This is a genomic window from Ruegeria sp. BB5 (assembly GCF_056539405.1).
Window position 1 is genome coordinate 55,760 of record NZ_JBQFUX010000005.1, and the last position, 55,059, is coordinate 110,818.

The 55,059-nt window shown below is 59.6% G+C and carries 62 protein-coding genes (2 of these 62 only partly in view); 34 read left to right on the forward strand and 28 right to left on the reverse strand.

Annotated features, from left to right (window positions below; all coding sequences use genetic code 11):
- The 5 genes in view from pyrC to ACR0DL_RS13145 are tightly spaced (at most 59 nt apart) and all read right to left on the reverse strand, a layout consistent with a single transcriptional unit that may run on beyond the window.
- Positions 1-743 carry the 5' portion of a dihydroorotase gene (gene pyrC / locus ACR0DL_RS13125; protein WP_480689559.1) on the reverse strand. Its footprint begins 538 nt before the window's first position, so only the first 743 of its 1,281 coding nucleotides appear in the window; its start codon is at positions 741-743; its stop codon lies off the left edge, out of view.
- On the reverse strand, positions 740-1,126 hold the full coding sequence (locus ACR0DL_RS13130) for a hypothetical protein (protein ID WP_480689560.1): 387 nt from the start codon (positions 1,124-1,126) through the stop codon (positions 740-742). Before ACR0DL_RS13130 ends, pyrC begins: the two co-directional genes overlap by 4 nt.
- A complete protein-coding gene (locus ACR0DL_RS13135) occupies positions 1,111-1,629 on the reverse strand; it encodes a hypothetical protein (RefSeq protein ID WP_480689562.1) in 519 nt (172 codons plus the stop codon). The genes ACR0DL_RS13130 and ACR0DL_RS13135 overlap by 16 nt, the downstream gene beginning before the upstream one ends.
- Entirely contained in the window at positions 1,626-2,561 is a 936-nt protein-coding gene (locus ACR0DL_RS13140) for an aspartate carbamoyltransferase catalytic subunit (protein WP_170377822.1), read from the reverse strand. Before ACR0DL_RS13140 ends, ACR0DL_RS13135 begins: the two co-directional genes overlap by 4 nt.
- A gap of 59 nt (positions 2,562-2,620) precedes the next feature.
- On the reverse strand, positions 2,621-3,250 hold the full coding sequence (locus tag ACR0DL_RS13145) for a scavenger receptor class F, member 2 (RefSeq protein ID WP_254428549.1): 630 nt from the start codon (positions 3,248-3,250) through the stop codon (positions 2,621-2,623).
- Between the two features lie 85 nt (positions 3,251-3,335).
- Between ACR0DL_RS13145 and ACR0DL_RS13150 the strand changes: the two genes are divergently transcribed.
- The 6 genes from ACR0DL_RS13150 to ACR0DL_RS13175 all read left to right on the forward strand — a co-directional run bounded on the left by ACR0DL_RS13150 (position 3,336) and on the right by ACR0DL_RS13175 (position 10,833).
- Complete coding sequence (locus tag ACR0DL_RS13150) at positions 3,336-4,100, forward strand: uracil-DNA glycosylase (RefSeq protein ID WP_480689743.1); 765 nt, start codon at positions 3,336-3,338, stop codon at positions 4,098-4,100.
- Positions 4,100-4,699: a metallophosphoesterase family protein gene (locus ACR0DL_RS13155; RefSeq protein ID WP_480689564.1), complete on the forward strand. Its 600-nt coding sequence runs from the start codon at positions 4,100-4,102 to the stop codon at positions 4,697-4,699. The genes ACR0DL_RS13150 and ACR0DL_RS13155 overlap by 1 nt, the downstream gene beginning before the upstream one ends.
- Positions 4,696-5,316, forward strand: a complete 621-nt coding sequence (locus tag ACR0DL_RS13160) for a LysE family translocator (RefSeq protein WP_170350701.1) — start codon at positions 4,696-4,698, stop codon at positions 5,314-5,316. The genes ACR0DL_RS13155 and ACR0DL_RS13160 overlap by 4 nt, the downstream gene beginning before the upstream one ends.
- Before the next feature lie 6 nt (positions 5,317-5,322).
- A complete protein-coding gene (moaB, locus tag ACR0DL_RS13165; RefSeq protein WP_170350700.1) occupies positions 5,323-5,865 on the forward strand; it encodes a molybdenum cofactor biosynthesis protein B in 543 nt (180 codons plus the stop codon).
- Positions 5,866-5,971: 106 nt separating this feature from the next.
- Positions 5,972-7,426, forward strand: coding sequence for an efflux RND transporter periplasmic adaptor subunit (locus ACR0DL_RS13170; protein WP_226689303.1), 1,455 nt, complete (start codon positions 5,972-5,974; stop codon positions 7,424-7,426).
- Between the two features lie 5 nt (positions 7,427-7,431).
- Positions 7,432-10,833 carry an efflux RND transporter permease subunit gene (locus tag ACR0DL_RS13175; RefSeq protein WP_480689566.1) on the forward strand — a complete coding sequence of 1,134 codons (3,402 nt, stop codon included), beginning with the start codon at positions 7,432-7,434 and terminating at the stop codon, positions 10,831-10,833.
- Here the strand turns inward: ACR0DL_RS13175 and ACR0DL_RS13180 are convergent.
- Positions 10,803-11,249, reverse strand: coding sequence for an NUDIX hydrolase (locus ACR0DL_RS13180; RefSeq protein WP_480689568.1), 447 nt, complete (start codon positions 11,247-11,249; stop codon positions 10,803-10,805). The two genes, ACR0DL_RS13175 and ACR0DL_RS13180, sit on opposite strands and share 31 nt — an antisense overlap.
- Positions 11,250-11,252: 3 nt before the next feature.
- On the reverse strand, positions 11,253-12,065 hold the full coding sequence (locus tag ACR0DL_RS13185; RefSeq protein ID WP_480689570.1) for a protein-disulfide reductase DsbD domain-containing protein: 813 nt from the start codon (positions 12,063-12,065) through the stop codon (positions 11,253-11,255).
- Positions 12,066-12,211: 146 nt separating this feature from the next.
- On the opposite strand from ACR0DL_RS13185, the gene ACR0DL_RS13190 reads away from it, so the two are divergent.
- On the forward strand, positions 12,212-12,766 hold the full coding sequence (locus ACR0DL_RS13190) for a YqgE/AlgH family protein (RefSeq protein WP_170350691.1): 555 nt from the start codon (positions 12,212-12,214) through the stop codon (positions 12,764-12,766).
- Here the strand turns inward: ACR0DL_RS13190 and ACR0DL_RS13195 are convergent, their stop codons facing one another.
- Positions 12,767-13,717: an L-threonylcarbamoyladenylate synthase gene (locus ACR0DL_RS13195; RefSeq protein ID WP_480689572.1), complete on the reverse strand. Its 951-nt coding sequence runs from the start codon at positions 13,715-13,717 to the stop codon at positions 12,767-12,769. It abuts the gene before it with no gap.
- A gap of 138 nt (positions 13,718-13,855) precedes the next feature.
- Between ACR0DL_RS13195 and ACR0DL_RS13200 the strand changes: the two genes are divergently transcribed.
- The 7 genes from ACR0DL_RS13200 (at position 13,856) to ACR0DL_RS13230 (ending at position 20,364) form a co-directional block, all read left to right on the forward strand.
- The gene (locus ACR0DL_RS13200; protein WP_480689574.1) at positions 13,856-15,559 is read left to right on the forward strand and encodes an acyl-CoA dehydrogenase family protein; all 1,704 of its coding nucleotides are present in this window, start codon (positions 13,856-13,858) and stop codon (positions 15,557-15,559) included.
- Complete coding sequence (locus tag ACR0DL_RS13205; protein ID WP_480689576.1) at positions 15,559-16,605, forward strand: MBL fold metallo-hydrolase; 1,047 nt, start codon at positions 15,559-15,561, stop codon at positions 16,603-16,605. Before ACR0DL_RS13200 ends, ACR0DL_RS13205 begins: the two co-directional genes overlap by 1 nt.
- A gap of 4 nt (positions 16,606-16,609) precedes the next feature.
- Positions 16,610-17,062: a DUF6173 family protein gene (locus tag ACR0DL_RS13210; protein ID WP_170350687.1), complete on the forward strand. Its 453-nt coding sequence runs from the start codon at positions 16,610-16,612 to the stop codon at positions 17,060-17,062.
- Positions 17,063-17,124: 62 nt separating this feature from the next.
- Positions 17,125-18,963 carry a glycerophosphodiester phosphodiesterase gene (locus ACR0DL_RS13215; protein WP_480689578.1) on the forward strand — a complete coding sequence of 613 codons (1,839 nt, stop codon included), beginning with the start codon at positions 17,125-17,127 and terminating at the stop codon, positions 18,961-18,963.
- Complete coding sequence (locus ACR0DL_RS13220) at positions 18,950-19,510, forward strand: hypothetical protein (protein ID WP_480689580.1); 561 nt, start codon at positions 18,950-18,952, stop codon at positions 19,508-19,510. The genes ACR0DL_RS13215 and ACR0DL_RS13220 overlap by 14 nt, the downstream gene beginning before the upstream one ends.
- A gap of 68 nt (positions 19,511-19,578) precedes the next feature.
- Positions 19,579-19,713, forward strand: a complete 135-nt coding sequence (locus tag ACR0DL_RS13225) for an aa3-type cytochrome c oxidase subunit IV (protein WP_058281864.1) — start codon at positions 19,579-19,581, stop codon at positions 19,711-19,713.
- Between the two features lie 18 nt (positions 19,714-19,731).
- A complete protein-coding gene (locus ACR0DL_RS13230; RefSeq protein ID WP_170350684.1) occupies positions 19,732-20,364 on the forward strand; it encodes a hypothetical protein in 633 nt (210 codons plus the stop codon).
- Here ACR0DL_RS13230 and ACR0DL_RS13235 read toward each other — a convergent pair.
- Positions 20,353-20,685, reverse strand: a complete 333-nt coding sequence (locus ACR0DL_RS13235) for an AzlD domain-containing protein (protein ID WP_170350769.1) — start codon at positions 20,683-20,685, stop codon at positions 20,353-20,355. The genes ACR0DL_RS13230 and ACR0DL_RS13235 overlap by 12 nt on opposite strands.
- Positions 20,682-21,398 carry an AzlC family ABC transporter permease gene (locus ACR0DL_RS13240; protein ID WP_170551681.1) on the reverse strand — a complete coding sequence of 239 codons (717 nt, stop codon included), beginning with the start codon at positions 21,396-21,398 and terminating at the stop codon, positions 20,682-20,684. Before ACR0DL_RS13240 ends, ACR0DL_RS13235 begins: the two co-directional genes overlap by 4 nt.
- A 49-nt stretch (positions 21,399-21,447) precedes the next feature.
- Here ACR0DL_RS13240 and ACR0DL_RS13245 point away from each other — a divergent pair, with 49 nt between their 5' ends.
- From ACR0DL_RS13245 to ACR0DL_RS13260, 4 genes are all read left to right on the forward strand, one after another.
- Entirely contained in the window at positions 21,448-22,335 is an 888-nt protein-coding gene (locus ACR0DL_RS13245; RefSeq protein ID WP_480689745.1) for a formate dehydrogenase accessory sulfurtransferase FdhD, read from the forward strand.
- 352 nt (positions 22,336-22,687) lie between these two features.
- Complete coding sequence (mobA, locus tag ACR0DL_RS13250; RefSeq protein WP_480689582.1) at positions 22,688-23,332, forward strand: molybdenum cofactor guanylyltransferase MobA; 645 nt, start codon at positions 22,688-22,690, stop codon at positions 23,330-23,332.
- Positions 23,329-23,820 (forward strand): molybdopterin-guanine dinucleotide biosynthesis protein B, encoded by a 492-nt coding sequence (gene mobB, locus ACR0DL_RS13255; RefSeq protein WP_480638702.1) that lies wholly within the window; start codon positions 23,329-23,331, stop codon positions 23,818-23,820. Before mobA ends, mobB begins: the two co-directional genes overlap by 4 nt.
- Positions 23,817-25,892, forward strand: coding sequence for a molybdenum cofactor synthesis domain-containing protein (locus ACR0DL_RS13260; RefSeq protein ID WP_480689584.1), 2,076 nt, complete (start codon positions 23,817-23,819; stop codon positions 25,890-25,892). Before mobB ends, ACR0DL_RS13260 begins: the two co-directional genes overlap by 4 nt.
- Here the strand turns inward: ACR0DL_RS13260 and ACR0DL_RS13265 are convergent.
- From ACR0DL_RS13265 to ACR0DL_RS13275, 3 genes are all read right to left on the reverse strand, one after another.
- Positions 25,889-26,881 carry a hypothetical protein gene (locus tag ACR0DL_RS13265; protein ID WP_170361343.1) on the reverse strand — a complete coding sequence of 331 codons (993 nt, stop codon included), beginning with the start codon at positions 26,879-26,881 and terminating at the stop codon, positions 25,889-25,891. The two genes, ACR0DL_RS13260 and ACR0DL_RS13265, sit on opposite strands and share 4 nt — an antisense overlap.
- 14 nt (positions 26,882-26,895) lie before the next feature.
- Positions 26,896-27,366 (reverse strand): transcription elongation factor GreA, encoded by a 471-nt coding sequence (greA, locus tag ACR0DL_RS13270; protein ID WP_058282071.1) that lies wholly within the window; start codon positions 27,364-27,366, stop codon positions 26,896-26,898.
- A gap of 241 nt (positions 27,367-27,607) precedes the next feature.
- On the reverse strand, positions 27,608-27,988 hold the full coding sequence (locus tag ACR0DL_RS13275) for a VOC family protein (RefSeq protein WP_170361344.1): 381 nt from the start codon (positions 27,986-27,988) through the stop codon (positions 27,608-27,610).
- Positions 27,989-28,072: 84 nt separating this feature from the next.
- Here ACR0DL_RS13275 and soxR point away from each other — a divergent pair, with 84 nt between their 5' ends.
- The 4 genes from soxR (at position 28,073) to ACR0DL_RS13295 (ending at position 32,929) form a co-directional block, all read left to right on the forward strand.
- Positions 28,073-28,528: a redox-sensitive transcriptional activator SoxR gene (gene soxR, locus ACR0DL_RS13280; RefSeq protein WP_480689586.1), complete on the forward strand. Its 456-nt coding sequence runs from the start codon at positions 28,073-28,075 to the stop codon at positions 28,526-28,528.
- Between the two features lie 135 nt (positions 28,529-28,663).
- Positions 28,664-30,310: an electron transfer flavoprotein-ubiquinone oxidoreductase gene (locus ACR0DL_RS13285; RefSeq protein ID WP_480689588.1), complete on the forward strand. Its 1,647-nt coding sequence runs from the start codon at positions 28,664-28,666 to the stop codon at positions 30,308-30,310.
- A 131-nt stretch (positions 30,311-30,441) separates the two neighbouring features.
- A complete protein-coding gene (locus tag ACR0DL_RS13290) occupies positions 30,442-32,118 on the forward strand; it encodes a tetratricopeptide repeat protein (protein WP_480689747.1) in 1,677 nt (558 codons plus the stop codon).
- The gene (locus ACR0DL_RS13295; RefSeq protein ID WP_170350670.1) at positions 32,108-32,929 is read left to right on the forward strand and encodes a 4-(cytidine 5'-diphospho)-2-C-methyl-D-erythritol kinase; all 822 of its coding nucleotides are present in this window, start codon (positions 32,108-32,110) and stop codon (positions 32,927-32,929) included. Before ACR0DL_RS13290 ends, ACR0DL_RS13295 begins: the two co-directional genes overlap by 11 nt.
- On the opposite strand, the gene ACR0DL_RS13300 is transcribed toward ACR0DL_RS13295, so the two are convergent.
- Positions 32,922-33,920, reverse strand: coding sequence for a polyprenyl synthetase family protein (locus ACR0DL_RS13300; RefSeq protein WP_480638708.1), 999 nt, complete (start codon positions 33,918-33,920; stop codon positions 32,922-32,924). The two genes, ACR0DL_RS13295 and ACR0DL_RS13300, sit on opposite strands and share 8 nt — an antisense overlap.
- Before the next feature lie 56 nt (positions 33,921-33,976).
- On the opposite strand from ACR0DL_RS13300, the gene ACR0DL_RS13305 reads away from it, so the two are divergent.
- The 3 genes from ACR0DL_RS13305 to ACR0DL_RS13315 all read left to right on the forward strand — a co-directional run bounded on the left by ACR0DL_RS13305 (position 33,977) and on the right by ACR0DL_RS13315 (position 35,248).
- Complete coding sequence (locus ACR0DL_RS13305) at positions 33,977-34,192, forward strand: putative signal transducing protein (protein ID WP_037316655.1); 216 nt, start codon at positions 33,977-33,979, stop codon at positions 34,190-34,192.
- Positions 34,189-34,962 carry a tRNA1(Val) (adenine(37)-N6)-methyltransferase gene (locus ACR0DL_RS13310; RefSeq protein ID WP_170350664.1) on the forward strand — a complete coding sequence of 258 codons (774 nt, stop codon included), beginning with the start codon at positions 34,189-34,191 and terminating at the stop codon, positions 34,960-34,962. Before ACR0DL_RS13305 ends, ACR0DL_RS13310 begins: the two co-directional genes overlap by 4 nt.
- A gap of 121 nt (positions 34,963-35,083) precedes the next feature.
- The gene (locus ACR0DL_RS13315; protein ID WP_170350663.1) at positions 35,084-35,248 is read left to right on the forward strand and encodes a YdcH family protein; all 165 of its coding nucleotides are present in this window, start codon (positions 35,084-35,086) and stop codon (positions 35,246-35,248) included.
- Here ACR0DL_RS13315 and yddG read toward each other — a convergent pair.
- The 10 genes from yddG to ACR0DL_RS13365 form a co-directional block, all read right to left on the reverse strand.
- Positions 35,245-36,111 (reverse strand): aromatic amino acid exporter YddG, encoded by an 867-nt coding sequence (gene yddG, locus ACR0DL_RS13320; protein ID WP_170516728.1) that lies wholly within the window; start codon positions 36,109-36,111, stop codon positions 35,245-35,247. The genes ACR0DL_RS13315 and yddG overlap by 4 nt on opposite strands.
- Positions 36,112-36,248: 137 nt before the next feature.
- Positions 36,249-36,971, reverse strand: coding sequence for an acetoacetyl-CoA reductase (phbB, locus tag ACR0DL_RS13325; protein WP_170350661.1), 723 nt, complete (start codon positions 36,969-36,971; stop codon positions 36,249-36,251).
- A 187-nt stretch (positions 36,972-37,158) separates the two neighbouring features.
- On the reverse strand, positions 37,159-38,334 hold the full coding sequence (locus tag ACR0DL_RS13330) for an acetyl-CoA C-acetyltransferase (RefSeq protein WP_170350658.1): 1,176 nt from the start codon (positions 38,332-38,334) through the stop codon (positions 37,159-37,161).
- A 183-nt stretch (positions 38,335-38,517) separates the two neighbouring features.
- The gene (locus tag ACR0DL_RS13335; protein ID WP_480689591.1) at positions 38,518-39,351 is read right to left on the reverse strand and encodes an EAL domain-containing protein; all 834 of its coding nucleotides are present in this window, start codon (positions 39,349-39,351) and stop codon (positions 38,518-38,520) included.
- Between the two features lie 92 nt (positions 39,352-39,443).
- Entirely contained in the window at positions 39,444-39,632 is a 189-nt protein-coding gene (locus ACR0DL_RS13340) for a hypothetical protein (protein WP_170350656.1), read from the reverse strand.
- 93 nt (positions 39,633-39,725) lie between these two features.
- The gene (locus ACR0DL_RS13345; RefSeq protein WP_480689593.1) at positions 39,726-40,697 is read right to left on the reverse strand and encodes a sterol desaturase family protein; all 972 of its coding nucleotides are present in this window, start codon (positions 40,695-40,697) and stop codon (positions 39,726-39,728) included.
- Positions 40,694-41,080: a hypothetical protein gene (locus ACR0DL_RS13350; protein WP_170350652.1), complete on the reverse strand. Its 387-nt coding sequence runs from the start codon at positions 41,078-41,080 to the stop codon at positions 40,694-40,696. The genes ACR0DL_RS13345 and ACR0DL_RS13350 overlap by 4 nt, the downstream gene beginning before the upstream one ends.
- A 60-nt stretch (positions 41,081-41,140) precedes the next feature.
- Positions 41,141-41,470: a hypothetical protein gene (locus ACR0DL_RS13355; RefSeq protein WP_170350651.1), complete on the reverse strand. Its 330-nt coding sequence runs from the start codon at positions 41,468-41,470 to the stop codon at positions 41,141-41,143.
- Between the two features lie 89 nt (positions 41,471-41,559).
- Positions 41,560-41,922, reverse strand: coding sequence for a hypothetical protein (locus ACR0DL_RS13360; RefSeq protein ID WP_170350649.1), 363 nt, complete (start codon positions 41,920-41,922; stop codon positions 41,560-41,562).
- 65 nt (positions 41,923-41,987) lie between these two features.
- A complete protein-coding gene (locus ACR0DL_RS13365; protein ID WP_170361358.1) occupies positions 41,988-42,554 on the reverse strand; it encodes a TlpA disulfide reductase family protein in 567 nt (188 codons plus the stop codon).
- Positions 42,555-42,575: 21 nt separating this feature from the next.
- Here ACR0DL_RS13365 and argH point away from each other — a divergent pair, with 21 nt between their 5' ends.
- The 5 genes from argH to ACR0DL_RS13390 all read left to right on the forward strand — a co-directional run bounded on the left by argH (position 42,576) and on the right by ACR0DL_RS13390 (position 48,292).
- The gene (gene argH / locus ACR0DL_RS13370) at positions 42,576-43,964 is read left to right on the forward strand and encodes an argininosuccinate lyase (protein ID WP_170551657.1); all 1,389 of its coding nucleotides are present in this window, start codon (positions 42,576-42,578) and stop codon (positions 43,962-43,964) included.
- Complete coding sequence (locus tag ACR0DL_RS13375) at positions 43,961-44,146, forward strand: argininosuccinate lyase (RefSeq protein ID WP_413247489.1); 186 nt, start codon at positions 43,961-43,963, stop codon at positions 44,144-44,146. The genes argH and ACR0DL_RS13375 overlap by 4 nt, the downstream gene beginning before the upstream one ends.
- A 91-nt stretch (positions 44,147-44,237) precedes the next feature.
- A complete protein-coding gene (locus ACR0DL_RS13380) occupies positions 44,238-44,387 on the forward strand; it encodes a hypothetical protein (RefSeq protein WP_170350645.1) in 150 nt (49 codons plus the stop codon).
- A 65-nt stretch (positions 44,388-44,452) separates the two neighbouring features.
- Positions 44,453-45,718, forward strand: a complete 1,266-nt coding sequence (gene lysA / locus ACR0DL_RS13385) for a diaminopimelate decarboxylase (protein WP_480663324.1) — start codon at positions 44,453-44,455, stop codon at positions 45,716-45,718.
- Positions 45,719-45,754: 36 nt separating this feature from the next.
- Entirely contained in the window at positions 45,755-48,292 is a 2,538-nt protein-coding gene (locus ACR0DL_RS13390; RefSeq protein ID WP_480689595.1) for a TIGR02302 family protein, read from the forward strand.
- A gap of 18 nt (positions 48,293-48,310) precedes the next feature.
- Here the strand turns inward: ACR0DL_RS13390 and ACR0DL_RS13395 are convergent, their stop codons facing one another.
- Complete coding sequence (locus ACR0DL_RS13395) at positions 48,311-49,111, reverse strand: zinc-ribbon domain-containing protein (protein WP_480638716.1); 801 nt, start codon at positions 49,109-49,111, stop codon at positions 48,311-48,313.
- 182 nt (positions 49,112-49,293) lie between these two features.
- Between ACR0DL_RS13395 and ACR0DL_RS13400 the strand changes: the two genes are divergently transcribed.
- From ACR0DL_RS13400 to ACR0DL_RS13415, 4 genes are read left to right on the forward strand one after another with little or no spacing between them, the layout of a single operon-like run.
- On the forward strand, positions 49,294-49,971 hold the full coding sequence (locus tag ACR0DL_RS13400) for a cell division ATP-binding protein FtsE (protein ID WP_170397149.1): 678 nt from the start codon (positions 49,294-49,296) through the stop codon (positions 49,969-49,971).
- On the forward strand, positions 49,968-50,867 hold the full coding sequence (locus ACR0DL_RS13405; protein ID WP_480689597.1) for a cell division protein FtsX: 900 nt from the start codon (positions 49,968-49,970) through the stop codon (positions 50,865-50,867). Before ACR0DL_RS13400 ends, ACR0DL_RS13405 begins: the two co-directional genes overlap by 4 nt.
- A complete protein-coding gene (locus ACR0DL_RS13410) occupies positions 50,867-51,607 on the forward strand; it encodes a lysophospholipid acyltransferase family protein (protein WP_480689599.1) in 741 nt (246 codons plus the stop codon). Before ACR0DL_RS13405 ends, ACR0DL_RS13410 begins: the two co-directional genes overlap by 1 nt.
- Complete coding sequence (locus ACR0DL_RS13415) at positions 51,594-52,202, forward strand: pyridoxamine 5'-phosphate oxidase family protein (protein WP_480689601.1); 609 nt, start codon at positions 51,594-51,596, stop codon at positions 52,200-52,202. Before ACR0DL_RS13410 ends, ACR0DL_RS13415 begins: the two co-directional genes overlap by 14 nt.
- 148 nt (positions 52,203-52,350) lie before the next feature.
- Here the strand turns inward: ACR0DL_RS13415 and lpdA are convergent, their stop codons facing one another.
- The 3 genes from lpdA to odhB form a co-directional block, all read right to left on the reverse strand.
- Positions 52,351-53,739, reverse strand: a complete 1,389-nt coding sequence (gene lpdA, locus ACR0DL_RS13420; protein ID WP_170551644.1) for a dihydrolipoyl dehydrogenase — start codon at positions 53,737-53,739, stop codon at positions 52,351-52,353.
- 73 nt (positions 53,740-53,812) lie between these two features.
- Positions 53,813-54,082, reverse strand: coding sequence for a hypothetical protein (locus ACR0DL_RS13425; RefSeq protein WP_170361376.1), 270 nt, complete (start codon positions 54,080-54,082; stop codon positions 53,813-53,815).
- Positions 54,083-54,084: 2 nt separating this feature from the next.
- Positions 54,085-55,059: the 3' portion of a 2-oxoglutarate dehydrogenase complex dihydrolipoyllysine-residue succinyltransferase gene (gene odhB, locus ACR0DL_RS13430; RefSeq protein ID WP_480689603.1), read on the reverse strand. 537 nt of this gene lie beyond the right edge of the window; the window shows 975 of its 1,512 coding nt (coding positions 538-1,512); its start codon lies beyond the right edge, outside the window — the gene reads right to left on this strand; the stop codon is at positions 54,085-54,087.

Consider the following 55,059-nt stretch of genomic DNA (forward strand, 5'->3'; position numbering starts at 1 on the left):
TTGGCGCGCTCCAGTGCGGGCAGGGCGCGGGCGGTGGTGATCTGATCGGCGTGATAGGCAGCGCCGGTCATTTCCAGCAGGGCAATATCGCGGTCCAGCCCCATGCGTTCGGCCATGGACGTGACGGCGGGCAATCCGCGCAAGGTTGCAAACTTGCCACTGGTAGCGGCGGCCCCGGCGCTCAGGACAGGTTCCTGTGGATGCGCGATAACCAGCGCGTCGCAAGACCGCGCATAGGTCAGAGCGCGCGAGAATACCTTGGTGTTGGTGACAACGTGATCGCAATCGGTGAACGCCACCGCGCCCGCATCTTGCAGAAAACCGATCTCGGTCATCTCACGCCCGTCGCGTCCTTTGGTCAGGGCGGCCATGGGCAAGACGTTGACCGGCGTATCCGCCTGCGCGCGGCGGGTGACAAATTCAAGGCTTTCGGGCGTATCGATGGCCGGGCTGGTATCGGGACGGGTAACGATGGTGGTCACACCGCCGGCTGCTGCTGCCAGACCGGCGGATTTATAGCTTTCCTTGTGCCGCTCGCCCGGTTCGCAGACTTTGACGCCGATATCGACGATGCCAGGGGCAAGGCAGTGCCCGCTGCAATCGATGATTGGCGTATCCGTGGACGGTGCGTCGCCGTCACCGCGCGCGGTAATCTGGCCGTTGCCCACCTGCAGCCAGCCAAGGCTGTCCGTGCCGGTTTCCGGGTCGATCAGGCGGGCGTTGGTGAAGGTCAGGTTGCTCATGCCAGTGCCCTTTCGATTGCGGCTTTGGTGGCGGCGGAATCCGCCTGATATTTGATCAGGTGCTTGTCGCCGCCCTTAGTGACGATCTGGACAAAACTGCCCATGGTGTTGACCACCTTGATCTGGTTCAGTGCCACCTTGCGCGGGCCGGGGCCGGTGAGGGTGGTGTCCGTCATCGTCCAGGTGGCGACCAGTTCTTCCGAGGCCATGTACCATGCCCGGATGCCGACGGCGGCCAGACCGGCAGGCGCGCCGGTCCAGGGATAGGGGTTTCCGATCAGCCAAAGCACAATCATCGCACCCGCCATGGCTACGGCGGCCAGCCATGCGTTGGTGCGAATATAAGTGCCTCTGTCGGGCGAGAAGGTCACAGGATCAGCCACAGGATGCCTCCGACGGCCAAAAGGATCACTAGTGCCAGAACGGCAGAACCGATGCGGCGGGGCTGGTCGTTTTGGGATGCGGGTTGAGGGGCCGAGAACGGTTTTGCGCTTTCGGTTTCGATCGGACCGCCGGTCCAATTGGTAGCCTCTTCGGTGAACAGCCCGATCAGGCGCAGCCGTTTGTCCGGGATCAGAGTGGCTGCGCGACCGCCAAAGGCAGCGCTGCGGACCACCATGACCCAACCCGTTATGGCTTCAAGCGCTGTGCGATCCAACTGATCGGCGGACACGCCGCAGCCCTCGTTCAGATAGCCATAGAGCCCCAGGTCCTCGAGGTCTGAGATCGCAAAGACGTCGATCTGTTCAGAGTCCAGCCCCGCGACGCCCAGAATTTGATCGGCGGCACCGGGTTCACGCAGAAATTTGGCTTCTTCCGGGCGCATGTTCAGCGTGAACAGGCGGATCACGCCGCGTTCATGGGGGGCAACGGTCAGATCGCTCATGCCACCTCGCGCAGGTTGCGGGCCAAAAGTTCCATCGCAGCCATGCGGACGGCGACCCCCATTTCAACCTGTTCCTGAATGACCGAGCGGTTGATGTCGTCGGCCAGGGTCCCGTCAATCTCGACCCCACGGTTCATCGGACCGGGATGCATGACGATGGCGTCGGATTTGGCCAGCGCCAGCTTGGCGGCGTCCAGCCCATAGCGGTGGTAATACTCACGCTCGGACGGAATAAAGCCGCCATCCATCCGTTCCTTTTGAAGGCGCAGCATCATGACAACATCAACGTCCCTAAGGCCCTCATTCATGTCGTCATAGATCTCGGCACCAAATTCGGCAAAGTGGTCGGGCACCAAAGTGGGCGGGCCGATCAGACGGATGCGGTTTTCCATCTTGCCCAGCAGGATCAGGTTCGACCGTGCCACGCGGGAATGGGCGACATCGCCGCAAATAGCGATGTTCAGCCGGTGCAGGCGGCCCTTGGCGCGACGGATCGTCAGCGCGTCCAGCAAGGCCTGTGTCGGGTGTTCATGCTTGCCATCGCCCGCATTCAACACCGCACAGTTGACCTTTTGCGCCAGCAGATCGACGGCGCCGGAATGCGGATGCCGCACCACCAGCAGATCGGGATGCATCGCGTTCAGCGTCATGGCGGTGTCGATCAGGGTCTCGCCCTTTTTGATCGAACTGGCCTGCATCGCCATGTTCATCACATCCGCGCCCAGCCGCTTGCCCGCCAGTTCAAAGCTGGCCTGCGTGCGGGTCGAGTTTTCGAAGAACATGTTGATCTGCGTCAGCCCCGACAAAACGTCGGAATGCTTAGTCGATTGCCGGTTCAGGTCGACATATGTCTCGGCCAGATCAAGAATAGCGGTGATATCGGATTGCGACAGATGCTCGATGCCAAGAAGGTGACGATGGGCGAAACGCATGGGCGGGCTCCTGTCTGACAATCGGGCCGCTTATAGGAAGGTCCGCGCGCCTAGGCAACCTAAGGATCGGTTCCTTCGGGCAGTTTCTCGCATCCACCCTCGGGCAGGCATTGTTCGCCGGGTTTACACCATTTGCCATAGCCGCAGTCGATGGCCTTTATCGGCACGCATCCCTGATGTTCGGAACACTTGAACCCAGGGCGGCATTGCGAGCCGGTTTCCTCGCACAAAAACCATCCGGGGCGCGAGCATCCGCCGCCCGGCAGACAGGACGATCCCGCACCGCAAGTCAGGCCATCATCGCACACGGTTGGCAGGCCTTCGATTGCTGTGTTGGGGTCAAAATCGGGCGTGATGCGTTCACATTCGCGGCGCGCATTGCAGATCGAGCCGCCCGGGCAATCCGCGCGCGAAGTACAACTGTTCGCCCCCGCAGGCGCGCATCGCGTGCCCCCCGCAACGCAGCGCTCAAACGGGCCGCAGGTGCGCCCGCCCCCGCAATAGGTGCCACCCAGAGGAATGCAATGGCCATCAAAGCTGCATCTCTGTCCGCCCGAACAGCACCTTGTGCCGCATTGGAACTGGCCGGGGCGGCATTGGCCGTTGCGGTCGAAAAGCTGCGCAAAAGCAGGGCCGCTGAGGGTGGTCAGCAGCAAAGTAATCATAAGGAATCGCAATAGAACCAACATGAATACTCTCATGGTCGGTGCGACCGACCGCCCGATCAAGGCCTATTCGCTTTCCCTCGTTCAAAAGCTGGTTAGATTGAAGGGTATGGAATCGGCTTTGGACTATCATACGGCCCGGGCTCTGCTGGAGTGGCAGATCGAACTGGGTGCAACGGACGCAATCGGCGATGCGCCGGTTGACCGTTTTGCGTTGCCTGACACTGCGCCCAAAGCCAAAAAGCCCGCCGTGGCCCAGACTGCCCCGGGAAAACCCAAGAAGGTAGATCCAGTTGCCGTGGCGAAAGCGGCAGCCCAAGGTGCTGGGTCGCTGGAACAATTGCGTTCGGCGATGGATACGTTTGAGCATTGCGAGCTGAAGCGTGGCGCGCGGCAGTTGGTCTTTGCAGATGGTACGCCGGGCGCACGGGTCATGATCATCGGCGAAGCGCCAGGCCGTGAAGAGGACCGTGAAGGCAAGCCCTTTGTCGGCCGCGCGGGGCAATTACTGGACCGGATGCTGGCGGCGATTGATCTGGATCGCACCCAGAATGCCTATATCACCAACGTCCTGCCCTGGCGCCCGCCGCAGAATCGCGACCCGAAACCCGAAGAGATCGGGATGATGAAACCGTTTCTGGAACGGCACGTGGCGCTGGCCAAGCCCGAGGTTCTGGTGATTATAGGCAATATCAGCTGTCAGGCGGTGCTGGGTAAGCGCGGTATCACCCGGTTGCGCGGGCAATGGGCACAGGCGCTGAACCTGCCGGTCATCCCGATGTTCCACCCCGCTTACCTGCTGCGCCAACCACAGATGAAGCGGCAGGCCTGGGCTGATCTGCTAGAGCTGAAAGCCCGGCTGGAGGGCAAGTGATGCGCATTCTGGCCTTTTCCGATCTGCATATGGCACGCAACCGCGCGGCCGAGGTCGTCGCGGCCAGCGCCGAGGCCGATCTGGTGATCGGGGCTGGGGATTTCTGCAATGCGCGACAGGGGTTGGACCAGGCGATGGCGATGCTGTCCGGCATCACCGCACCGTTCGTGATGGTGCCCGGCAATGCCGAAAGCGCGCAGGAACTGGTCGAGGCCGCGCCGGAAGGTGACCATGTGCTGCACGGCACCGGCATGACATTGGACGGCCTGCGGCTGTTCGGGCTGGGGTATGGCGTGCCGGTTACACCTTTTGGCGACTGGTCCTGTGACCTGACCGAGGCTGAGGCCACTGAATTGCTGGACCGTTGTGACGCGGCGGATATCCTGATCGCGCATTCACCGCCCAAGGGGTACGGCGATGTCACGTCGCTGGGCGATGCGGTGGGGTCCGTGGCCGTGCGCGACGCAGTGGAACGCTTGCAGCCGCAACTTGCGCTGTGTGGACACATCCATGACAGCTGGGGCTATCGCGGCAACCTAGGCCGCACGCAGATCGCCAACCTGGGCCCCACAGTAAACTGGTTCGAGGTCACCTTATGATAGAAATGGTCACGCTGCTGGCGTTTATTCCGGCAGCTTTGGCACTGAATTTCACCCCCGGCGCAGACATGTTGTTTTGCTTTGGGCAAGGTTTGCGGTCAGGTGCCAAACCGGCTTTCGCTGCAAGCGCGGGAATTTCCCTCGGATCGATGGTTCATGTTTTTGTAGCGGGGCTTGGGTTGGGGGCCGCCGTAGCGACGATGCCATGGCTGTTCGATGTAATCCGCTGGATGGGGGTGGCTTATCTGCTGTATTTGGCATGGGGCGCGATCCGGAACGGGGCGGTGTCCGCCGATGCGCCTGCCAAGCCCACAAGCCACGCCTTTCGCGACGGGTTGGTGGTAAACCTGACCAATCCCAAGGTCATCCTGTTCGTTTTGGCCTTTATCCCGCAATTCGTGAATCCCGCCATAGGGCCGATCCTGCCCCAATTCCTGATTTTGGGCGTCATCATCGCGCTGGGCGGGTTTGTGGTAAATGGGCTGGTGGGCGTATTTGCCGGGGGCGCGGGGAAGGTTCTGATCTCAAACCCGCGCGCCTCACGTATTATGGGCTGGGTGACCGGGGGAATTTTCGCTGCCCTCGCCATCCGGCTTGCCATCATGGAAAGGGCCTGACACCACATGTCACGCATCGACGAAAGCATGGAATTCATTCCGGTTCGGATCGCCGTTCTGACCGTCTCGGATACGCGATCGCTAGACGATGACCGCTCGGGTCAGACATTGGTCGACCGGATCGAACGCGCGGGTCATTCGGTGGCCGACCGCAAGATCATCCGCGATGAGCGCGGTGAGATCGCGGCGCAGTTGCGGCTGTGGGCCGGTGACCCGGACATTGACGTGGTGATCTCGACCGGTGGCACCGGTTTGACCGGCCGCGATGTGACGGTTGAGGCGCACCGGGACGTCTATGAAAAGGAAATTGAGGCATTCGGCACTGTTTTCACCCTCATTTCGATGGAAAAGATCGGCACTTCAGCGGTGCAATCCCGCGCCACGGGTGGCGTGGCCGAGGGCACTTATCTGTTTGCACTGCCCGGCAGCCCCGGTGCCTGCAAGGACGCCTGGGACGGTATTTTAGAAAAACAGTTCGATTACCGGCATCGTCCCTGCAATTTCGTGGAAATAATGCCAAGATTGGACGAACATCTCCGACGGAAGTAGACTGGTTGCACGTATAACTGATTGTAACCGCTTTGTGGCTTGGCATTTTTCCGTGCCCGGCTACGTTTTGCATATGGTAGCCTGATGCGACCGGGGTAAGTGATAGATGCGATTTTTGAGGCAAAGCCTTGTTGGTGTCTTTCTGGCGTTTCTAACGCTGGCCTTGGTATTTGTCGCGGTACAGCTGATTGTCAGCGCGGTGCAAGAGGCCCTGAACCGCGACAGTGAGCCACCCGAGGGCCGCGAACGCATTTTTGCCGTCAGCGTGCAACCGGCCGAGTTAGAGACGGTAACCCCCTATCTCGAAGCCTTTGGCGAGGTGCAAAGCCGCCGCCGCCTGGAGCTGCGCGCCGCATTGGGCGGGCGCGTGATCTCGTTGGCTGAGGATTTTGAGGATGGCGGCGTCGTCACCACCGGCGAAGTTCTGGTCGAACTGGACCCGGCTGACGCACAATCGGCCCTGGACCGCGCCAAGTCCGACCTGCTGGACGCTCAGTTCGAGGAACGCGATGCCGAACGCTCACTGCTTTTGGCGCAGGATGAGTTGAACTCGGCCGAGGCGCAGGCGGCCTTGCGTGGACGTGCCATGCAGCGTCAGAAGGATTTGCAAAGCCGCGGGGTGGGCACGCCTGCCGCCGCAGAAGAGGCCGAACTGGCCGAAGCGGCCGCACAGCAGGCGGTTCTGGCGCGTCGTATCGCACTGGCGCAGGCGGAATCGCGCGTCGATCAGGCAACCACGTTGCTGGCCCGTGCCCGTATCGCGCTTGAGGCCGCTGAACGCGATCTGGACGACATGACCGTCCGCGCGCGGTTTGCCGGGACGCTGACGGATGTGACCCTGGTCGAGGGCCGGTTGGTTGCGGCGAATGAAAAACTGGCGGAATTAGTGGATCCCAACGCGCTTGAGGTCGCGTTCCGTGTCTCGACTGCGCAGTTTGTGCGCCTATTGGATGCCCAGGGTAATCTGATCGAGGCGCCGGTGACCGTATCGCTTGAGGTAACAGGAACCGATCTGATCGCCACGGGGCGCATCAGCCGCGACAGCGGATCAGCGGGTGAAGGGCAGACTGGCCGTCTGATCTATGCCCGTCTGGACGACGCGCCCGGTTTCAAGCCCGGCGATTTCGTTACGGTCACAGTACAGGAACAACAGCTGGACAATGTGGTGCGTTTGCCATCATCTGTTCTTGATGCGGCGGGCACGGTGCTGGTGCTGGGCCCCGATGACAGGCTCGAGGCGCTGCCTGTGCAACTGATCCGTCGCCAGGGCGATGAGGTGTTGTTGCGCGGTGATGGTCTGGTCGGGCGCGAGGTTGTTGTTGGCCGGACGCCGCTGTTGGGTGGCGGGGTTCGGGTGCGGCCACTGCGGATCGAGGCCAATGCCGGGGCGGAACCGGACATGGTTGAATTGTCGGATGAACAGCGCGCCCAACTGGTGGCGCGGGTCGAGGCAAGCGATCAGATGCCGAACGACGTCAAGGCTCGTGTTCTGGGACAATTAAGTGAGAGCCGTGTCCCGGCCTCACTGGTGCGCAGCATCGAGACCCGGGCAGGAGGGTAAGCGCCATGATGCGCGACATCCCCGGCGCGGCGGGCGGTATCCTCAGCTACTTCACCCGCCACCGGACGGTGGCCAACCTGCTGTTGCTGGTGATGCTGGTGCTGGGCGCGGCGGCGATCCCGTCGATGCGGGCGCAATTCTTCCCGGACGTCATCCTTGAACGTGTCGTTGTCAACGTCGAATGGGAAGGTGCGGGCCCCGAGGATGTGGACAATGGCATCGTCCAGCTGCTGGAACCCGCTCTGCTGGCGGTCGAAGGGGTTGCCAGCGCGATTTCGACCTCGCGCGAGGGGCGCGCCAACATCCGGCTGGAGTTTGAGCCGAACTGGGACATGTCGCGCGCCGTAGATGAGGTCAGAACCGCCGTCGACAGTGTGACCAACCTGCCTGATGACGCCGAAGAACCCTCGATCCGGCGTGGTGCATGGCGGGATCGTGTGACGGATGTGGTCGTGACCGGCCCCGTTGACCCGGATCAACTGGCCAAGTTCACCGACGAGATGATCAACCGCCTGTTTGCCGCTGGCGTGACCCGCACCACGATTCGCGGCCTTGCCGCGCCGCGCGTGGTGGTCGAAGTGCCAACGGCGCAATTGATCGCCAATGACATCACCCTGTCCGATATTGCGCAGGCCATAGCCGCTGAAGCGATGGCCAGCCCCGCAGGTGATGTCACGGGCGCCAATGCGCGCATCCGTACTGGCACCGAAAAGCGCACCCCCGAAGAGATTGAGGGCATTGCGCTGCGCAATTTTGCCGATGGCTCAAAACTTTTTATCGGGGATGTTGCGGATATTCGGGTGGAAGGCGTCAATCGCAATCGCAGTTACTTTGTTGGCGAAAACCCCGCCATGTCGGTGCGCATCGACCGTTCGAACCTGGGGGATGCGATTCAGATTCAGCGCGCGGTCGAGGATGTGGTGGCCGAACTACAGGCCAGCCTGCCCGAAGGAGTGACGATCGAGTTGATCCGCACACGTGCCCAGGCGATCACCGACCGCCTGGATATTCTGGTGGACAACGGTCTGATGGGGTTGGGCCTTGTGGTGTGCCTGCTGTTTTTGTTCCTGAATGCGCGTATCGCCTTCTGGGTTGCGGCGGGTATCCCGGTGGCAATGTCAGCGGCGATTGCGTTCATGTATATCGGCGGGCTGTCGATCAATATGATTTCGCTGTTCGGGCTGATCATCACACTGGGCATCGTGGTCGATGACGCCATTGTTGTTGGCGAACACGCCGATTTCCGTGCCCGCCGCCTAGGCGAGGCCCCGATTGTGGCCGCCGAACGTGCTGCGCGGCGCATGGCGATGCCGGTATTCGCCGCCACCCTGACCACCGTGATCGCCTTTTTTGGTCTGACCGCCATCGGCGGCCGGTTTGGGGAACTGATCTATGACATCCCGTTCACTGTGATTGCGGTGCTGATCGCCTCGTTGATCGAATGTTTCCTGATTCTGCCCAACCACATGGCCCACGCTATCGCGCATTCGGCGAAAGAACATTGGTATGACTTGCCCAACCGCGTTGTCAATCGCGGGTTTCGCTGGGTGCGCGATCACCTGTTCCGCCCGCTGATCGCCTGGGTGGTTTGGGCCCGCTATGTGGTTGTGGCCGTGATGGTGGTGATCCTGGCCAGCCAGATAGCGCTATTTATCAAAGGTGACGTGAACTGGCGCTTTTTCAACGCGCCCGAACGCGGCTCGGTCACCGGCAACTTTATCATGGCCGAAGGTGCGACCCGCGAAGATACGCTGGCGATGATGCGCGAGATCCAGCGCGCTGCCGAAGAACTGGGACAGATTTACGAAGAACGCCATGGCCGCAATCCTATCGATTATGTGTTGGCCGAGGTAGGCGGAAATGCCGGATGGTTCAACCCGCCCGCCGCAGAAGGCAAGGATCAGGACTTGCTGGGCGGGATTTCAATCGAGCTGATCGACGCCGACCTGCGCCCCTATTCCAGCTTTGAGTTCGTGGGCGAGTTACAGGATTTTGTACCGCGTCATCCCAAGGTCGAGATGCTGACCTTCCGCGGCTGGCGATCCGGGCCCGGCGGTGATTCAATCGAGGTGCAGTTCTATGGCGCCGACGTGAACACGCTCAAAGCAGCTTCCGAAGATCTGCGGGCCGAATTGGCGAAATACCCCGAGGTTTCGGCGCTGCAGGACGACCTGGCCTATGACAAGGAAGACTTCATTCTGGATCTGACACCCATAGGGCAGGCGCTGGGTTTTCGTATGGAAACACTGAGCCGCGTGTTGCGGGATCGTCTGAACGGGATCGAGGCCGCGACTTTCCCCGACGGTCCGCGCAGCGCCGAAATCCGTGTCGAATTGCCTGAAGGTGAACTGACAGCCGATTTTCTGGAACGCACCCTTATGCGCACGCCGGATGGCGTTTATGTGCCGCTGGCCGATATCGTCTCGGTCGAGCGCAAGTCAGGCTTTTCGACGGTGCGGCGCAATAACGGCCTGCGGGTGATTACGGTGGGGGGTGACATCTCCGAGGATGATCCGGCCCGTGCGGCAGAAATTGCCCGGGCGCTGAATGACGAGATCCTGCCCAATATCGCCGCCGAACGGCAGGTCGAATGGCGGTTGACGGGCCTGAGCGAGCAAGAAGATGAATTCCTGACCGAGGCGCGCACTGGCCTTATCCTGTGTCTGACCGGGATCTACCTTGTGCTGGCCTGGGTTTTTGCCAGCTGGACGCGACCTTTGGTGGTGATGGCGATCATTCCGTTTGGATTGGTGGGCGCGATCTGGGGGCACTATATATGGGATGTGCCGCTGAGCATGTTTACCGTGATCGGCCTGCTGGGGATGACTGGGATCATCATCAACGACTCGATCGTTCTGGTCACGACCATTGACGCCTATCAGCGAGAGCGGGGGTTGGTGCCGTCGATTGTCGAAGGCACGGCGGATCGACTCAGACCCGTGATGCTGACGACGCTGACGACGGTTTTGGGGCTGACACCGTTGCTGTATGAAGGTTCGCAACAGGCGCAGTTCCTCAAACCTTCGGTGATCACGCTGGTGTACGGGCTGGGTTTCGGAATGTTCCTGGTGTTGTTACTGGTGCCGGCGCTGCTGGCTATTCTAAACGACCTGTCACGCCCGATGACTGCGTTGCGCCGGGCGATGCGTGCACCGGATCGAGTGGTGCAGGGCACGGTGATGGCCACCGGGCTTGTGTTGCTGCTGTGGTTTGGCATGACGATGATTTGGCCCGCGATGACTGGCGCGCCAGTTGGTTTGTTGTCAGGGCTCTACCCGGGGGATGAGGGCATCGCGGCGCTGCATATGGGGCTGGGAGCGTTCCTTGCCGGTGCGCTACCAATTCTGATGCTAAGCGTCGTGTTGTCCGGCTTGCTCTACGTGCGGCTCAAGAGACGGGCGGCCTGACGCGCCTGCAGCGCGGTTTCCAGCAGATCGACGACTCGATCACTCATGGGCAGGTCACCTTGTCTGATCTGATCTATCGAAAACCAGCGGGCGTCCAGCGCATCGTCCCCTGCGACGGGAGAACCTGAACGATATTCACAAGCGACCCCGACCAGCAGGTAATGCGACTGCACAGCGCCCTGTTCGTCGCGGCGCAGAAGGTCCAGATTGTCAAGATAACACAGCGGTTCCGCGATGACCGAGGTTTCCTCGCGCAACTCCCTTTGCGCGGCTTGCATCACCGTTTCGCCCCATTCCACATGCCCACCGGGAAACCCCCAGAGCCCCGCATCTGGCTGTTTGCTGCGCTGCACCAGCAGCACGCGGGTTTCATGTACAACAACGGCCAGCGCGCCGATCTTAGGAGTATTCCCCATCTCTCAGCCCGCGCTGCATCCCTGAATGTCGACGGCATGATTGGCGCCCAGCACCGTGATCCGTATGTCGGACCGGTCCAGCGCAAATGGTCCGCCCGAGGCGCTGATCACCTCGGATGTGGCCACCAGGGTCCCGCCCTGCCGTGTCGTTTCGGGTTCCGAGGCCCAAAGCGTGGGGTTTCCCGGTTCGATCACCGCAACCTCGCGCCCTCCGGCCGAGGGCATGGTTACGCGAGCTTCGATCCGCATACCGTCTGATGTGGGGGTCAGATGGCAGCTGGCGGCAGTCACCTGAGCCTCTTTCGCAGAATAGGGGCGTTGGGCCAGTGCTGCGGCAATGGCTGGGTTGCGCCCGGCGTCAGCGTCCAGCGTATGGTCGAAATCCAACGTCTCGGGGATGCAGACATCCTTGCAGACGCCCAAATCCATTTCCCCACGCAACCGCACGGGTTTGGCGGGGTCGCTTGGAGTAATTTCAACAGGCAGCACCAGTTGATCGGCATAGCCCAGCGATTGCAGGCCATTTTGTACAAATACGTGGGGCGCAGGCCAGGTGATCGCCACATCACCCACATTTTGCGAGCGGTTCCAATCAAACTGCGGCGGGATACCGGCGTCACCGGGTGCGCGCCAATAGGTTTTCCAGCCGTCCTTCAGCGTCAGCCGCAGCGCCCCCAGATAGGTGCCATTGGCCGTACGCCCACCATCAAGCACATCCAGTTGCACAACGTCGTCCTCAACCTGCGCGTGGGCGGGCGCGGTCAGGGCAAAACAGGCGGTCAGGGCGGCCGCGGTTGATTTAAGATAACGCGTCATACTCCATAGATGCGTGGTCTTGCCGGTGATTCCAAGTCACGTTCCGGTCACTGGGGTGAAATCTGGCAAAATGTGACCTGATCCCTTGCCAACCCCCACGTGCCGGGGCCATTGTTGAAGGAAGACGAAGCAAGAGTTTTAAATCCATGGATCTGACCGGAAAACTGTTGATCGCGATGCCTGGAATGGGTGATCCACGTTTCGATCACTCGGTGGTGTATATCTGCAGCCATGGCGAGGACGGGGCCATGGGCCTGATTGTCAACAAACCGTCGGATTTGCGGATCAAAACCCTGCTCAGCCAGTTGAACATCGCCTGCAGCATCCCTGTCGTGGGCGAACGTCTGGTTCATTTTGGCGGCCCGGTTGAGATGTCGCGCGGATTTGTCCTGCACAGCGCGGATTACGATGCCAACCTGCATTCCATGCAAATCTCGGATGATTTCAGCATGACCGCGACATTGGATGTGCTCGAGGATCTGGCCTCGGGGCGGGGGCCTTTGAACTCGATGCTGGCGCTGGGATATTCCGGTTGGGGTCCCGACCAGCTAGAGGATGAGATTGCCATGAACGGTTGGCTGACCACCGAGGCGACCTCGAAACTGGTGTTCGATGTGCCCGATGATGAAAAGTGGGAGGCTGCGCTGGCGACGCTGGGTGTTGACCCGCTGACCCTGTCGGCCAGCGCCGGGCGCGCCTGATCAGCTGTCGCGCGGCGCGGCGGCGCGGCGCAGGCGGTCATTGATAGCCGCGCCCAACCCATGATCGGGGATCGGTGACACCGCAATCGGGCGGCCTGTGGTGTTCAACCTGTGCAGGGCCGAGAACAGGTTTGCGGCGGCTTCGGTCAAATCACCGCTATCTGACAGGTTCAGATCACACGGAACAGCGCCAAACCCCAGCAAAACCTCGTCACCCTGCGGGCCGGCCGCATTCAGGCGTACGGGTGCGTCGGGGGCGTAGTGCGATTGCAACTGGCCCGGCGCAGTCAGTACATCCGAGGCCTGATGCAGGTGCAGTTGTGTATTCAAAACGGTTTCGATCTGTTCCAGCGCCACACCGCCGGGGCGCAGCAATGCGGGCTCTCCGGCCAGTCCAACAATGGTGGATTCCAGACCAACACCGCAGGGGCCGTCATCCAGTATGGCCGCGATACGCCCATTCAGACCCGCGCGCACGTGATCGGCAGTCGTAGGGCTGATCTGACCCGAGGGGTTGGCCGATGGCGCTGCCACCGGCCCATCAAAGGCTGACAGCAACGCCCGGGCCGTACCATGTGCTGGGACCCGAACCGCCAGCGTCTCTAGCCCGGCTGTGACCAGCGGTGAAATCCCGTGCCCCTCGCGCAGAGGAAGAACCATTGTCAGGGGGCCGGGCCAGAACGCGGCAGCCAGCGTCTCGGCCCGCTCGGACCATTCGACATATCGCTGCGCTGCCTCGGCAGAGGCCACATGCGCAATCAAAGGGTTAAAGCTGGGTCGTCCCTTGGCGGCATAAATGCTGGCCACGGCTTCGGTATTGCGGGCATCGCCGCCCAACCCATAGACAGTTTCAGTGGCGAAGGCGACCAGCAGGCCCTGCCGCAGCAAGTCAGCTGCCTGTGCGATTCCGCCCGGATCGGCGGCTAAATCCAAAGTGCCGTTAGGGTTCATTTCATGTGACGCCGCGTTTTGATTGCTTGCAGAACAAGGCCAGTTACGTTTCCGACCAATCAAGGATGCATAAAGGTGGGCATTGCAATTTCCAACCCCACCCGCCAAAAACCGACCCAAACAGACCCGGGGGAAGACATGCCATACCGCGCGCCCATTTCCGACTATGAATTGTTGTTCCGCCACGTCGTCGGATTCGATCAAATCGCGGCGACCGAGAAGTTTTCGGAAGCCAGCGAAGATGTGGTCGGTGCGATCCTGTCTGAGGCCGGCAAGATGTGCGAAGAGGTAATGGCCCCGCTGCAACGCCCCGGTGATCTGGAGCCATCGCGGTTGGAAAATGGCGTGTTGCGTACATCGCCCGGTTACGTAGATGGGTGGAAAGCGATTGCCGAAGGCGGTTGGATCGGGATGAGCGGCGATCCAGAATTCGGTGGTATGGGCCTGCCGATGGCCCTGACCACCGCTGTAAATGAGATGATGTCGGCCGCGTGCTTGTCGCTGCAACTGGCACCGTTGATGACGCAAGGCCAGATCGAAGCGCTGGAACATCACGCCAGTGACGAGCTGAAATCTCTGTACTTGCCCAAGATGATGACGGGCGAATGGTCGGGCACCATGAACCTGACCGAAGCGCAGGCCGGATCGGATGTGGGGGCTTTGTCTTCCAAGGCAGTGCCCAACGGCGACGGGACCTATTCGGTTTCGGGTCAGAAGATCTTTATCTCTTGGGGTGACAACGACTTTACCGAGAATGTATGCCATCTGGTGCTGGCGCGCCTGCCGGATGGTGTGCCTGGAACCAAGGGGATTTCTCTGTTTTTGGTGCCCAAGTACCTGCCCGATGAAAACGGCAATCCCGGTGTGGCCAACGATCTGAAAGTGGTGTCGCTGGAACATAAGATGGGCCTGCATGGATCACCAACCTGTGTCATGCAATATGACGGGGCCAAGGGCTGGCTTGTGGGTAAGGAACATGGTGGCATGGCTGCGATGTTCACCATGATGAACAATGCCCGCCTGGGTGTTGGTGGTCAGGGTGTTGGGGCTGCCGAGGGTGCCTACCAGCACGCGCTGGCCTATGCGCTGGACCGCAAGCAGGGCAAGACGCCCTCGGGCACCATCATCGACCATGCGGACGTGCGCCGGATGCTGATGAGCATGCGCGCCGATACCTTTGCCGCGCGCGCCATCATGCTGGCCAATGCGGCTGCTATTGATATGGCCACGGCCACCGGTGACGCCGAATGGTCCGCACGCGCCGCGCTGCTGACCCCGATCTGCAAGGCCTTCGGAACTGAAACAGGCATGCGCGTCTCGGAAACCGGTGTGCAGGTTCACGGCGGTATGGGGTTCATCGAGGAAACGGGTGCAGCCCAATATTACCGCGACGTCCGCGTCACCGCGATTTATGAGGGCACCAACGGCATTCAGGCCATGGACCTTGTGGCGCGCAAGATGATGGATGGGGGCGAAGCAGCCTCGCGCCTGTTGGACGAGATCGAGGATCACGCCGAACAGGCCCGCGCCAGCCTGCCGGGTCTGGCGGGTCCCGTATGGGAGGCGACCGAAAGCCTGCGCGAAGCCACCGAGTGGATTGTGGCGCAATCGGACATGAACGCTCGGTTTGCCGGTGCTGTGCCTTATCTGCACGCCTTCGCCCGCGTTTTGGGCGCGCATTACCACCTGAAGGCGGCGCTGGCTGACCCCGAAGGTCCGCGCCTGAAACTGGCGCGGTACTACATCAACGCATTGCTGCCGGAATATGCCGGTCTGCTGACGCAGGCGCAGAACGGGGCCGAGGACATCTATGCGCTCACCACTGAGGAGTTGGCGGTGTAATGGACGGGGATACACCTTTGGCAATCCGCTATCCTTGGCCTGAGCCTCCGGCGCAGGGCGAGGCGATCGAGGTTGCTGAAGGGGTGCTGTGGATGCGCCTGCCGCTGCCCATGGCGCTGGATCACGTCAACATCTATGCGCTGGACGATGGCGATGGATGGACAGTGATCGACACGGGCATGTCTTCGAACAAGACCCGTCGCATCTGGGAAACCCTAATGGGGGGTCCGCTGGGCGGCAAGCCGATCAACCGGGTGGTAGTGACCCATCACCATCCCGACCACGTGGGCAATGCAGGCTGGTTTCAATCGGAACACGGCGTGGAACTAGTGGCCTCGCGTACCGCATGGCTTTTCTCGCGCATGCTGCAGCTGGATGTGCAGGAAAGCTGGCCGCAGGAAACGCTGGATTATTACCGCAGCGCGGGCATGGACGCGGGTGTTCTGGCCAAACGGATGACCGAGCGTCCGTTCAACTATTGCGACACGGTCTATCCAATGCCTCTGGGCTTTACCCGGATCAAGCAGGGCAGCGTCATCCGCATGGGTGGCCGTGACTGGGACGTTCATATGGGCAACGGGCACGCCCCAGAACACGCCACGTTCTGGAGCCGCGATGACAATCTGGTGATCACCGGGGATCAGATCCTCAGCTCGATCAGCCCCAATCTGGGCGTCTATGTCACCGAACCTTTGGCTGATCCCGTGGCCGAGTGGCTGGAGGCATGTGAGCGTCTGCAAGGCTTGGCGCGGCCTGATCATCTGGCGCTGGGTGGGCACAAGCTGCCTTTTACCGGCTTGCCCCTGCGCATGAAGCAATTGATCGACAACCACCACGGCGCGCTGGACCGGTTGCAGGACTATCTGGACCAACCCAAAACCGCGGCCGATTGTTTCATGCCTCTATTCAAGCGCCAGATCAAAGAAGGCGAGTATGGGCTGGCTTTGGTCGAAGCGGTTGCACATCTGAACCATCTTTACCACATTGGAACTGTCAACCGGACGCGCCGCGCGGACAGGGCGTGGGAGTTTCAGCGCAAAGGGTAAAGCCATGCAGGACCAGATCGAAACATCGGCCGAGGCAGCAGAAGCGGCAGCTTTGCCCCGTTGCTATGAGGTCCACGCCAACCCGGACGCGAAATCCGGTGCCAAGGATCTGCCCGGACAGCTGCAAAAACCGGTCGAGACCAAAAGCCCGGCGCAATGGGCGTATGAGCGGCTGATCCTGTATATCCAGAATTTCGAACAAACGCTGACCGGCGATCAAGAGGTCGCCATGGGCTTTACCGGTGGCGATGCGGGTGTGATGCGGATCGAAGGCATGGGCTATTTCGATCCCGATATCATCACTTTTTATGGCTCGGACGCAACCGGTGCGCGAACCCAGCTGGTGCAGCATGTCAGCCAACTGAATGTGATGCTGCGGGCCCTGCCCAAGTCGGTCGAGGACAAGCCCGCCAATCGCATTGGATTCCGGTTGGCCAAGGATCTGGAAGAAAGCTGATCACCTGACTTGCAATTCACGTCTGCGCAGCCTTGAATGAGTGCAACTTTCAAGGGGGCCACGTGACCAGTTTCTCAGACGTTACAACTGCCTACAGGCGCGCCTGGGCGCGCCGTCGCGTGTTCGTGCCGATCTACATCGCCGTGCGCCTGCTGCTGGTGGCATTGATTGCACCGGGCGTGGCGATCACCGTAAACCTTGCCGTATCGCTGTCGAATCAAACCGCGCTGACGGATCAGGCCATCGCCGCCTTTATCCTGTCACCCGCCGGTTTCATCGCTGCTGTTGCTGTGCTGAGCCTGTTTCTTCTGGCCGAAGTATTTGTTTTCTCGGTCATGACCGCATCGTTGCGGATGGGCGAAGCCGATCCATGGCGCGCGGGCAGTTCCGCCATCGGCCTGATCCTGTCGCGCCTTCCGGCACTATTTGGATTTGCAGTGCGGTTCGTGCTGCGCGTTCTGCTGCTGGTGCTGCCTTTTGCTGTGGTTGCAGCACTGATCGCGTGGTGGACGCTGACCGAATATGACATCAACTATTACCTGACCTTCCATCCGCCCTCGTTCTGGGTCGCGGTAGTGCTGATCGGGGCCGTGGTTCTGGTCATGGCTTGGGTGCTGATACGCAGGCTCTCGGCTTGGGCGCTGTCGCTGCATCTGGTCCTGTTTGAAAATGTCCACCCTGGGCATGCATTTAACATCAGCGCCAATCGGATGGAGGGCAAACGCGGGCGCCTCAAGATCGAACTGGCGATATGGCTGATCCTGCGTCTGATCATCGCCGCGCTGATTGCCTGGGTCGCGGGTATCCTGTTCGCCATCGTTCCCCTGCAGGGCGCCAGCCATCTGCGTCTGGCCTTGCTTTACAGCCTGTTGGTGGCAGGAGTTTGGTCATTGGCCGGATTGGTGCTGGCGGCGACTGCGTTGGGCGCGTTGGCAGTGTTGCTGGATGGTTTTTTTGAGATCAAGACAGACGAGCCATTGCATCCCGAACCCGGCAGTCTGCGTATTCCGCTGTTGGCAACCGTCGGCGCAGCCGTGGTGGCTGTGTTGATCGGGTTGTGGTTTGGTCAGCATTTGCTGGAACGTGTGCAAGCTCCCGACCGCGCCGAGGTCATCGGTCATCGCGGCGCGGCGGCGGTGCGCCCGGAAAACACCATGGCCGCAGTGCTCAAGGCCATCGAAGACGGTGCGGACTGGGTTGAAATCGATGTGCAGGAAACGGCGGATGACGTGGTGATCGTCGCCCATGATAGCGATTTCATGAAACTTGCGGGCGTGAACCTTAAGGTCTGGGATGCGACGATGGAGGATGTCGCCCAGATCGACATCGGCAGCTGGTTTGGTCCCGAATACGCCGATGAACGCACCCCGACTCTGCGTGAGGTGCTTGAGGCCGCAAAAGGTAAAGCCAAGGTCATCATCGAGCTGAAATATTACGGCCATGATGTCGATCTGGAAAACCGCGTGGTGGCCCTTGTCGAAGAGTTGGGGATGCAGGACGACATTGCCACCATGTCGCTGAAATACCCCGCCGTGCAAAAGATGAAGTCCATCCGCCCCGATTGGCGGGCTGGCGTTCTGGCGGCAACGGCGGTGGGTGACCTGACAGGGCTTGAGGGCGATTTCCTTGCCGTCAACGCCGCGATGGCGACGCCGGGTCTGGTGCGCTCGGTCCATGAGGCGGGCAAGGATATTTATGTCTGGACAGTGAATGATCCGTTGCAGATGTCGGCCATGGCCTCGATGGGGGTGGATGGGCTGATCACCGACCGTCCTGCAATGGCCAACGAGGTGCTGCGGGTGCGAGCTGAAATGGGCCCGGCCGAGCGGTTGCTGTTATGGATGGCGACCACTTTTGGCATGTCCATCGACACAGAGGCGATGCGCGATGAAAGCCCATAAGCTGGCGGCCTTGCTAGCAGTAATGGCCGCCCCGGCAACGGCACAGGAATTCATGCGAAACATCGAAATGCCAGCCCACCGCGCGCTGATCGCGCAACGTGGGGATGCCGAGCCCATTCCCTTTGAAACAGATGGCTGTTCCGGCGGTTTGTCGGCCAGTTGGCGCTTTGTGGCTGAAACCTTCCCCAATTTCAGCGCGCTATACGAGGCGCACCCGCCGTGGGAATATTGCTGCGTGAGCCATGACCGCGCCTATCACAACGCAGGCGGCGCATTGCAAGCCGAGGAAAGCTTTGACGCACGCCTGTCGGCGGATGACACGCTGCGCACCTGCGTCAAACAACACGGCGATGACCATGCCGAGGATTATGCCCAACGCTATGAAATGACCCCCGACCAGATTCGTACGGCACACTTCTTTACGGCCGAGGCGATGTATACCGCCGTGCGTTTGGGCGGCGGGCCCTGTTCCGGCCTGCCCTGGCGGTGGGGGTTTGGTTATCCGGGATGTTCCGTGTTTCAATCCGTGACCCCTGCGCGCGAATGACGTGGTGACAGGCCTCGATTTTTCGATTATCCAACATCTCAAACACGCGAATTAGGAATCTCTGAGTCATGGCTGAATACAAGCACGGCGAAATGGACATCACCGTCCAAACCAAAACCTTCAACGGTTTCATCAAGGCCACCACATGGTGCGTGGTTGCGATTGCTTTCCTTTGCCTGTTCCTGGCGGTCTTCGCCGCGTAATCCAAACCGGGGTCGACCGTGATCAGGATTTTGTTTGCCTGCCTTCTGGCGGCAACTGTTGCAGGCTGCACCGGGTCGCAGCGCCCTCAGGCAGATCAGTCAGAAGTCGTGGCACGGTCTTACCGTGATCCGGGTCCGTCGACGCTGACACTTTATACAATGATCAGCACCCGAACCGGTTCGGGGGCGCATACCTCGTTGATGATCAGTGGTAGTGAGCGGGTGATTTTTGACCCCGCAGGTTCATTCCGCGCGGATGTTGTGCCGATCAAGAACGACGTGCTGTACGGCATCACTCCAAATGTCGAGCGCGCCTATCGCAGCAGCCACGCGCGCGAAACGCATTTTGCGCGTATCCAAACCATCGAGGTCACCCCACAACAGGCGGAAATCGCCCTGCAGCTGGCCAAGCAGATGGGGCCGGTATCCAGTGCATACTGCGCCAACTCTACCTCTCGATTGTTGCAGCAGGTGCCAGGGTTCGAACAGATCGGAACCACGTTTTATCCGGTCAAACTGTCCGAGCAATTCGGCCAGATACCGGGGGTGTCCACCACCGAGTATCGCGAAAATGACGATGCCGATCTGCAAAAGGGTCTGGCGGCGAACAATGCCCTGCTGAACCAGCAGAGCGGTGCGCTAGCCCAATAGGTACAGCAGCGCGTAAAGGGTCGCGGCCCCGGAAAAGATCGCGGCAAGCACGTTTTTCGTAATCAACCCGGCCATCAGCGCGACAGCGGCTGCCGCCATGCGCGGTATGTCCGGCTGGCCGCCAGTTGCGGTCGGCCATACCACCAGCGGCGCGATCAGGGCAGGCAGGATCGCCACGGCGGTATAGCGTAAATGGCGCAGCAGCCAGGGGGGCATCGGGCGATCGCCGACCAGTCCGAGGAACACGAACCGCAGGCCGTAGCTGCCCAAAGCCAGCCCGACGATGATGATCCACATGGTGACCGGATCGACCGCGTTCATGACGTGACCTTTCTGCGTTCCAGCCACAATTCCGCCTGCGCCCCGGCCATCATACCGATGCATCCGGCCACCAGCAGACCCAGATTATAGGGCACAGCAACCGTCAGCAGCGAGACCGTTATGGCAACTAAAGCCGCCACAACATGCGGCAGTGTGCGCATCATCGGTCCGATCATAGCCAGAAAGGTAATCGGCAAGGCGAAATCCAGCGCCCAGCTTTCGGGTATTCGCGTGCCCAACACTGCCCCCAGATAAGTGGACAGTATCCACAAAGGTGTGATCGGTGAGACCGAGCCAAAGAAATAGGCCATGCGTTGAGGTACGGTCATGTTGGGCTCTTTTTCGAACCGGACCATGCAGCTGGCGTAGGACTGGTCCACGACCAGATATGCGCCAATGGCGCGTTGCCATAGTGGCGCGGCCCCCAGATACGGCGTCAGCGAGGCTGAATACATCGCCATCCGCAGGTTCACAGCCAGCGCCGAAGCCAGGATAATCAGGGTTGGCGCATTGTCTTGCAGCAGTTGCAAGGCCGCGAATTGCGCGGCCCCGGCGAAAACCGTTGCCGTGAACGCCATCGTCTGAATGATGGTCAGCCCGGTTTCGGTGGCGAATACCCCGAACAAGGTGCCGAAAGGGATGGCGACGAAAATGAACGGGGTCCCGTCGCGAAAACCCTTCCAATAGTATGACTTGGATGTGGTGTCTGCCATGGTTAAATCCTATGGTGATAGCCGCAGCAGTAGCGGTCTTGGGAAAGGGTTGCAATTGGCCAAGGAACTGGATGTCTCGGACTACATCATCGCCCCCGATCCCGGCGCGGCCCGCCTGACCCGCGCGGTCGAGGGCGTGGACCAGAATGGAGAGGTCAGCCAGATCTCGGTTGTCGAAGAGCGCCCTTTGACGATTTTCCTGAATTCCCAGGAAATCGTGACCGCGATGACCATAGGCGACTATCCGGAATATCTGGCGCTGGGGTTCCTGCGCAATCAGGGCATGTTGCTGGATGATGATCAGATCACGCGGGTCGATTATGACGACGATCTGGAAACCGTGATCGTCCGCACCGCGCGCGAGACGTCATACGAGGACAAGCTGAAGAAAAAGACCCGCACCAGCGGTTGCGCAGTCGGCACCGTGTTCGGCGACATGATGGAGGGGCTCGAGGATGTGCGCCTGCCGCAAGTTCAAGTGCGGACATCATGGCTGTATGAGCTGGCGGCCAAGATCAACCGAACCCCGTCGCTGTATCTTGAGGCCGGGGCGATCCACGGAACGGTTCTGTGCCTTGAAAACCGCCCTTTGGTCTACATGGAGGATGTCGGCCGCCACAACGCTGTCGACAAGATCACGGGCTGGATGCTGTCCGAGCGTGAGGCGGCGGACGACAAGATCCTCTACACCACTGGCCGTCTGACATCCGAGATGGTGATAAAAACCGCTATGATGGGCATCCCGGTGCTGGCGTCGCGGTCCGGTTTCACCGCCTGGGGCGTCGAGATCGCCCGCGAGGTCGGCCTGACCCTGATTGGCCGCATGCGCGGTCAGCGGTTTGTGTGTCTGTCGGGCGAGGATCGGTTGCTGCGCGATGTGGACCCCGCAAGCGTGGCGGTTGAGGATAAGAAGCATCGCAGGAAGAGTGCGGGGTAACCATGTCGGAAAACTTGTTAATAGTGCCGTTGATCTTGGGGCCATTCGTGGTTTTTGGCATAGCAGGATTTTGGATTGCGGCCCGGCTTTGGTGGCCTCTTTTGGCAAGACTCGACATACCCCGGCGCAACCGAAGAGTGTCACGAAATCTGTTGTTTTCAGGATGCATAAACGGCACGCCGGAAATAATTTCAGAACTGAAAAGATGTAGACGCGCTTTCGCAGTTTTGTTCTCCGTATTTTTTGTGTTTTCCTATTTTTTCTTCGGATTTTACGCCGCGATGTTCTTTTTGACCTTCTCTGGCGTCAATTTCCTGACGACGCGGCCCCATGAACTCCCGGAGATCTCCACATGACTTGCCCTCTCGGAGTTATCCTCGCAGGCGGCCTTGCCACCCGGATGGGCGGCGGTGACAAAGGTCTGTTGCAGATCGGCGGGCAAAGCCTGCTGTCCCATGTGATCGACAGGCTTGCGCCGCAAGTGGATGGCCTTGCGCTGAATGCCAATGGAGATCCCGAGCGGTTCGCTGATCTGGGCTTGCCCATTCTGCCTGACACGATCGAAGGGTTCGCGGGGCCTTTGGCGGGCGTTCTGGCCGGGCTGGATTGGGCGGCCACGCAAGGGGCTGACTGTATTGTCACCGCTGCCGCTGACACGCCGTTTTTTCCGCGCGATCTGGTCGCGCGACTGACCGACGCTGCCCAGGGGCAAACGCTTCCGCTGGTGCTGGCCACAACGCCACGCACCGGGGATGAGGCGTTGAAATCCGGTGGTGGAAAACGGGTCAATCGGCACCCGACCTTTGGTCTCTGGCCCGTGGCATTACGCGACGATCTGCGGGATGCGCTGAATGACGGCCTGCGCAAGGTCGTGCTGTGGACCGACAAACATGACGGGCGCGAGGCGCTGTTCCCGGCCGATCCCTTTGATCCGTTCTTCAACGTCAACACACCCGACGATCTGGCGCGGGCGGAACAACTGCTGGAGCAGGCATGAAGGTTTACGGCGTCACCGGCTGGAAAAACGCGGGCAAGACTGGGTTGATGGAGCGGCTGGTGACTGAGATCACCGGGCGCGGCTTTACCGTTTCGACCCTGAAACACGCCCATCACAATGTCGATGTCGATCAGCCGGGCACTGACAGCTATCGTCACCGCGTTGCGGGCGCGTCCGAGGTTCTGCTGGCCTCGGGTCAGCGCGTCGCGATCATGCAAGAGCTGCGCGGCGTGCCCGAGCCTCCATTGAATGAGTTACTAGAGCGACTGTCGCCAGTCGATCTAGTGTTGATCGAGGGGTTTAAAAGCGAGGCCCACCCCAAGGTCGAAGCCTATCGGGCCGTGGCCGCGAACCCGTTGATGGCGCCTGAGAACGCGACGATCCGCGCCGTCGCAAGTGACACGCCGCTCGATGTGGTTGTGCCGGTCTTTGACCTGAATGACACCGCAGCCATCGCCGATTTCATTCTGCAAGAGGTTGGTTTGTGACCGGTTTCGATAGTTTTGCCATGGTCGATTGGTCCGGTGGCAATGACACCGGCCTTTCCGAACGCAAGGATGCCATCTGGGCCTGTGTGGTGCGTAAGGGCAGGGCGGAAGAACCGACATACCTTAGAAACCGCAAGATTGCCGAGGAATGGCTGCACGACCTGATTGCGGATGAGATTGCCTCAGGACGGCGGCTGTGTCTGGGGTTCGATTTCCCCTTTGGCTATCCCAAAGGGTTCGCCCGTGCGCTGACCGGATCGGATGATCCGTTGCGGTTGTGGGACTGGTTCGAGAGCCGGATCGAGGATTCGCCAAAAGCCAACAACCGGTTTGATTTGGCCGGAGAGATTAACCGCCGTTTTGGCGGCAAGGGTCCGTTCTGGTTCAATGGCCTGCGACGCGGCATCGACGGTCTGCCCAAAAACAAGGCGGACTATCACAACCCATTTCTCGAACGCCGTTGCGTCGAACTGAACCCCGAAACCAAGGGCAGCTTTACGTGTTGGCAAATGGGCGGGGCCGGTGCTGTGGGTGGTCAGGTCATGACTGGCCTGCCGGTTCTGGCCCGTCTGCGCCGCGCATTTACCGGACAAATCTCGGTCTGGCCGTTCGAGCCGCTGGACACCCCAGTCGCCTTTGTGGAAATCTGGCCCTCGCTTACCCTGGGGGCCGGGCCGAAAGACCGGATCAAGGACGCCTGGCAGGTGGAACAGGTCGCACTGTCACTGGCCGGGATGCGACCCGAGGAATTGGAGAACCATCTGAACGTCAACGCAGCAGAGGAAGGCTGGATTTTGGGAGTGTCACAACGCAAGCCGGATATTGCCCCACCGCCCCTGCGCAACGATTGCTTTGCTTTGCCTGCCGGGGTGAGCTGGACGCCGGTGGATGACGCGCTGGCCCTGCTGCGCCAGCGGCTGACGGTAGTTGTGCCTGTTGAAACAATTGCGCTCCCGCAGGCTATGGGGCGCATTCTGGCAGAGGATATCATCGCTAAACGCTCGAACCCGCCGCAGCCGAATACGGCCGTTGACGGCTATGGATTTGCGGGCGCGATGACCGAGGGTGCGCAAGTGATGCCATTGCATCCGGGCCGCGCGGCTGCAGGTATCCCGTTTGATGGCACGGTGCCGCATGGCCATGCGCTGCGGGTGTTGACCGGCGCGGCGTTGCCTGCGGGTGTGGATACGGTCATTTTAGAAGAGGACGTGACCGTACAAGATGGCCACATCGCTTTTCACGGCCCCCTGAAACAGGGTGCAAACACCCGCCGTGCAGGTGAGGACGTGACCGCGGGCGATCTGGTTCTGTCTGCCGGGCGAAGGTTGACGCCCGCCGATCTGGCGTTGTTGTCGGCTACCGGAATTGCAAAAGTTCCAGTGCGCAAGACGCTGCGTGTGGCGGTGCTGTCGACCGGTGATGAACTGATCGAACCCGGAGACAAGGCCGGGCCAGGCCAGATATTCGATGCCAACCGCCCGATGCTGTTGTCACTGATCGACCGCATGGGGTTTCAGCCGGTGGATATGGGGCGGGTTTCTGATGACCGGGAAGATTTGCGCGATCGCCTGAATGCGGCGGCGGAACAGGCGGATGTAATCCTGACCAGCGGTGGCGCGTCAGCCGGGGATGAGGATCACGTATCGGCCCTGTTGCGGCAGGCGGGGGCGATGCAGGAATGGAGGATAGCGCTCAAACCGGGGCGGCCGCTGGCTCTGGGATTGTGGGAAGGCACACCGGTCTTTGGCCTGCCCGGTAATCCGGTTGCGGCTAAGGTCTGCACCCTGATCTTTGCGCGCCCGGCTTTGGGTCTGATGGCGGGTGAGGGCTGGCAGGACCCACAGGGGTTCGATCTGCCCGCCGCCTTTGAAAAACGCAAGAAACCGGGCCGCCGCGAATATCTGCGCGCCCGAGTGCGCGATGGCCGGGTCGAGGTGTTTGCCTCTGAAGGATCGGGCCGGATCAGCGGGCTCAGCTGGGCCGAAGGGCTGGTCGAGATCGAGGACGGCGCGCGCGATATCAAACCGGGCGATTTAGTCCGGTTCATCCCCTATGGCAGTTTCGGCCTTTAGTCGAAGGTTCCGGCCACACGCCCCAGTAACATGAAGGCTCGCGCCGTTCGGGTCTCACCCAATGCGGTCAGGTCGGCATCGCTGGCCTCAGGTTCAAAAGCCACGATCATGTGGTCAAAGCGGCGCAGAAAATGATGTGCGGCGTCGCGAAAAATCGGGTCCTGCTTCATCCGCGCCGCCGTCAGCGCAAGCGACGACCGATCCCGAATACCGCCCAAAGCCGCCACCGAGCGACCACGGGCACCCTGCGCGAATTGCCGCCAGATCTCGGGGCGGGACATGTCGGGGCGCAGGTCATCCATATAGATGCCTTCCTGGCTGAGCAGCGTTAGAACGTCCTGCGAAGCCTGCACCAGTTGGGCGGTCTTGCGGTCCTTCAACGCCAGACGCAAGGCGTCGAACCCTTCGGCGTCATCCTGCGTTTCAGGGAAATTCAGCGCTCGGATGAAAATATCGGTGCTGAGTGGCGGCGCGATGTCCTCGGCCTGCGTACCCAGCTCCAACGAGGTTTGGTCGCCGGTTCCGTTTGACGCTGCCGCCCGCGCAGGTTCGCTACGTTTGGTCGAAAACGTGGCCAGTGTACTTTCGGTCTTTTTCGCGGATTCAGCGATTTCGTCCAACTTCTTGCTGACGGCCGGTTCGTGGGAAATGGCGGCCCGCTGTTGCTGGAGGACATAGGTCTGCCGGATCGCATCAATCGCAGTCTGCAGACGCTCGCTTTCTTCGCGCATGACGCGGCTGGCGCGCATCGCCGTAGCCGCGACCCAGATCATTGCTACCGGCATGAACACCGCCAGCAAGGTCACCACGAACCCACCGCCCTCGACGTCGTCGGGCAGCACCAGAAACACCACCGAAACCACCAGCCAGATCACGCTAAGCACGACGGCCGCAATCTCGATCTCGGTCACGGACGGCCGCGAGGGCTTGTCGTAAATACCCAACGACGTTGGCCGCTCGGCTTCCTGCTCTGGCGTGGGCTCGGACATGAAGGACGCTCCGGTCAGGCGTACTCGATACTCAGGACTTCGTAAGACCGCACGCCGCCGGGAGTGCGGACCTCGACGCTGTCGCCTTCGTCCTTGCCGATCAGGGCACGGGCAATGGGGGATTTGATGTTGAGCAAACCGTTTTCGATATTGGCCTCATACTCACCCACGATCTGCCAGGTCTTTTCCTCGTCAGTGTCCTCATCGACCAGCGTGACCTTGGCGCCGAATTTGATCGCACCGGACAGCTTGGCGGGGTCGATCACATCGGCCAGCGATAGGATGCCTTCCAGCTCTTTGATACGGCCTTCGATAAAGCCCTGTTTTTCGCGGGCCGAATGATATTCGGCGTTTTCCTTCAGGTCACCCAATTCGCGGGCCGTAGCAATGGCCTCGATGATAGCTGGGCGCTCAACGGATTTCAGGTTTTTCAGCTCTGCCGCAAGCGCGGCATTGCCCGTAGGCGTCATCGGAATTTTTTCCATGGTCTTGTCGTCCACGCATAAATTGATGCGCCCCGCCGCATGGAACCAGCGTCGGGGCGAATTGATGGGTTGGCAAATACCTGACCCAAATGAGGCGTGAATTGCAAGAGGTCTTGGCCCCGCAGCGGGCGGATTACGGCCTATGATGTTCGGGAAAAGTTTGAATCGCCAATACCCTGCCGCACTTCGCGCTCTCGGGAAATTGGCGATAACGAGTTTGTAAGATGTTTCCCGGAACGCCCTAGTTGTAACTAATCACTTCGAATTCGATGCCATTGTCGTCGTCAAAGTAGAACCGTTTTCCGGGCTCATAATCCGCATGTGACTTGGGCGTGAAGCCGGCTTTGATCACTTGCTGCTCGGTGGCGTCGATATCTTCGACCAAAACACCCACGTGGTTCAGCCCTCCAATGATGTCGTAACTGCTTTCGCCGGATGGCTGCGGATCGCTGGGCGCATAAAGCGCCAGATAGGTATGCGCGCTGCCCACATGCACGGTATAGCCGCCCGCAATGGCCGGGCCTTCCCAGCGGGTTTTCCAACCAAACACCGTGTGCATCCATGCGGCCGAAGCCTGCGGGTCGCGAACGGTGAAGTTGGTGTGTTCAAGCGTCGCCATCATGGGGTCTCCTTTGCGAATTGAGGCTTGTCACGACTCACTGTAATTTCTAAACCTAACTTTAGGTCAAGGGATTAAATGAGGATAATGGCAGTTTCCGAAGGGCTGGCAATTGGCGCATTGGCCCGGCGCACGGGGTTGGCTGTGTCGGCCATCCGGTACTACGAGGCGCAGGGGCTGATCGCGCCCTGGCGCAATGCGGGTGGGCAGCGGCGGTATCAGCGCGCTGATATTCGGCGGTTGAGTTTCATCATGATCGCCCAGCAGTTTGGCCTGACGTTGCCCGAGATCAAGGATGTTTTGTCCGACTTGCCTGGCAACCGCACACCAACGCCCAAGGATTGGAAGAAAATCAGTGTCGGGCTGCGTGACCGTCTGGATCAGCGAATCGCTACCTTGACGCGGTTGCGCGACAATCTGGATGGGTGCATCGGCTGTGGCTGCCTCAGCCTTCCGAAATGCGCCCTTTACAACCCGGACGACCGCGCCAAATGCCATGGTAGCGGTCCCAGGTACCTTATGGGGGACTCTCCCGATACATAACTGCCGCATTGCAGCAATGTTACGCCGTGTTTTGATTGACCAAGGTCTTAGCAACCATGTAATCAGCCGTGAAACAATATTGCGCCGACAGCATGTAGAAAGCGCCAATTCGGAAAGTTAGCTAAGGAGCCCGCGATGGCCGAGATTGAACGCGAAGCGATGGAATACGATGTGGTTATCGTGGGCGCAGGCCCGGCGGGCCTTTCGGCAGCCATCCGTCTGAAACAGCTGGACGCGGACCTGAACGTCGTTGTTCTGGAAAAAGGCTCGGAAGTGGGCGCGCATATCCTGTCGGGCGCGGTATTGGACCCCAGTGGTCTGGATGCACTGATCCCCGACTGGAAGGAAAAAGGCGCGCCGTTGAACACGCCGGTGACCGAAGACAATTTCTACATGCTGGGCGAGGCGGGTAAGATCCGTATTCCCAACTTCCCGATGCCGCCGCTGATGAACAACCACGGCAACTACATCGTCTCGATGGGGAATGTCTGCCGCTGGATGGCGGAACAGGCCGAAGAGCTGGGCGTGGAAATATTCCCCGGCATGGCGTGTTCAGAGCTGGTTTATGGTGACAATGGTGAAGTCAAAGGCGTTGTGGCCGGCGTCTTTGGCCTGGAAACCGATGGCTCATACGGCCCCAACACCGAACCTGGTATGGAGCTGCACGGCAAATATGTCTTCCTGTCCGAAGGCGTGCGCGGCTCGCTGTCCAAAGAGGTCATCGCCAAATACGACCTGCAGGCTGGCAAAGAGGTGCAAAAATACGGCGTGGGCATGAAAGAGATCTGGGAGATCGACCCCGCCAAGCACAAGGAAGGCACCGTCACGCATACGATGGGCTGGCCTCTGGGCAGCAACGCGGGCGGCGGATCCTTTATCTATCACCTTGAAAACAATCAGGTCTATGTCGGGTTTGTGGTTCACTTGAACTATAAAAACCCGCATCTGTACCCATATATGGAATTCCAGCGCTTCAAGCATCACCCGATGGTGGCCGAGCTGCTGAAGGGCGGCAAGCGCGTGGCCTATGGTGCCCGTGCAATCACCGAAGGCGGCTATCAGTCGATGCCGAAACTGGTAGCGCCGGGCGTGGCGCTGTTGGGCTGTTCGGCGGGCATGGTCAACGTGCCGCGCATCAAGGGCAATCACAACGCGATGCTGTCGGGCAAAGCCGCGGCCGAAGCTGCCTTTGACGCCATCAAGGCAGAACGCTCGGGCGATGAGCTGACCGACTACGAGACCGATGTGCGCAATGGCCCCATCGGCAGCGATCTGAAAAAGGTGCGAAACGTCAAGCCGATCTGGTCGAAATGGGGTCTGACTGCCAGCCTGATGCTGGGCGGTCTGGATATGTGGACCAACACGCTGGGCTTTTCGCTGTTGGGCACAGTGGGCCATGGCAAGAACGACGCGGATTCGACCGAAGAGGCCAGCAAACACAAGCCTATCGATTATCCCAAACCCGATGGCACGCTGTCGTTTGACCGCCTAACCAACGTCTCGTTTGCGATGACCAATCACGAGGAGAGCCAGCCCTGCCACCTGAAACTGGCGGACCCGGACATCCCGGTCAAAGTCAACCTGCCCAAATACGACGAACCGGCGCAGCGCTATTGCCCGGCGGGTGTGTATGAGATGGTCGAGGATGAAGGTAATCCGCGCTTCGTGATCAACTTCCAGAACTGCGTCCACTGCAAGACCTGCGACATCAAGGACCCCAGCAAGAACATCACCTGGACCACGCCGCAGGGTGGCGACGGGCCAAACTATCCAAATATGTAAGCAAAAAACCGGGCACTGGCAGGGTCGTGAAGGCTCTGCCATTGCCTCTTGCCAGCCAAAGCCCTAGCTTGTTGCGCAGACAAGAATAGCAAGGCAGGATTTTGGTGATTTCTCTGGTTCGTCGCACCGCAATGGCTGCGCTCTTCACCTCGTCGATTGTGCTTCCAGCTGTGGCGGATTCGGGGTCCGGTGCGTATTTGGCTGGCCGTCAGGCCATCTATCAGAACGACTATTCAGCCGCTGAAAAATACTATGCGCAGGCCCTGAAAGCCGATCCTGAAAATGCAGCATTGTTGGAAAGCGTGGTTGTCGCACGGCTGGCGCTGGGCGATGTGGCACGCGCGCTACCTGTTGCGCAGATGATTGAGGATGCCGGTCTGCCCAGTCAGGCAGCAAGGATGGTGATCACCGCCAATCTGGTGGCCGACGGCAAACTGGATGAATTGCTGGCCCGTGATCCCGAAACGCAAGGCGTGGGGCCTTTGGTCGACGGTTTGGTACAGGGATGGGCATACATTGGCCAAGGGGCCATGACCCGCGCGATGGAGCAGTTTGACGAGGTCGCAACGCAGGATGGCTTGCGCGACTTTGCACTGTACCACAAGGCGCTGGCGCTGGCCTCGGTTGGCGATTTTGAAGGGGCCGAAGAAGTATTCACGGCCCATAACGGTGCGGTTGCCCGCTTTTCGCGACGGGCCGCTTTGGCCCGGGCCGAGGTTTTGTCGCAACTGGACCGCAATGAAGAGGCACAGAAATTTCTGGGTGAGGTATTTGCGGCCGGCAGCGACCCGTCGATCGAAGGTTATGTGGCGCGCCTGTCCGATGGTGATACCCTGCCGTTCACCCATGTTCGATCGGCGCAAGATGGCATGGCCGAGGTTTTCTTTTCCGTTGGCGCAGCGCTGAGCAATGAGGCGGCGCAGAACTATGTCCTGCTTTATGTGCGCACGGCTGCGTTCCTGCGTCCAGGACATGTGGATGCGATCTTGCTGAGTGCCGAATTGCTGGACGTGCTGGAGCAATATGATCTGGCCGTGGAAGCCTATCGTCAGGTGCCCGCCAGCAGCAGTGATTATCACGCGGCTGAACTTGGCCGGGCCGAGGTGCTTAGCCGGTCGGACAAAAAGGATGCTGCTGCCGAGGTGTTGCAGACCCTGGCCAGCCAGAACCCAAACCTGCCCAGCGTTCATGTAGCTCTGGCCGATCTGCAACGCCAGCAAGAAGAATACACCAGCGCTGTCGCGTCTTATGATCGTGCCATCGAACTGACCGAGGGTGGGAACTGGTTTTTGCACTATGCCCGCGGCATCTCGCACGAACGGCTCAAGCAATGGGATCAGGCCGAGACCGATTTCCGCCGCGCGCTAGAGTTGAACCCAGATCAGCCGCAGGTGCTGAACTATTTGGGATATTCCCTGGTCGAACGGCGCGAAAAACTGGATGAGGCGCTGAACATGATCGAACGCGCTGTCGCGGCGCGCCCCGACAGCGGTTACATTGTCGACAGTCTGGGCTGGGTCCTGTTCCGTCTGGGCCGCTATGATGAGGCGGTCGAACATATGGAGCGCGCGGTTGAGCTGATGGCGGTTGATCCAGTGGTGAACGATCATCTGGGTGATGTTTATTGGGCTGTGGGCCGCGCGCGCGAGGCTGAGTTCCAGTGGAAACGCGCCCTGTCCTTCATTGATCCTGAAGACACGGATGCCGAGGCTGATCCCGACCGTATCCGTCGCAAGCTGGAGATTGGCCTCGACGAGGTTCTGGCCGAAGAAGGGGCGGAACCGTTGAAGGTCGCCAATGGCAACTAAGGCCTTCGCGCCCGCCAAGATCAACCTGACTCTGCATGTGACCGGCCAGCGGGTTGATGGATATCACCTGTTGGATTCGCTGGTCGTATTTGCTGATGTGGGCGACAGGTTGCAGTTTACACCAGGCCCTGAATTGTCGATCTCAGTCACCGGAGAACACGCGGCAGGCGTGCCTGCGGACAGTCGCAATCTGGTCTGGAAAGCGGCCCAAGCCGCCGGGTGGACGGGCCATATCGATCTGAACAAGGTGCTGCCGCATGGTGGCGGGATTGGCGGCGGTTCGTCTGACGCCGCCGCGACCCTTTGGGCGTTGTCTGGTCAGGGGGTCAACATACCAGAGGACCTGCCTGTTTCTCTGGGTGCTGATGTACCTGTTTGCATGGCCGCCCAAGCGACACGAATGCAGGGAATTGGCGATAGGCTAACGTCCGTGTCCCTTCCGAATTTGCCCGCAGTTCTGGTCAACCCGGGTATTCCGGTGCCCACATCTTCGGTGTTCGAGGCATTGGCCCGGCGGGACAACCTGCCCATGCCGATTGATATCCCGGAATTCGAGAATGCCGGGGCCTGCGCCGAATGGTTGCGTGACCAGCGGAATGATCTGGAAATCCCCGCAATGGGCATCGCCCGCGAAATTGAGTTTGCGCTGGATTCACTGCGATTGACTACGCGGGCGCTGTTGGCCCGCATGTCGGGGTCAGGTTCGACCTGTTTCGCGCTCTATCCCACAATGAAAGACGCGCATTTTGCAGCGTACGAGATCGGCGCGGCCCATCCCGATTGGTGGTGCCGTGCGGTGCAGCTTAATTGAGGCGCGAAACCACGTAATCGGCCAGATCACGCAGCAGCTTGCGAATCTCATGATCGGGCAGGGGCGCCAGCGCATCCTTGGCCTTGGCGGCCCAGTCGAACGCATCTGACCGGGTGGCGTCAAGCGTGCCGTATTTTCCCATCAGGCTCAGCGCGTGGTCCAGGTCACCCTCTTCTTGGCGACCCCGGCCAATCGTGCGCTCCCAAAAGACATGTTCATCAGGGGTGGCTTGCGCCACGGCCTTGATCACCGGCAGGGTCAACTTGCGTTCGCGGAAATCGTCGCCGACATTTTTACCGGTGGCCTTGCTATCACCTTGATAATCTAGCAGATCATCAGCGATCTGGAAGGCAATACCCAAAGCATCGCCATAGTCATACAGCGCCTTGACCTGTTCCTCAGACGCTCCGGCGATTACACCGCCAACCTCGGTCGCGGCAGAGAACAGGGCGGCGGTCTTGCCACGTACAACCTGCAGGTAAATCGCCTCATCCGTGCCCAGATCGGTGGCCGCGGTCATCTGCAACACTTCACCTTCGGCAATGGTGGCCGAGGCATTGGCCAGAATGTCCAGAACACGCAGTGACCCGGTCTCAACCATCAACTGGAAACTGCGGGAGAACAGGTAATCGCCCACCAGAACGCTGGATTTGTTGTCCCACAGCAGGTTCGCCGTTGGGCGGCCACGCCGCTGGGCGCTTTCGTCCACCACATCGTCATGCAGTAGGGTTGCCGTGTGGATGAACTCAACCGTCGCGGCCAGCCGCACATGGTGGTCGCCCGCGTAACCGAACAGACGTGCGGCCGCCAGGGTCAGCATCGGACGCAGACGTTTGCCACCGGCCTCAACCAGATGTGCTGTCACTTCGGGGATGCGTGGCGCGTGATCAGAGACCATGCGCGTGCGGATCAGCTCATTCACCGCAGCCATTTCGCTGGTCAGAAGGTCAGCCAACCGCTCATGCGGTTTTGTGATCGCGTCGATTTCCATCACACTCCTGATACAAGGCTCGACTTTCGACTTACCTTGCCCTTACATCCATCCCTATGAAAGAACTTTTGCGCAGCACCGATCCGACGATCCTGGCCTTTGCTTCGGCCCTTCTTGAGGGTGAGGATATAGACTGCTTTCAGATGGACGTAAATATGAGCATCCTCGAAGGCGGCATCGGAATCTTCCCCCGTCGTCTGATGGTGCGGGCTGATGACCTGACACGGGCTGAACGGGTGATGCGCGATAATGAGATTCCGCTGGGTCGATGAGCCACTTGCCGGATAATGATCTGACCTGTAACGATTTTTTGAACGGCCGTGTGCGCCTGTGGCAACCGCGTTCGGGATATCGTGCGGGCGTGGACCCGGTCTTGCTGGCTGCCTCGGTTCCGGCGACACGTGGTCACACCGTGCTGGAACTGGGCTGCGGGGCAGGCGCCGCGATCCTGTGCCTTCTGGCGCGTGTGCCCGGATTGCAAGGGGTCGGGGTGGAATTGCAGGCCAGCTATGCCGCGCTGGCCCGTCGCAACGCAGCCGAGAACGCCGCGTCGTTCGAGGTGGTCGAGGCCGATCTTGCCGCCCTGCCTGCCGATCTGAAACAGCGCCAGTTTGACCATGTCATCGCCAACCCGCCCTATTACCGCGCCGGAGCGCACAGTGCCGCTGCGGATGACGGACGGGCAATCGCGCTGGGTGAGGGCACACCACTGGGTGTTTGGTTCGACACTGCGGCCAAACGTCTCGCACCGCGCGGCTATTTGCACATGATCCAAAAGGCCGACCGTTTGCCAGATATGCTTGCGGGCTGCACGGGGCGCCTGGGCTCAGTCGAGGTGTTGCCTTTGGCGGCACGCGCGGGTCGGGCTGCCGAATTAGTGATTTTACGCGCCAAAAAGGGCGGAAAGGCCGCGTTTCGGTTGCATGCGCCGTTGATTTTGCATGCAGGCGCGCGCCACGAAAAAGACGGTGAAAGCTACACACCGCAGGTTTCGGCGGTGCTGCGCGATGCGGCCGCCCTGCCGGGGTTGTCCGGCCAATAGGCAGTAACCAGCCGAATTTGTCGGATTTATTACAGAATCTGTGCGTATGCAGCGTGACAGGGTGGAAACGATGTGATCAACTTCTTACGTGAAACTCAGACACCAACAGAGGAGTATCGCCATGAGCGTGAGCGCACACCTGACCGAACTGAAGAAAAAGCACGAAACACTCGGTCTTGAAGTTGAACAAGCCCAACGCTCGCCTGGCATCGACGATCTCCATATTGCACAACTCAAAAAGCAGAAGCTTAAGTTAAAAGAAGAGATCGAGCGCCTGTCAGCCTAGCGACGCAAGCTCGCCCGCGCGGCAATGGCCGCGCCGCCAGTGATCAACACGGCCGCGATCGCCAGACCCCAGGACGGGGCGGCGATCCCGGCCCCAACCAAAGCCAGCGTAGACAACAGCGGTGCCGCGTAAGAAGCAGTACCGAGGATTTGTATGTCACCCTGCTTTACCCCGATATCCCACACATAAAACGCTAGACCCACCGGCCCCAGACCCAGTGCCACGACCGAAGCCCAGCCAAAGGCGCTGTCGGGCCAGATGGTTTCTTCAACGGCCAGATGCAGCGCGCCCGAGGCAATCGCCGCCGCGATGCAGAACACGGCGACCGAACTGGTCGGAGTGTCCCCCAAACGGCGCGACAGGACAGAATATCCCGACCATGTCAGCGCGCACAGCAGCGCCAGCCCATACCCCGGTAGATGAGCGGTCTGAAACCCTGCGCTACCGCCCCCTGCGATGATGACCGCAGCTCCGGCAAAGCCCAGACTAGCCCCAAACAGATGACCGATACGCAGATGCTCGCCCGGCAATAGCCCGGAAAACAGCACGATCAGCAGGGGCCAGAGATAGGCGATCAACCCAGCCTCAGCTGCTGGAGCCATGCGCAGGGCCGAAAAATAAAGCGCGTGATAGCCGAACAGGCCCGTGGCACCGAACAGATATGTTGTCCAGGGCACCGCCCGTAATTGGGGCAAACCGCCGTTGGCCCATGTCCAGATCAGGCCCAGCGTGCCGCCGATAGAAAAACAGATGGCGTTCAGCAAAAGCGGTGGGGTTGGGGTCGAGCCGACTGTGAACAGCGCCAGTAAAGACCACAGCAGCACAGCCACAAACCCAATCGCTGTTGCCTGAGATTTTGTCATAGGGCCGTGACCTTTTTTACCGATCTGCTTTGAAAGGATACAACCACCGGGAAGACGTGCAATTCTTTAACTGTCGGTTTCAGAACGAAAAAGGCCGATCCAAAAGGACCGGCCTGAACTGTTCGTGGGTCTGCAGATCAGACGAAGAATTGCGCACCGTTGGCCGAAATTGTCGAGCCATTGATGAACTGAGAATCGTCCGACGCCAGAAATGCCACGCAGCGCGCGATTTCCTCGGGCTCGCCCAGTCGACCAGCCGGGATTTGACCGATGATGGATTCACGAACCTTCTCGGGAACCGCCATCACCATCTCGGTTGCGATGTAGCCGGGGCAGATGGCGTTCGCGGTGATACCAGCACGGGCCCCTTCTTGCGCGAGGGACTTCACAATACCGAGATCACCCGCTTTGGTCGCGGCATAGTTCACCTGCGCGAACTGGCCTTTCTGACCATTGATCGAACTGATGACGATCACACGGCCAAACTTGCGTTCGCGCATGCCGGACCATACCGGGTGGACGGTGTTGAAAACGCCGGTCAGGTTGGTGTCGATCACCTGATGCCACTGCTCAGGGGTCATTTTGTGGAACGGGGCATCGCGGGTGATGCCTGCATTGGCGACCACGATGTCGATTGGGCCAACTTCGGCTTCGACCTTTTCAATGCCCGCTTTTGATTCATCATAGTCGGCCACGTTCCACTTGTAGGTGGCGATGCCGGTTTCCTCGGTGAATTTTGCGGCGGCTTCGTCATTGCCGGCATAGGTGGCTGCAACATTGTAGCCTTCGGCCTTGAGCGCCTTGGAAATTGATGCGCCGATGCCGCGGGAACCGCCGGTGACGAGTGCTGTACGTGCCATTGAGGAATCCTCCAATTAAGTCTGACTTGGTAATTCTGTTACTCTGAGAGAGATTGCTGCGCAATATCGTTTCGTCTTCGTTTTGATCTTTCTGTTCGGCGATATTGTCGCATCTAAGGGATAGGGCCGGAATGTAACAAAAAAGGGCGCCCAGTAGACGCCCTTTTCCATTTAGTTGTCAAAGCACTTAGTCGCGCTCCACACACAGGGCGACACCCATGCCGCCGCCGATGCAAAGGGTCGCCAGACCCTTTTTCGCGTCGCGTCGCTTCATTTCGAACAGCAGGGTGTTCAGAACGCGGCAGCCCGATGCGCCGATCGGGTGACCGATAGCGATTGCGCCACCGTTGACGTTCACGATGGATGGGTCCCAACCCATGTCCTTGTTCACGGCACAAGCCTGTGCGGCAAAGGCTTCGTTGGCTTCAACCAGATCCAGGTCGTCAACCGACCAGCCCGCTTTTTCCAGCGCTTTGCGCGAGGCATAGATCGGACCAACGCCCATGATCGCCGGGTCCAGACCCGCCGTGGCGTAAGAGGCGATGCGGGCCAGAGGCTCGATCCCGCGCTTTTCGGCGTTTTCGGCTGACATCAGCAGGGTGGCGGCGGCACCGTCGTTCAGGCCCGAGGCATTGGCTGCGGTGACCGAGCCATCCTTGGTGAAGGCCGGGCGCAGCTTGCCCATGGCTTCCATGGTTGCGCCGTGGCGGATGTATTCATCCTTGTCCATCACGATGTCGCCCTTGCGGGTCTTGATGGTAAAGGGCGTGATTTCGTCGGCGAATTTACCAGCCTTTTGCGCCGCTTCGGCCTTGTTCTGCGAGGCAACGGCAAATTCGTCCTGCATGTCACGGCTGATCTGCCATTTTTCAGCAACGTTTTCAGCGGTTTGGCCCATGTGATAGCCGTTGAAGGCATCCCACAGACCATCGCGGATCATCGTGTCGATATATTTCATGTCGCCCATCTTGTGACCGGCGCGCAGCGCGGCGGCATGGGGCGAAAGGGTCATATTTTCCTGACCACCGGCGGCCACGATTTCGGCATCGCCCAGCTGGATGTGCTGTGCGCCCAACGCAACCGCGCGCAGACCCGAGCCACACACCTGGTTGATGCCCCAAGCCGCGCTTTCTTGCGGCAGACCCGCATTGATATGGGCCTGACGCGCCGGGTTCTGGCCCTGTGCAGCCGTCAGTACCTGACCCATGATGGTTTCGCTGACTTCACCCTTGTCAACTCCGGCACGTTCTACAACTGCTTCGAGTACGGCAGTGCCCAGATCATGTGCGGGTGTGTTTGCAAACGAGCCGCCAAAACTGCCGACACCGGTACGGGCTGCAGATGCGATTACTACGTTAGTCATATAGACAATCCTTTACCATCAAGGTCCAGTGGGAACCGTGATGACGCAGATCGCAGAGGTCTGGCCTCTAAGATCCAGAGCGCCTCATGATCCCCCGCTCCAACTGCTCATGGAATAGCGTAACGCTGCAATTGCAGCAACGGTCAGCTTGTCTCAGGTAAATTGGAAATGGATTCTAAATCTTTAACTACCGGTTTTCTTGAGTTTTTTGTCTTTCCAAGGGTCCGACACAGTGGGTGCGCCGAACAAAAACCCCTGCAAGCAATCCACGCCATTGACCACAAGGAATTCGGCATCGCCCCTGGTTTCGACCGATTCGGCGGTTACTAGAATTTCAAATTCCCGGGCCACAGCGACCAGTGCCCGGACCAACGCTTGATTGTCCGGGTTTTCGGAAACTCCGCGGACGAACTGACCGTCGATCTTGGCGGCATCAAACAAAAACTCGCGAAAGTGGCGGAAACTGAAATTGCTGGCACCGAAATCGTCCAGCGCAAACGCAACGCCGCGCGGTTGCAGCCGGTCCATGAAATCGATCACCAACTCGGGCACAGTCATGGCCGAACTTTCCGAAATTTCCAGGATCAACCGTTCGCCCAAATTGGCGTCTTTCTTGAGAAACCGATCTAAAACCCGAGAATACCGCGCATAGCCGATCGAACGTGCGGACATGTTGACGGACAGGCGGATTTCGGGGTTATTGATCAGTGTCCTCAACCCCATTTCCAATGCGACACAATCCAGATCGCGCCCGATCGGGGTGTTTTCCAATTGCGGCATGAAATCCCGTGCAGGAATAACCCGCCCGGTTTCGTCCAGCACCCGAATGAACCCTTCGTAGAACGCTACACCGAATGGTTGATGCGCCTGCATGACCGGCTGAAAGGCCAGTTTGCATTGTTTGTGCTTTACCGCCTCGGTCGCCATCTGAACCGAGGATTCGTCGCGGGATGCGACGGCTGCGTTCAGCGGGCTTTCGGCACCGTCGGGCGCATCTGCCTGTTTCCTGTCCCGCATGTCCTTGCCAAGCCCCTTAACGTCACCGGTCAGGGCCTTATTTCAAGGCAAAGGTATGAATTTGCGGTTAAGAGGAGCGAATTTGCCAGGTGTCAGCGCGCGGATTCCCAAACCCGTCCTAGTACAGCGGCGGCGCCGACCACGGCTCCCATGAAGCCCAGTGCAAGCATGACAAAGCCCAATGCAACGATGGTTGAGGGGCCACCCGTCAGTGCCGTCAACATGGCCAAAGCCAGACCGATCAAACCAAGTGTGGTCGATACTGTCATCAAACGGGTCATGGCGGCCTCCGGATTACTGGCTACGGGTCACATCCGCTGAATATGGAATGTGAAATCCCGTTTTCAAGAAAGCAGAGAGTCGAACAGGCGGATTTAAGCCTGTTTTGCCTGTGGATTGAGCGTCTGGGCCTCAAGTTGTTCAAAACCGGGCGTTCCGTGATCTTCGGGATGGCGCGCCAGATGCCGGGCTTTGATCTGTTCCGAGCTTTCGCGGCTGCCATCATGGCTGTAACCCGGTGGAGCAAAGCAATAGGCCAGACGTTCGCGCAACGTCAGCCCCGGCTGGGTTGCGTCGCGCCAGATACTGACCCATTCGTGAAAGGCCACGCGCAGCGGGTTGAACGTGCCGATATTGTGGACCAGCCCGTAATCGACGCGGTCGTCCTTTTGTTCGGGCACAAACGTGCCAAACAGTTTGTCCCAGATGATGAAAACCCCGGCATAGTTGCAATCCAGATAACGCGCGTTCCGTCCATGATGGGCGCGGTGGTGGCTAGGGGTGTTCATCACCGCCTCGAACCAGCGGGGCATTTTCCCAATCGCCTCGGTGTGAATCCAGAACTGATAGATCAGGTTCAAGCCGCCGCAGAACAGCACCATCGCCGGGTGGAAGCCCAGCAGGATCAGCGGCGCACGTACCACCATCATGAAGGTAAACGTATAGGTCCATGTCTGCCGCAGCGCCGTGGTCAGATTGTAGTGTTGAGAACTGTGGTGGTTCACGTGACTGGCCCAGACCCAGCGGATGCGGTGACCGAACCGATGCACCCAGTAATAGCGTAAATCATCCAGCACAAAGCACAGGATGATCACCGGAATCGAGGTGCCCAGGTTCAGCGGCGTGATCTGCCACAGCCACATGAAAAAGCCATATGCGATGAACCCAAGCAGCAACCCCGAGGCGATATTTCCCGCCCCCATGATCAGCGAGGTGACGGCATCGCGCGTCTCATACCGTCCGCCCCTGCCTTTGAAAGCGATCCACAGGAACTCGGCTAGAATGGCGGCGATGAAGAACGGCACCGCCCATTGCACGGCGTCGGGAAAGCTCACTTGGTCGGTCATGCGGGGTCCATCAGGTTTTGCCAGTGGGGGCGTTCGAAATCGTCAAGGCGGATCAGGGCTTTGGGCGTGCCGAAGTCATGAAATTGAATTTCGAAACCCTCGGGGTGGTCGATCCAGTCGAAATCCAGAAGGTGGCGCGCCACCGTATCGGCACCAAAGGACCACAACAGCCCGTTTCCCGTCTCGGTACGGATCAGGGCGGACCGCTTGTCATGTGCGATTGTTATATCAATTATTACGTCGTCCGGCGCATGGCGCAGCCATTCCGAACGCGCGGTCTGGGGGGTCAGTTCGCGCACGCGTGACCGCCCTGACAGGTGCAGCAGAACGGTGATGCCGACGATGCCTCCGACCACCAGAACCAGAAGTATTTCAAGCGGCATTCTATCCTCCCGCCCGACAGATTGCAGAGCGGCTATGACGCTGTCAAAGGTAGCGTTACGTCAGCCAGCTTCGAACGTGTCCAGGACTTCGTGCTGCACCACGCGTTCGACAAAGGGCACCAGCCCATCAGGCCCCGAGGCCCTGTCTTTCAGGTGTATGCAGATGTCTGGCCTGCGTGCTGCGATGATGCCGACCATCTCGCCGCGGATCTTGTCATCCAGGCCCGCACCCATGACCGCACAGACGATCCGGGGTTCGGCATCCAGTTGCCGCCGGACCTCATCCTGATCATGCGCGCCCAGCCATTGGATAGGCATGTGATCCAGACGCCGCGCCACGTCGCCGATTACATTCGGCAAGCGACCGATCAACAGAACCACTGGTTTCATTGTTGCCTCCTTTTCACTGGTAGCAATTAGAAAATCCGGCCCCAAAAGACCATTTCTATTCTAGCACATGTGAATGCAGTGTTTTCTGCCTAGTCGGAAATGGTCATAGGCACGGCCTTACCTTTTCCCTTCTTACGCGTAAAAACTACTTGGTCTCCGTCGATTGCGACTTTCTGACAATCCACAGGAAGTTGCGTGGTCCCGATAAAGAGATTTCGGCAGTAGTACCTTTTGTTCCAGACCCAGGCACCTTTGATTTTACCTTTTTGGGCGGTATCCCCGTAAATCGTGCCGTCTGCCGCGACGATAAACCAATACCTATTGCGCACAAGTTTCTTGCCGATGACAGCATCCATGAATTGCTGCTTCTTTTTGATGTCTTTGGCGTCTGCGGCAGCCGCCGAAATGCACAGGACACTGGCTGCCGCGGCCAAGATGGCAATAGAATTCACAGCTATTCCCCCCAAACTAATAATTGGGAGAATAACACGATTCGCAATTTTCTTATGTGTTTTGCTTAGCTTTCAGCGCCGACAAGCGTCGCGATAATCGCCTTGGCACTTTCTGAATTCCATTCCGCATCGCCGATCAGCCGGGCAATTTCCTGACCCTCAGGATCCAGAATAACGGTGATTGGCAACGCAACAACGCCAAACTCGCGCGCGGCGGCTGAACCGGGGTCCTGATGGCGCGGCAGGTTATTGATGCCGTTTTCCTCGAAGAACTTCTTGATCCCGGCGGGTGAGTTGCGCCCGGTGGCAAGGGTCAGAACCTCAAACTTGTCACCGCCGAACTCTTCTTGCAGCTCGGCAATCTGCGGCATCTCTTTGCGGCAAGGCGCACACCACGTGGCCCAGAAGTTCACCAGAACATACTTGCCGGCATAGTCCTCAAGCGTTCCAACTCCGCCCTCATCTTCCAGCTGGAATTCGATTGTTTTTGCGGGCTTGGGTTCTTTGTGCAGGATCAGGCGTTTCAGTGTTCCATCGCGCAGCGGGCCAAGCGTTTCGGCATCTGTCGCCAAAGCGGCGTTTGCACCCAGCGCAAGGGCCATATAAAGGGGGATCAGACGAAATAGGCGCATATCAACTCCGGGTTTTCTTACATGACCGATCAATCTTCGAACCAGATGTGGGGCGGCCGCTTTGCCGCCGGTCCAGACGCGATCATGGAGGCAATCAATGCCTCGATCGGGTTCGATCAGCGGATGGCAGCCCAAGACATCGCAGGCTCGCGCGCCCATGCCGCCATGTTGGCTGCCACAGGCGTAATAACTGATAGTGATGCGCAGGCAATTCGGGAAGGGCTGCTCACCGTTTTGTCAGAAATTCAGAACGGGGAATTTCAGTTTTCGACTGCGCTGGAAGACATCCACATGAATGTCGAAGCGCGTCTGAAAGAGGTTATTGGCGAGCCTGCAGGTCGTTTGCACACGGGCCGCAGCCGGAATGACCAGGTTGCGACCGATTTCAAACTGTGGGTGCGTGATCAACTGGACGCGGCAGAGAGCGGCCTGCTGGCCCTGATCCGCGCGCTTTTGGCGCAGGCCGAGGCCGGGGCCGATTGGGTCATGCCAGGCTTTACCCATCTGCAAACCGCACAGCCGGTGACGTGGGGCCACCACATGATGGCCTATGTCGAGATGTTTGGCCGTGACCTGAGCCGCGTCCGCGATGCGCGAGCCCGGATGAACGAATCCCCCTTGGGGGCTGCAGCTTTGGCTGGGACGTCTTTTCCCATCGACCGCCAGATGACGGCCGAGGCGCTGGGCTTTGACCGGCCTGCCGCCAACTCGCTGGACGCAGTCAGCGACCGCGATTTCGCGCTTGAGTTCCTGTCGACCGCCTCGATCTGCGCCATGCACCTGTCGCGCTTTGCTGAAGAGCTGGTGATCTGGTCTTCGGCCCAGTTCCGATTTGTCACCCTGTCTGATCGGTTTTCGACTGGTTCGTCGATCATGCCGCAGAAGAAGAACCCGGATGCCGCAGAGTTAATCCGCGCCAAAGTGGGCCGCATTTACGGTGCAAATACTGCATTGATGATGGTGATGAAAGGCCTGCCGCTGGCCTATTCCAAGGACATGCAAGAAGACAAGGAGCAGGTCTTTGATGCCGCCGACAATTGGATGCTGGCGCTGGCTGCGATGGAAGGTATGGTTAAGGACATGACTGCCAACCGCGAGAGCCTTGCGGCGGCAGCGGGCTCGGGGTTCTCGACCGCTACCGACCTTGCCGACTGGCTGGTTCGTGTATTGGGCCTGCCGTTCCGCGACGCCCACCATGTGACCGGATCGCTGGTGGCCATGGCCGAAAGCAAAGGCTGCGACTTGCCTGACCTGACGCTGGAGGACATGCAATCGGTCCACGCAGATATCACCGATGACGTCTATTCTGTCCTTACCGTCCAAAATTCGGTAAACTCGCGCCAGTCTTATGGCGGCACCGCACCGGATCAGGTGCGGGCCCAGATCAAGCGATGGAAGGCGTTGGTATGATGCAAATTCTCCGTGTTGTCCTGCTGATTGCGGCTGGGTTTGCCCTGGCCGCCTGTGGCGCAGATGGCGAGCCGATCCAACCCACGATGAGCGCCAATGTAGGCGTCGGAAGCAGCGGCACCTATGTTGGTGGTGGTGTTGGCTTTCGGCGCGGTGGATTGGGTGTTTTTCTTGGGGTTTAATCCTCTGAGGTAATTGCATTTTGTCCACGCAGCGCCCATGTTCGCACGTATGATCGGCCTGGTGCCGAATTTCCTGAGCTAAGATGACATCATGAAGATTTTCGGCCTGATCCTGACTATTGCCGTACTTGCAGCCTGCGAGCCTTCGCACAACTCCCGTCCCGAACCCGAGGCGAATTCCGGCAGCTCTGGTGTTTCGATTTCGGGCTATGGTCGGGTTGGCGTTTCTGTCACCAACTGACCGAATACCGCCGGATGTGCGGAATCCATTGATCCGCCGGGCGGTTTTGGTCTAAGCGCGCTGTCATGGATCACTTTCTCTACCGCGACGGCGCGCTTTACGCCGAGGATGTCCCAATCTCCGAAATCGCTGCCGCGGTCGGGACCCCGTTTTACGTCTATTCCACCGCGACTTTACTGCGCCATTTCCAGTTGTTCGATGACGCGCTGGAAGGGACCGAGCATCTTGTCTGCTATGCGATGAAAGCCGCCAGCAATCAGGCGATTCTGAAAACGCTGGCGCAGGCGGGCGCGGGGATGGATGTGGTCTCGGGCGGGGAATACCTGCGCGCCAAGGCGGCGGGTGTGCCAGGCGAAAAAATCGTGTTCTCAGGCGTTGGCAAAACTGTGGATGAGATCCGCACCGCGCTGATCGGGGGCATCCGTCAGTTCAACGTCGAATCCGAGCCCGAGATGGAAGTGATTAACGCTGTAGCGCTGGAATTGGGTGTGGTTGCGCCGATCACTGTGCGGGTTAACCCGGATGTTGATGCCAAAACCCACGCCAAGATCGCTACAGGAAAGTCCGAGAACAAGTTCGGTATTCCCATCGCCCGCGCGTCAGAGGTCTATGCCCACGCCGCGTCCCTGCCCGGGCTTGAGGTGATTGGCATCGACGTCCATATCGGCTCGCAACTGACCGAGCTGGAGCCGTTCGAGCTGGCCTATACCAAAGTCGCAGAGTTGACTGAGCAGCTGCGTGCCGAAGGTCACAATATCCGCCGTCTCGATCTGGGCGGAGGTTTGGGCATTCCCTATACCCGTGCCAATGACGCACCACCGCTGCCCGTAGAATACGGTGCGTTGATCAAGAAAACGCTGGGCCATCTGGATTGCGAGATCGAGATCGAACCTGGTCGTCTGATCGCGGGCAATGCCGGTTTGATGATCAGCAAGGTGATCTATGTGAAATCCGGTGAGGGGCGCGATTTTCTGATCCTCGACGGGGCCATGAACGACCTGATCCGCCCCGCCATGTACGAGGCGCATCACGATATCGTTGCCGTGCAAGAGCCGGCGCCGGGCGTTGAACAACAACCCTATGATATTGTCGGTCCGGTCTGTGAGACCGGTGATACCTTTGCCAAACAACGCAACATGCCACCGCTGGCGCCGGGTGATCTGGTGGCCTTTCGCAGCGCCGGAGCCTATGGGGCGGTGATGGCCAGCGAATATAACACGCGCCCCCTGATCCCTGAGGTTCTGGTACATGGGGATCAATTTGCAGTTATTCGTGAACGGCCAAGCTTTGACGAAATCATAAACCGCGATACCATACCTGAGTGGCTTTGACGCGATGACCGCGCGGGCCCGCTCAGGAGGCCTGCCTTGAACGCAAGACATAACCTGCCGATTCCAAGACTTTCCCTGTGGCTGACGCACGCAGGGATGCTGGCCGAGCAGGTTTTGCGTGCATTCTGGCCATTTTTCTCGATTTTCATGGCGATTCTGGCTGCGTTGATGCTGGGGTTGCAGGATCACGTCCGGGTCGAGGTGGTCTGGGCAGTGGGTGTTGTCGCAGTGATTGGCCTGCTGGTGGCGCTGGTTTGGGGTATCAGGCGATTCCATCTGCCCAGACGGGCCGAAGCGCTGATGCGGGTGGATGCGTCACTGCCGGGGCGTCCGATTCAGGCGCTTATGGACGATCAGGCCATTGGGGCGATGGATGCCGATTCAGTCGCGCTGTGGCAGGCGCACCAGACGCGTATGGCGCAACGGGCGGCGCAGGCTGAGCCGGTCAAACCAGATTTGCGGCTGGCTGATCGCGATCCTTATGCGTTGCGTTATTCAGCCTTGCTGGCGTTGGTGATCGCGGTTCTGTTCGGATCGTTCTGGCGCATTGGTTCAGTGGCCGAGATGACGCCGGGCGCGGCCACGGCTGGGCAGGGGCCCAGCTGGGAAGGATGGGTGGAGCCGCCACGCTATACCGGCTTGCCGACGCTTTACCTGGCGGATCAATCAGACCCGATACTATCTGTTCCGCAAGGTAGCCGCATCACCCTACGCTTTTATGGCGAAGTCGGCGACCATAGCTTGACAGAAACGACATCGCCCCTGGGCGCCGAAGACGGATCTGAGGTGGAACAGGATTTTATTGCCACCCGTTCAGGCCAGTTGACGATTGATGGCCCGGCAGGGCGGAACTGGGCCGTGAACATCATTGCGGATACGTCGCCGAAGATTGCGATCGCCGACGAGGCCGAGACCGAGGCTGGCGGACGCATGAAACTGCCGTTTACTGCTGTGGACGATTATGGCGTGGTCTCTGGATCAGCCGTGATCGCGCTTGATCTGGCTGAGGTCAGCCGGAGCTATGGTCTGGCCGCTGTACCTGAACCGCGCGAAGTGATCACCGTGGAACTTCCGATGCCGATTACCGGCGACCGGATCGATTTTACCGAAGACCTGATCGAGGATTTCTCGCAGCACCCTTGGGCGCATTTGCCGGTCAAGATTACATTGACGGCACGGGATGCGGCCGATCAGGAAGGCCACTCTGATCCGTATCAGACCACATTGCCTGCGCGACGTTTCTTTGATCCGCTGGCCGCTGCAGTGATCGAACAGCGGCGTGATTTGCTGTGGGCCAGGGATAACGCGACCCGGGTGTCTCAGATTTTGCGCGCGGTCTCGCATCTGCCCGAAGGGTTCTTTCGATCCGACACCGCGTATCTGCGTCTTCGTGTGACCCTGCGGCGATTGGAAATGTTCGATGACTACGGGCTGACACTGGAACAACAGGAAGAGATCGCCCAGGCCCTATGGGATCTGGCGATCATCATCGAAGACGGAACGCTGGCCGATGCGCTGGAACGGATGCGCCGGGCACAGGAACGCCTGACCGAGGCGATGAAGAACGGCGCCACCGATGAGGAAATCGCTGAGCTGATGCAAGAGCTGCGCGAGGCAACGCAGGATTACATGCGCCAACTGCAGCGTCTGGCACAGGAAAACGGTGAGTTTGACGAAAACCAACAAGGCGAGAATGGCGAATCCCTGCAGATGACGCAGGACGATCTGCAGCGGATGATGGACCGTATTCAGGAACTGATGGAACAGGGCCGCATGGCTGAGGCTCAGCAGGCGCTGGAAGAGTTCCAGCGGATGATGGAAAACATGCGTGTCACTCAGGGCCAGGGGCAGGGCCAGCAATCCGAAGGCCAGCAGGCGATGGAAGGGTTGGCTGAAACCCTGCGCGAACAGCAAGGCCTCAGCGATCAGGCTTTCCGCGATCTGCAGGAACAGTTCAACCCTGGCGCGCAGGCTGGTGAAAGCCAGGGCAACGAAGGCCGCAATGGCGGTCAGGGTCGGGGGCAAAGCCACGAAGGTCAGGGTGGTCGCGGCGCAGATCAACAGGGCGACGGCCAGCAGGGGCAAGGATCGCTGGCTGATCGCCAACAGGCTTTGCGCGATGAATTGGGTCGTCAGCAACAGAATCTACCCGGTGCGGGCACGCCCGAGGGCGATGCCGCGCGCGATGCGCTGGGCCGCGCAGGGCGGGCTATGGACGAGGCCGAAAACGCGCTGCGCAATGATGATCTGGCTGATGCAATCGACAACCAGTCCGAGGCGATGGAAGCCCTGCGCGAAGGTATGCGGTCACTGGGTGAAGCCTTGGCCCAGAACCAGCAGAACCAACCGGGTCAAGGATCGCAAGAAGGTGATATGCAGGCCAACAGCCGTGATCCGCTGGGCCGCAACCCGGGTTCGAATGGCTCGATCTCAACCGATGACAGCCTGTTGCAGGGCGAGGATGTCTATCGTCGCGCCCGCGAATTGCTGGACGAAATCCGTCGCCGCACCGGTGAATCGGATCGTCCTCAGATCGAGTTGGAATACCTCAAGCGGCTGTTAGAGCGGTTCTAGGTCCGTCTTTCAATCAGGTCAGTTCTGTGCTGTCCCCGAAGTCTGTGCTTCGAGCCACAGACGTGCCTGATCCACCAGCGACACATATGGGGTCAGGATCGGTTCGGCCTGCGGCACAGCCTCGCTGATTTTTTGGGCGTTGCCATAGACCAGCAACAGTATGATGCCAACAATCAGGATCAATGCAAATCCGCGCACAAATCCGCCAGATTTACGCGGCGCGGGCTCGTCTTCTGCGCCCATGATGTCGTCGCTGCGCAAGCTGGAATTGATCGCCTCGACATCGGGCAGGTCATCTTTCTGGCCCGCGTCTTCTGCGGTTTCCGTGGCCGTCAGTTCCTTGATGGCGTGTTCGGGGTCAGGTTCCGGAGGAGTGTCCAGTGCTAAATCGGGCTGAGTTTCTATGCTGCCGCCTTCCTGGGCACGCAGCTCAGCCTCTCGGGCGGCTTCCTCTTGCAGGATGCCGGCAACAGCGGGGTCGATATTTCCGGTTGTTTCGGGTTTTTCCGGCTCGGGGGCTGCTTCAGGTTCTGGTGCGGGTGTTGCTTCGGGTTCCGGCGCAGGTTCAGATCTAGGCTCCGCCTGCGGTTCCGCGGCAAACGCTTCATCCACCGGTGTGGGGGTCGGGTCTGTCGCGGCTTCCTCGGCTGCAGGCTCTTCTGAAATGGGCGTGACCGCTGCGGGCGCGGGTTGGTCCGGGTATTTGGCCTGGAACCAGGTGTTCTCGCAATTTGAACACTGAACGTCGCGGCCCTCTTCCGGGATGACTTCGTCTGGCACCTCATATTGGGCACCGCAATTCGGACACGTAAGACGCATGCTGCCTCCTGGTCGGGACCTCGACCTGATAATAGTTTTTTAGGGATGTTATTCCGTTAAGACCTGACCGCAAAGGGTGTTTTCGGTTTGGCAGCATAAATGTCACCAATTCGCCCCGGTGCAGGCATTGAAACCACAACCACGCTCGGGCAAGAAGAGCAGCAATTAGAACGGGGGCCCTTGTGATCGAGCTGGAAAATGTCAGCTACACCTATGGTGGAGGTGAATTGCTGAGCAACGTGTCCCTGCGACTGCAGCCGGGTTCGTTCCACTTTCTGACCGGCCCTTCGGGCGCGGGCAAGACCACTTTGCTTAAACTGTGCTACGGCGCATTGCTGCCCACGTCCGGACGGTTGAGCGCGTTTGAACAGGACGTGGCCCAGTTGGATCGCGATCAGATGGCCCTGCTGCGCCGCCGGGTTGGCGTTGTGCATCAGGATTGCCGGTTTCTGGATCATATGACGGTGGTCGAAAATGTCTCGTTGCCGCTGATGGTGTCGGGGCGTTCGGAATCTGCATTGCGGGATGATCTGACTGAATTGCTGAACTGGGTGGGTCTTGGCACCCGGCTGGGCGCGCTTCCGCCCGAACTGTCGGGCGGTGAACGTCAGCGCGCGGCGCTGGCCCGGGCGGTGATCCTGTCGCCCGATGTTGTTCTGGCAGATGAGCCCACTGGCAATGTGGACTGGGAGATGTCGCAACGCTTGCTGCGCCTGTTGGTCGAGCTGAACAAGATGGGCAAAACCGTGCTGATCGCCACCCATGATCTGAGCCTGATCCGCGCCGCTAAAAGCCAGGTACAGGCACGCGTGCTGCGTATTTCGCAACGGCAGGTCCAACTTGCGGGGGCAGACCTATGAGCAAGGGGATGATCCGAAACTTGCTGAAACGGGATGCGCGGGCCGATCGGGTGGTGCCCCCCACCGGTTACACCGCGCATCTGACCTTGTTCGTATCGGGCGCGATGGCTTTTCTGGCCGTATTTGCACTGGCTCTGTCGCTGGCGTCCGGGCGATTGGCCGACCGTTGGGCAACCGAACTGGCCGGGGCGGCCACCTTGCGGATCAATGCCCCCGCCGACCAGCTTGCCGCCCAGACCGAGGCTGCGTTGACCGTGCTGGCGCAAACTCCCGGTGTTGCCTCGGCCAGGGCGCTGACGACCGAGGAGCAGGCCGCGCTGTTGTCGCCATGGTTTGGTTCTGACCTGCCGCTGGACACACTGCCCGTTCCGCAACTGATCGAGATCATCGAAGGCGATCCGGGTCTGGATGCAACCGGACTGCGGTTGCGGCTGGGGGCCGAGGTGCCGGGCGCTGTGCTGGACGACCATACCCGATGGCGCGAACCGCTGGTCGATGCGGCGACGTCATTGCGTCGGCTCGGTTGGGTCTCGATCCTGCTGATTGGCGGCGCAACTGCAGCCATGATCACACTGGCGGCTAATGCCTCGCTTGCGGCCAACGCTCAGATCATCGAGGTGCTGCGACTGGTTGGTGCCCGGGATCGCTTTATCGCCCGCGCCTTTGTCCGGCGTTTTACCTACCGGGCATTCTTTGGCGCTGTTGTCGGGGTACTGCTGGGCATGACCGGGGTGCTTTTGCTGCCCGAAGCCTCGGACGAGGGCGGGTTTCTGACCGGTCTGGGCTTTCAGGGGGCAGGCTGGTTGCTGCCTGCACTGATCCCAGTGCTAGGCGCGACGGTTGCTTTTCTAGCAACCTGGACCGCCGCCAGCCGCAAATTGAAGGAGCTTTCGTGATGGCCTCAGCGTTTCAATGGGTGCGCTCTTTGATCTTCATGATCGTGATCTATGTCTGGATGCTGATCCTGGGTATAGTGTTTGCCCCTTTTGCCTTGTTCAACAAGCGCGGCGCGCTGCGGGCTTGCAAGACCTATGCTCGCACGACCCTTTGGCTGGCGCGCTGGATGGTCGGCATTCGATCCGAGGTACGCGGCACAGTGCCGGTGGACGAGGTGGTGATTGGCGCCAAGCACCAGTCCTTTCTCGACATCATCATAATTTTCGACGCAATTCCCCACGGCAAATTCATCATGAAGAGAGAGTTGCTGTGGACCCCAGTCATCGGCATGTATGCACGGCGTCTCGGCTGTATCCCAGTCGATCGCGGTAAAAAAGGCGCTGCCGTTGCCAAGATGGTCAAAGACGTCGCCAAAGAATTTACCGAGCCCGGTCAATTGGTGATCTACCCGCAGGGCACGCGCGTTGCGCCAGGGGTGCAGAAACCTTACAAAGTGGGCACAGCGGTTCTGTATGAGGGGTTGGGATTTCCATGTGTCCCGGTTGCGACAAATGCCGGAGTTTTCTGGCCGCGCACAGGTGTTCTGCGCAAACCGGGTTTGGCGATAGTGGACTTTCTTGATCCGATCGAGCCGGGGGTTGCGCGCAATTCGTTTCTTGGTCGATTGGAAGACGTGATTGAGACGCGATCCAATGCATTGATGAAAGAAGTGGGGTTTGATCCGGATGGAGTTCATTAAGGACATCAAATCGCTCGAAGAGATCTACAACAGACCGCCCGGCGCGGCCTCTTTTCGAAAAGTGGTACACAGCCTGACGCCACTTTATCGCAAATGGATCATGACCTCGCGGCTTTGTATCCTCAGTACCGTGGGTCCCGAAGGTGTGGATGGCAGCCCCCGCGGAGATGATGGCCCGGCGGTGTTAGAGCTTAATCCAAATACGCTGGCCCTTCCGGACTGGCGCGGCAATAATCGATTGGATTCCCTGCGCAATATTGTGCGTGATCCGCGTGTGGCCTTGATGTTTATGGTATCGGGTTCAAACAACGTGGTGCGTGTGAATGGAACGGCCCGACTGACTGCGGATGCAGACCTGCGCGCCCGGTTTGAGAAACACGGCAAACAGCCAGCCACGGTCATCTTTATCGAAATCACCGAGATCTACACGCAATGCGCCCGTGCCTTGATGCGCGCTGAAATTTGGACCTCGGGTGACAATTCCGCCGAGTTGCCAAGTATTGGCGAGATTTTGGCCGAGGCAAGTCAGGGTGAGGAGGGCGGTGAACGCTACGATTCAGAATGGGGCGCACGCGCTGCAAAAACGATGTGGTAAATGGGGACTCTGCCCCCGCTGCGGCAAGCCGCAACTCCCCCGAGGTATTTTATGGCCAAATGAACGAGGAATCTGCCTTTTCATCTTGCCAAAAATATCTCGGAGCGCGAGGCAGAGCCTCGCTAACTCCGGTTGAGTCAGTTCTGTCCTACGAGTGGATCGGACCGTCACCACAAGCCAGTGCAGCTTCGCGCACCGCTTCCGAATAGGTCGGGTGAGCGTGGCAGGTTAGGGCCAGATCCTCGGCTGACGCACCGAATTCCATCGCCACGCAGACCTCGTGGATCAGATCACCCGCTGCCGGGCCGATGATGTGACAGCCCAGAATGCGGTCCGTGTCCTTGTCGGCCAGGATCTTCACAAAGCCATCGGCGGCAAAGTTCGCCTTGGCGCGCCCGTTGCCCATGAACATGAACTTGCCGACTTTGTAGTTGCGGCCCTGTGCTTTCAGCGTCTCTTCGGTTTCACCCACATTGGCCACTTCGGGCCAAGTGTAGATCACGCCGGGAATGACGCCATAGTTCACGTGGCCATGCTTGCCCGCGACCTGTTCAGCAGCGGCCATGCCCTCATCCTCGGCCTTGTGGGCCAGCATCGGGCCTTCGGTCACGTCGCCGATGGCGTAGACTCCCGGTACGTTTGTCTGCCAGTCGCTACCAACTTTGATCTGACCGCGCGGTGTCATTTCGACCCCCAGAGCCTCCAGTCCCAACCCGTCAGAGAACGGCTTGCGCCCGGTGGCGACCAACACGGTATCCGCGTCGATCACATGCTCGCTGTCGTCTTTCAGAAGTTTATAGGTGACCTTGGCCTTGGTTTTGGTCGCTTCGGTCTTTTGCACCGCTGCGCCCATCACAAACTTCAAGCCCTGTTTCTTGAGAATGCGCTGGAAAGTCTTCTGAACCTCGGGGTCCATGCCCGGTGTGATTTCCTTGAGGAACTCAATCACCGTCACTTCGGCCCCCAATCGCTGATAAACCGAGCCAAGTTCCAACCCGATCACACCGGCACCAATCACGACCATCTTCTTGGGAATCTTGCCAAGTGACAGCGCACCAGTCGAGGTCACGACAACCTTTTCGTCAACGTCTACACCAGGCAGCGAGGACGGTTCAGACCCGGAGGCGATGATAATGTTCTTGGCCGAGTGAACCTCATCCCCCACCTTGACCTGACCAGCAGCAGGGATCGAGCCCCAACCTTTCAGCCAGTCGATCTTGTTCTTTTTGAACAGGAACTCGATGCCTTTGGTGTTGCCCTCGATGGTTTCTTCCTTGTAGGCCTGCATCTGTTTCCAGTCGACTGAGGGGCTTTTGCCCTTGAGGCCCATTTTGGCAAAGTTATGCTCGGCCTCATGCAATTGATGTGAAGCGTGCAGCAGCGCCTTTGACGGGATACAACCCACGTTCAGACAGGTGCCTCCCAGGGTTTCACGCCCTTCGACAACGGCGGTTTTCAGGCCCAGCTGGGCGCAACGGATGGCGCAGACATAGCCGCCGGGGCCGGCGCCGATTACGATGACATCATAGTTTGCCATTTTACTCTCCTAAGTCGACCGGATTGGCCGGTGGCCGCATGATCCAAAGTGGTTGGATCATGCTGTGCTTACTTCAAACCGGTTCCAGCAGCTTGATCGTGATATGGGCGATGCCGCCCCGTTCATGGTGCATCGCCAATTCCTCAGATCCGAAAAAGGCGCGGGCCTTGTCCAGGTTCGTAACCTCGAACATGGCAATGGCATGGTCGGCCTGATCCGGGTCACGCCAGACGTGCAAGTCGCGGATACCCGCAGCCTTGCGCATTGGCGTATCCTCACGAAACACTTTCAGCCAGGCATCGAAATCGGCCACATCGGCCTGCCACAATACATGCGTTGCCATAATTACAGATCCATCAACAGGCGGCGCGGATCTTCCAGCGCCTCTTTTACGCGAACAAGGAAGGTCACGGCGCCTTTGCCGTCAACGATCCGGTGGTCATAGGACAGGGCCAGATACATCATCGGACGGATCACGACCTGACCGTTGATTGCCATCGGACGGTCCTGAATCTTGTGCATGCCCAGGATACCCGATTGCGGCGGGTTCAAGATCGGCGAGGACATTAACGAGCCATAGACACCGCCATTCGAGATGGTGAAGGTGCCGCCCTGCATCTCCTCCATTGACAGCTTGCCATCACGGGCGCGCTTGCCTTTTTCGGCGATGGCTTTTTCGATCTGGGCAAAGGACATCGAATCCGCGTCGCGGATAACCGGAACCACAAGACCGGTCGGCGTTCCGGCGGCAACGCCCATATGTACAAAGTTCTTGTAGACGATGTCGGTGCCGTCGATTTCCGCATTCACTTCAGGCACTTCTTTCAGCGCGTGGCAGCAGGCCTTGGTGAAGAAAGACATAAAGCCCAGACGCACGCCGTGCTTCTTTTCGAACTGGTCTTTGTACTGGTTACGCAGGGCCATCACCTCGGTCATGTCCACCTCGTTATAAGTGGTCAGCATGGCGGCGGTGTTCTGACTGTCTTTCAGACGCTTGGCGATGGTCTGGCGCAGGCGGGTCATCTTGACCCGTTCCTCGCGCGCGGCATCACCTGCTGCGACCGGTGCGCGCGGTGCAGGTGCAGGCGCTGGGGCAGGGGCCGCAGCCGCGGCTGCGGGGGCCGATGCGGCGCGGGTCACGTCCTCTTTCATGATGCGGCCATCGCGGCCAGTACCTGTAACCTGATCGGCGGACAAACCAGCCTCGGCCATCGCTTTCTCAGCCGAGGGTGCATTGGCCACGTCTTTACCAGCGGTGGCTGCTGCAGGCGCTGCTGCGGCGGAAGGAACTGCGGCCGGGGCGGCTCCAGCACCCGAACC

Coding starts and splice junctions, on each gene's coding strand:
- ACR0DL_RS13335 (WP_480689591.1), bottom strand. CDS start 39,351: ATGCGGGACAGGAAACAGGCAGATGCGCCCGACGGTGCCGAAAGCCCG.
- ACR0DL_RS13340 (WP_170350656.1), bottom strand. CDS start 39,632: ATGACCCGTTTGATGACAGTATCGACCACACTTGGTTTGATCGGTCTG.
- ACR0DL_RS13235 (WP_170350769.1), bottom strand. CDS start 20,685: ATGAACGCGGTCGATCCGGTCACCATGTGGATCATCATCGTCGGGCTG.
- ACR0DL_RS13140 (WP_170377822.1), bottom strand. CDS start 2,561: ATGCGTTTCGCCCATCGTCACCTTCTTGGCATCGAGCATCTGTCGCAA.
- ACR0DL_RS13345 (WP_480689593.1), bottom strand. CDS start 40,697: ATGACCGACCAAGTGAGCTTTCCCGACGCCGTGCAATGGGCGGTGCCG.
- ACR0DL_RS13415 (WP_480689601.1), top strand. CDS start 51,594: ATGGAGTTCATTAAGGACATCAAATCGCTCGAAGAGATCTACAACAGA.
- ACR0DL_RS13240 (WP_170551681.1), bottom strand. CDS start 21,398: ATGGCAGACACCACATCCAAGTCATACTATTGGAAGGGTTTTCGCGAC.
- ACR0DL_RS13160 (WP_170350701.1), top strand. CDS start 4,696: ATGATAGAAATGGTCACGCTGCTGGCGTTTATTCCGGCAGCTTTGGCA.
- ACR0DL_RS13295 (WP_170350670.1), top strand. CDS start 32,108: ATGGCAACTAAGGCCTTCGCGCCCGCCAAGATCAACCTGACTCTGCAT.
- ACR0DL_RS13375 (WP_413247489.1), top strand. CDS start 43,961: ATGATGCAAATTCTCCGTGTTGTCCTGCTGATTGCGGCTGGGTTTGCC.
- ACR0DL_RS13380 (WP_170350645.1), top strand. CDS start 44,238: ATGAAGATTTTCGGCCTGATCCTGACTATTGCCGTACTTGCAGCCTGC.
- ACR0DL_RS13350 (WP_170350652.1), bottom strand. CDS start 41,080: ATGCCGCTTGAAATACTTCTGGTTCTGGTGGTCGGAGGCATCGTCGGC.
- ACR0DL_RS13395 (WP_480638716.1), bottom strand. CDS start 49,111: ATGCGTCTTACGTGTCCGAATTGCGGTGCCCAATATGAGGTGCCAGAC.
- ACR0DL_RS13355 (WP_170350651.1), bottom strand. CDS start 41,470: ATGAAACCAGTGGTTCTGTTGATCGGTCGCTTGCCGAATGTAATCGGC.
- ACR0DL_RS13305 (WP_037316655.1), top strand. CDS start 33,977: ATGAAAGAACTTTTGCGCAGCACCGATCCGACGATCCTGGCCTTTGCT.
- ACR0DL_RS13200 (WP_480689574.1), top strand. CDS start 13,856: ATGCCATACCGCGCGCCCATTTCCGACTATGAATTGTTGTTCCGCCAC.
- lysA (WP_480663324.1), top strand. CDS start 44,453: ATGGATCACTTTCTCTACCGCGACGGCGCGCTTTACGCCGAGGATGTC.
- ACR0DL_RS13175 (WP_480689566.1), top strand. CDS start 7,432: ATGATGCGCGACATCCCCGGCGCGGCGGGCGGTATCCTCAGCTACTTC.
- ACR0DL_RS13285 (WP_480689588.1), top strand. CDS start 28,664: ATGGCCGAGATTGAACGCGAAGCGATGGAATACGATGTGGTTATCGTG.
- ACR0DL_RS13180 (WP_480689568.1), bottom strand. CDS start 11,249: ATGGGGAATACTCCTAAGATCGGCGCGCTGGCCGTTGTTGTACATGAA.
- ACR0DL_RS13205 (WP_480689576.1), top strand. CDS start 15,559: ATGGACGGGGATACACCTTTGGCAATCCGCTATCCTTGGCCTGAGCCT.
- ACR0DL_RS13135 (WP_480689562.1), bottom strand. CDS start 1,629: ATGAGCGATCTGACCGTTGCCCCCCATGAACGCGGCGTGATCCGCCTG.
- ACR0DL_RS13275 (WP_170361344.1), bottom strand. CDS start 27,988: ATGATGGCGACGCTTGAACACACCAACTTCACCGTTCGCGACCCGCAG.
- ACR0DL_RS13315 (WP_170350663.1), top strand. CDS start 35,084: ATGAGCGTGAGCGCACACCTGACCGAACTGAAGAAAAAGCACGAAACA.
- mobB (WP_480638702.1), top strand. CDS start 23,329: ATGAAGGTTTACGGCGTCACCGGCTGGAAAAACGCGGGCAAGACTGGG.
- greA (WP_058282071.1), bottom strand. CDS start 27,366: ATGGAAAAAATTCCGATGACGCCTACGGGCAATGCCGCGCTTGCGGCA.
- ACR0DL_RS13410 (WP_480689599.1), top strand. CDS start 50,867: ATGGCCTCAGCGTTTCAATGGGTGCGCTCTTTGATCTTCATGATCGTG.
- ACR0DL_RS13300 (WP_480638708.1), bottom strand. CDS start 33,920: ATGGAAATCGACGCGATCACAAAACCGCATGAGCGGTTGGCTGACCTT.
- ACR0DL_RS13405 (WP_480689597.1), top strand. CDS start 49,968: ATGAGCAAGGGGATGATCCGAAACTTGCTGAAACGGGATGCGCGGGCC.
- ACR0DL_RS13145 (WP_254428549.1), bottom strand. CDS start 3,250: ATGTTGGTTCTATTGCGATTCCTTATGATTACTTTGCTGCTGACCACC.
- ACR0DL_RS13265 (WP_170361343.1), bottom strand. CDS start 26,881: ATGTCCGAGCCCACGCCAGAGCAGGAAGCCGAGCGGCCAACGTCGTTG.
- moaB (WP_170350700.1), top strand. CDS start 5,323: ATGTCACGCATCGACGAAAGCATGGAATTCATTCCGGTTCGGATCGCC.
- ACR0DL_RS13150 (WP_480689743.1), top strand. CDS start 3,336: ATGGAATCGGCTTTGGACTATCATACGGCCCGGGCTCTGCTGGAGTGG.
- ACR0DL_RS13330 (WP_170350658.1), bottom strand. CDS start 38,334: ATGACTAACGTAGTAATCGCATCTGCAGCCCGTACCGGTGTCGGCAGT.
- ACR0DL_RS13190 (WP_170350691.1), top strand. CDS start 12,212: ATGGATCTGACCGGAAAACTGTTGATCGCGATGCCTGGAATGGGTGAT.
- ACR0DL_RS13195 (WP_480689572.1), bottom strand. CDS start 13,717: ATGAACCCTAACGGCACTTTGGATTTAGCCGCCGATCCGGGCGGAATC.
- argH (WP_170551657.1), top strand. CDS start 42,576: ATGACCGATCAATCTTCGAACCAGATGTGGGGCGGCCGCTTTGCCGCC.
- ACR0DL_RS13310 (WP_170350664.1), top strand. CDS start 34,189: ATGAGCCACTTGCCGGATAATGATCTGACCTGTAACGATTTTTTGAAC.
- ACR0DL_RS13365 (WP_170361358.1), bottom strand. CDS start 42,554: ATGCGCCTATTTCGTCTGATCCCCCTTTATATGGCCCTTGCGCTGGGT.
- soxR (WP_480689586.1), top strand. CDS start 28,073: ATGGCAGTTTCCGAAGGGCTGGCAATTGGCGCATTGGCCCGGCGCACG.
- ACR0DL_RS13425 (WP_170361376.1), bottom strand. CDS start 54,082: ATGGCAACGCATGTATTGTGGCAGGCCGATGTGGCCGATTTCGATGCC.
- ACR0DL_RS13225 (WP_058281864.1), top strand. CDS start 19,579: ATGGCTGAATACAAGCACGGCGAAATGGACATCACCGTCCAAACCAAA.
- lpdA (WP_170551644.1), bottom strand. CDS start 53,739: ATGGCAAACTATGATGTCATCGTAATCGGCGCCGGCCCCGGCGGCTAT.
- ACR0DL_RS13185 (WP_480689570.1), bottom strand. CDS start 12,065: ATGACGCGTTATCTTAAATCAACCGCGGCCGCCCTGACCGCCTGTTTT.
- ACR0DL_RS13170 (WP_226689303.1), top strand. CDS start 5,972: ATGCGATTTTTGAGGCAAAGCCTTGTTGGTGTCTTTCTGGCGTTTCTA.
- yddG (WP_170516728.1), bottom strand. CDS start 36,111: ATGACAAAATCTCAGGCAACAGCGATTGGGTTTGTGGCTGTGCTGCTG.
- ACR0DL_RS13155 (WP_480689564.1), top strand. CDS start 4,100: ATGCGCATTCTGGCCTTTTCCGATCTGCATATGGCACGCAACCGCGCG.
- ACR0DL_RS13210 (WP_170350687.1), top strand. CDS start 16,610: ATGCAGGACCAGATCGAAACATCGGCCGAGGCAGCAGAAGCGGCAGCT.
- phbB (WP_170350661.1), bottom strand. CDS start 36,971: ATGGCACGTACAGCACTCGTCACCGGCGGTTCCCGCGGCATCGGCGCA.
- ACR0DL_RS13290 (WP_480689747.1), top strand. CDS start 30,442: ATGGCTGCGCTCTTCACCTCGTCGATTGTGCTTCCAGCTGTGGCGGAT.
- mobA (WP_480689582.1), top strand. CDS start 22,688: ATGACTTGCCCTCTCGGAGTTATCCTCGCAGGCGGCCTTGCCACCCGG.
- ACR0DL_RS13220 (WP_480689580.1), top strand. CDS start 18,950: ATGAAAGCCCATAAGCTGGCGGCCTTGCTAGCAGTAATGGCCGCCCCG.